This is a genomic window from Microbacterium candidum (assembly GCF_030315975.1).
Taxonomy (GTDB): domain Bacteria; phylum Actinomycetota; class Actinomycetes; order Actinomycetales; family Microbacteriaceae; genus Microbacterium; species Microbacterium candidum.
On the sequence record NZ_JASXSZ010000002.1, the window covers coordinates 228114 to 285784 of the forward strand.

Genomic DNA, 57671 nt, shown 5'->3' on the forward strand with positions numbered 1-57671 from the left:
CGCCCGGAGCACCGATGTACAGGGGCGTGTGCCACGCATAGACGTAACTGTCGTCCTTCGGCAGCGGCGGCAGCACGACCGGCGCACCGGCCGGCTCGACGTCGATCGTGACGGTCGCCCAGTTGCTGATCGCGCCGAAGTCGTCCTTGTCGTAGTACTGGAAGCTCACCGTGCCGGTGAAGCCTGCGGGTGCCGTGTACGACATCGCCCCGTAGGCGGTGACCCAGTCCACGTTCCCCACCGCCGGCTGCGTGTTGAGACTCTCCTGGAAGGAGTCTCCGTCAGGGTCGTAGTCGTTGCCGAGGATGCCGGGAGCCGCAACGACGAGCGTCGTCCCGGACTGCATCTCGAAGTGATCGTCACCGGCGACCGGCTCATGGTTCGGGCCCGCGTTCTGCACGACCGGCCCCGCGAAGAGCCGGAGGGACGGTGCGGGAGGGCTGGCAGCAGCCGGCGGGTCGGCGGGCTTCTCTCCCGGCGCCGACGTGTCGGCGGCGGGAGAGGCGGCGGCGCCTGCGGCCTCCGCGGGCGCCGCGGGATCGGCCGGGGCGTCCTCCGCCGCAGCGGGTGCGTCCTCCGCGATCGGGGTCGCGGCGTCCGTCGGAGCCGGTGTCGCGATCGCCGCATCCGTCGGCTGCTCGGCCGCGAGGGCGGCGCCGACCGGGCCGCCGAGCGCGACGAGCGCGACGACGGCGGCGACCGCGAGCACGCGGTGCGCGGTGCGGGATGCGCGGGAGGTGAAGCTCTGCGGGTGTCGCATGTCCTTCGCTTTCTGTGGAGGAATCGCGCGGCCGATCGGCCGACTCCCCGAGGTTCCCGCGATCGAGGTACGCCCCGGATGGGCACCGCATGCTCAACCTGCACAGCACGTGTGCTCACCGCATCCACCGATTACTCACTCGACGGGATTAATTGCTCAGGGGGTGCGTCCCGGGAGGTCAGCCAATACAGTGGGCGCACGGCGCAGAAGCTGGGGAGCCCCGCGCCGGGGAACGAGGAACGTGGAGTTCGAGGGATCCGATCCGCCCGCTTCCGTCGACGGCCCGTGGCCGCTCGTGGGGCGCGACGTCGTCCTCGAACGCGCTCTCGTCGCGTTGCGCGGCGCGACCCGCACGATCGCCCTGTACGGGCCGTCCGGCGTCGGCAAGAGCCGTGTCGCCTTCGAGCTGGCCGCCGCCCTCGAGGAGGAGGGCTGGCTGTCGGTCACCATCGCGGGGAACCCTGCACTGTCGGCCGTGCCCCTGGCGACGCTCGCGCCCGTGCTCGCCCGGGATACCAGTGCGCCCATCGCCTCCGCGACGGACGCGGTCGCCCTGTTCGCCGCGGCCAGCACGGTCCTGACCGACATCGGCGGAGGCCGCCGCATCCTTCTCGTCCTCGAGGACGCCGCAGCCGCGGACCCCGTCTCTGTCGCCCTGATCGCCCAGCTCACCGACGCGGGACACCTGCGCGTGCTCGCGACGGTCGCGGAGGGCGAGCCGCTCCCGGACGGCATGCTCGGCATCGCGGCGGCGCCCGATGCCGTGCGCATCGACCTGTCCGCCCTCGACGTCGACCAGACGGCCGAGCTCCTCGGGCTCGTGCTGGGCGCGCCGATCGCGCACCGGGCGGCCGTGGAGCTGCACCGGGCGTCGTCGGGCAATCCCCTCTTCCTGCGCGAGCTCGTGATCGGGGCGCAGGATGCGGGCACCCTCGTCCGCGCGGTCGACCATTGGCACCTGACCGGCGACCCCGTCGGCTCCCCCGCCCTGCGCGACCTCATCCGCGCCAGGCTCCGCTCGCTCACCCCCGAGGAGCGCGACGCGGTCGAGCGGCTCGCCCTCTGCCAGCCGCTCGCGCTCGACGAGTTCGCGCGGCCGGGGGCGCCTGAAGCGCTCGCCGACCTCGAGCAGCGCGGGCTCATCCGCGTGCACGAGGCGGGCGGGCGCATCCGGGTGCTCCTCACCCACCCGCAGTACGCGGCCGCCGTCCGGGAGACGATCCCGCGCATCCGCCAGGTCGCGCTCCTGGGCGAACAGGCCGACCTGATCGCCACGCGTGCGCCTTCACCCGCCGACGAGCTGCGGATCGCGCTGTGGCGGCTGGATGCGGGGCGCCGCTCCGACCCCGGGCTCCTGCTGCGCACGGCGCACCTGGCACGACAGGCGCACGACCACCGCGGCGCCGAACGCCTCGTCGCGGCCGCCATCGCGTCGGGCGCGGACGACGCGGGGTCGCACCTGCTGCACGCCCAGCTCCTGTGGGCCCTGATGCGTTCGGAGGATGCCCTGTCGGCCCTCGACCGCGCCCAGGCGCTCGCCGAGACGACCGCCGACGCGGGCGACGCACTGACGGCCATCACCACGCAGCGCGCGGAGATCGTCGGGTCGGACGAGGTGGGAAGCGCGCGCGGCATCCGCCTGATCGACGAGCTCGAGGGACGCTACCCCGAGCAGCGCGCGAAGCTCCTGCTCGGCAAGGCATCGCTGCTCGTGAACCTGGAGCACCCGCGGGACGCCCTCGCACTCGTGGATGCGGCCGCCCCCGCCTTCGGCGACACGCCCCTCGAGCGGGCGGTGCTCGCGCTCGCCAGGTCCGCCCCCCTCAACGAGATGCAGCGGACCGACGAATCGACGGCGGGGGTCGAGGACGCCGTCGCCTACGCCCGCCAGGAGGGGTCGTTCATCCCCCGCCGGCGGGCGCTCATCGCCCTGGCGAACGGCTGCATCGCGGCGGATCGGCTCGCCGACGCGCGCACTGCCACCGTCGAGTCGCTGCACACGGCGATCGGCGACGACGATCAGTGGGCGGCACGCGTCGACGAGTTCATGATGGGGCGGATCTTCGAGCGGATGGGACGCCTCGACACCGCGGCCCGCTGGTTCCGCGACACCGTCAGCGGTGCGGAGCTGCACGGTCCGATCTCGCTGCGGGCGCCCTCCCTCGCCTTCCTGTCGATCATCTCCGCGCATCAGGGCGACCTCGAGTCAGCGCGGGCTGCGCGCGTCGCCATCGGCCCGGGCGACGACGAGGAGAAGCGCACGGTCCCCGCCGTGGCGGACGCGTGGATCGCACGGCTCGAGGGGGACGTTCCCCGGGCCGCCGCTCTCCTCGTCGCACTCGCCGAGGAGCTCGTCCCGAGGGGCGGCTACACCGGGGCCGCTGCCATCCTGCAGCACCTGGCGCGGCTCGGCCCCGCCGCGCAGGCCGCGGACGCGGCCGACCGGCTCGACGCCCTTCCGGTCCAGACGCCTGCCATCCGGCGGCGCGTGGCGCACGCGCGCGCCGAGGCGGACGGCGACGCGGCGGCCCTGCGTACGGCGGGCGCCGAGTGGGAGCGCATCGGCGCCCTCCTCTATGCGGCCGAGGCGTATGCGTCCGCGGGTCGCGCCGCGCGCGCCGCCGGCCACGGACGCGAATCGTCGGCGGATCTGCAGCGGTCCGCATCGCTCGCCGCCGCGTGCGAGGGCGCGCGCACACCGCTGTTGAGCTTCGCGGATGCGAGCGAGCCCCTCACGCCGCGTGAGCGCGAGGTCGCGTCCCTCGCCGCGCAGGGGCTCAGTTCCAACGAGATCGCTCAGCGGCTGTTCCTGTCACCGCGGACGGTCAACAACCACCTGCAGTCGACGTACACGAAGCTCGGCATCCGCGGACGGCACGAACTCGCCGTCTGATGCGCGCGCTCAGACCCGGACGATATCGGCGCGGGTCGTCTCGAGGCGCTGCCCGACCGCGATGACCGCCTCGTTCGAGACGCCGAGGTCGGCGAGCGCCGTCATAAGCGTCCCGACGATGCGGTCGAACGCCGCATCGGTGATCTCGAGGTCGCTGTGCGCCTGGGCGAGCGCTCTTCCGCCGAACAGCTGCGGACCGCCGAAGGCGGCCGCGAGGAACGCCCTCTGATGGGCCTTCAGCCGATCCACGTCGATGTCGGCGAACCAGTGCGCGAGCTCGTCATCGGTCGTGACCCGGCCGTACATCACCGACACGGCCGTGCGCAGGCCGTCGGCCCCGCCGAGCTCGTCGTAGATCTCGTTCATGGCGCCCCTTCTCGAGCCTGATCCTAGGATCGCGGGGGCACCTCCCGCGAGGGATGAGCAATCGTTGCTCACCTTCTGATCCTCCCCAGGCATCAGACGGTGAGCGCGGTGCTGGATCAGCGGGCGTGCCGGAACCGGATGCGGGTCCCCGGACGTGCCTGCGCGAGCAGATCGAGCGCGGCATCGGCGACGACTGCGATGACGGGGTAGCCGCCCGTCACCGGTCCGTCGGCGAGCAGAATCGTCGGCCGGCCGCTCGGGGGCACCTGCAGTGCGCCCGGCACCATCCCCTCGCTCGCGAGCTCGTCTCGGCGGGTGCGGACCAATTCCGGACCGTCGAGACGGATGCCGACCCGGTCGGCCTGCGCGCTCACGGTCCACACCGCGTCGAACAGCGTGGCGAGCGCGTCGCTCGTGAACCACGACGCCCGCGGACCCGGGGCGAGGGAGATCTCCAGCTCGTCGGGCGGCGCGCCCCACGGCGCGAGATCGGTGACCGGGATCGGCACCTCCTGGCCGTGTCCGATGTCGAGGGCGTCTCCGGCCGCAAGGCGCGCCGGGCCGATCCCCGCGAGCGTATCGGTGCTGCGCGAGCCGACCGCCGCGTGCGCGCCGACGCCGCCGCGGACGGCCAGATAGGCTCGCGCACCGTGCGCGAACCAGTCGGCGTGCAGCTGCGCGCCCCCGGGCAGGACGTGGGCGACATCCTGGTCGACCTCGCGCCCGTCGAGGGTCAGCGGTCCGATCGCGCCGGTGACGGCGAACCACACGTCTGCGGTCGCGACCGCACGGAATCCGCCCATCGCGATCTCGATGCCCGCGGCATCCTCGGCGTTCCCGACGAGGCGGTTCGCGGTGCGGAGCGCGGCGCGGTCCAGGGCGCCGGACCGCGCGATGCCGAGCGCCGCGCGCCCCGGACGCCCGAGATCCTGAACCGTCGCGAGCAGCCCCGGCTCGAGGATGCGGAGAGTCGCAGAGCGGCTGCCGGCCTCGTGCTCGTGGTCGCTGAGCTCCGGCTCCTGGTCGCCGGGGTTGTGCTCCCGGTCGCCGAGGTTCTGCTCCCGGTCGCCGAGCTTGTCGAGGCGTCGTAGCTGTGCGGCGGGGGACGACCCCTCGACAAGCTCGGGGACCGGATCGGGCTCGGGGGCCTGGACGGGCTCGGAGACCGAGGTGGGCTCGGGGACCGGGGCAGCGTCGACCGCTCGGAAGCGCACGCGCGTCCCGGGCGGGAGGAGGACGGAGGATGCGGCGTCCGCCGCGTCGGGGTCGAACAGCGTTGCAGCGGTGCGACCGATGAGGCGCCATCCGCCGGGTGTCTCCCGCGGATAGGCGCCGGAGAAGCCCGCGGCGAGACCGATCGCGCCGGCGGGGACGCGGGCGCGCGGCGATGCCAGCCGCGGCACGTCGTAGGGCCATTCGTGGCTGACGAGGTATCCGAATCCCGGCGCGAAGCCGGTGAACGCCACCTGCCACTCCACACCGGCGTGGGCGTCCACGAGCGCGGCCGGCGTGATGCCGAGGAGCGCGGCGGTCTCGTCGAGGTCCGCCCCGTCGTAGACGACGTCGAGGGCGACGGCATCCGCATCCTCGCGATCTCGTTCTTCGCCACCGGTGAGGCCGCCACCGTCCGAGCCTGCGGCCGCCCGCTCGATCCAGCTGCGCGCGGTCGCGAGCTGCAGGTGCGCAGGGTCGACGCGCACGAGCACGGTCCGCGCGGCGGGAACGAGCTCGACGACTCCGGACGGAGCGGACGCCGCGAGCGCGGCGTGCAGTCCGAGCACGTCGTCGAGCGAGCCGACCTCCGCCAGGAGCGCGGCATCGCCCATCGGCAGGACGACGACGTTCACCAGGGCGCCTCGACGGGGATGCCCGCGGAGTCGAGCGCCGAGCGCACCGCGCGGGCCATCGCGACGGCGGCCGGAGAGTCGCCGTGGACGCACAGGGATGCGGCATCCACCCGCACGACGGTGCCGTCGGCCGCCTCGACAGTGCCGTCCGCGACCAGCCGCAGTGCGCGGTCGGCGGCGGCCTGCGGGTCGTGCAGCAGATCGCGCGGCTCGCCGCGCGGGACGAGTGTGCCGTCGGCGCGGTATCCGCGGTCGAGGAACGCCTCGCGGAGGAAGGTCAGGTCGTGGTCGGCGGCCGCAGCCTCGATGGCTGCGCCGAGTCCGAGGATCGGGATCGGCCTGCCGAGATCGGATCCGAGCGCCGCGACGGCCGCCGCGACCGCGCGCGCGACAGAGGGGTCGCCGCCGGCCGCGTGGTACAGCGCGCCGTGCGGCTTGACGTAGCGGATGTCGGCGCCGGCATCCCGCAGCGCCGTCAGCTGCTGCGCGATCTGGCGCTGAAGCGTCCCGGCATCGACATCCATCGCCCGCCGGCCGAAATTCTGACGATCGACATAGGACGGATGCGCGCCGATCGCGACGCCTGTCCGCGCGGCGCGCGACGCCGCTTCGGCCATGGATGCGGCATCCCCCGCGTGCCCGCCGCAGGCGATGCTGGCGCTCGAGATGACCGCGAACATGGCGTCGTCGTCCGCGGTCGGCACCCCGTCGACGGTCTCGCCGAGGTCGGCGTTGAGATCGATCGCGCGCATGATCCCACGGTACGCGGCCGCGGTCCGGACGCGCCCGATCTGCACGATTCAGGACATGCGCTGAGCGGACGACATATCCGACTCGGCTGGCCATATCTCCTGCATCGCGCCGACGCGGCGCGGGTACCGTTGAGGCATGGGCCGACGCGACGCACCCGAGCCCCCGCACGTCCGGCTGTCGAGCGGCGCGATCGCGCGCATCGTGCCGGCGCCGTACACGAGCGGGTTCGAGCTCGAGGTCGACGGCACGCCGCAGTCCCACGTGGATCCGGAGGACCCGACCTACCTCAGCTTCGAGTACATCGCCCGGATGGGTGCGGTGATCGACCGGCTCCGGATGCCCGGTCAGCCGCTGACCGCGGTGCACTTGGGTGCAGGGGCGATGACGATCCCCCGGTATGTCGAGGCGACGCGGCCCGGCTCCCGTCAGCAGGTGGTCGAGATCGAGCCCGCCCTCGTCGAGCTCGTGCGCGCGCACCTGCCGCTGCCGCGCGGGGCGTCGATCCGCGTCCGCATCGGCGATGCGCGCGAGGTCCTCGGCAAGCTGCCGCCCGCGATGACCGGGAACGTCGACCTCCTCGTGAGCGACGTGTACTCCGGTGCGCAGACCCCTGCGCACCTCACGAGCGTCGAGTTCTATCGGGCGGCGGCGCGGATGCTGGCCCCCGACGGCGTCCTCCTCGTCAACGTCGCCGACGGCGCCGGCCTCGCCTTCGCCCGCGGCCAGGTCGCGACCGTCCGGGCGGTGCTCCCCTACGCGGTGGTGCTCGCCGAGGTGCAGGTGCTGAAAGGTCGGCGATTCGGGAATCTCGTGATCGCGGCATCCCCGGCCCCCGTCCCCACCCACTGGCTGCCGCGGCTGCTCGCCGCGGGCCCGCACCCCGCGAAGGTCGCCGAGGGCGCGGAGCTCGACGAGTTCGAGCGGGGCGCCGTGCCGGTGACGGATGCGTCCGCCATCGCCTCCCCGAAGCCCAAGGAGTCGCTCTTCGAGCGGTGAAGCCCGCCGGTCGCAAGGATCGGTGGGCTCTAGGTCACCGAGCTTGTGGAGGCGTGGCCACTTCCGAGGATGGCGGGGACGATCCCTCGACGGGCTCGGGGACCGCGAAACTCGAGAGATCTGCTCACCGCGTTTCGTCCCGGTCGCTGGCGCCCCTCGCGGTGCGACCGGGACTGGCGACAGCGGGCGACAGCGCGACGACAGCGCCGCGAAAGCGCGACCTTGCACCCTGGGTGCATGACCACTCACACCACCGACTGGGCCCTCGAGGCCGACGGGCTCGTGAAGGTGTTCGGCGACAATCGGGCGGTCGACGGCGTCGACCTGCGCGTGAAAGCGGGCACCGTCTACGGCGTGCTCGGCCCCAACGGCGCAGGTAAGACCACCACCATCAACATGCTCGCGACGCTGCTGCGTCCGGACGGCGGCAGCGGCCGCGTCTTCGGCCATGACGTCGTCCGCCAGCCCAACGTCGTCCGCCAGCTCATCGGCGTCACGGGCCAGTTCGCGTCCGTCGACGAGACCCTCTCCGCCACCGAGAACCTCATGATCTTCGGGCGCCTGCTCGGGCTCTCCCGTGCCGACGCCCGTCGGAAGGCGCACGAACTCCTCGAGCGATTCTCGCTCACGGAGGCCGCCAAGCGTCCGCTGAAGAACTTCTCCGGCGGGATGCGGCGGCGCCTCGACCTCGCGGCATCCCTCATCGCGCAGCCTCCGCTCATCTTCCTCGACGAGCCGACGACGGGTCTCGACCCGCGCACGCGCGGCGAGATGTGGGACACGATCCGCGAGCTCGTCGCGACCGGGTCGACCGTGCTCCTGACCACGCAGTACCTCGACGAGGCCGACCAGCTGGCCGGCCGCATCGCGGTCATCGACCGCGGCCGCGTGGTCGCCGAGGGCACTCCCGATGAGCTGAAGGGCTCCATCGGAACCTCGAGCCTGCAGCTGCGCGTGAAGGATGCCGCGGACATCGACGACACGATGCGGGCGATCGAGCAGGTGCTCGGCGTCCACGGCACGCTGTCGCCCGAGGCATCCCGCATCACCGCGCCCATGGCCGACCCCGATCGCGTCACCGACCTGCTCGTGACGCTGCGCGAGGCCGGCATCGCCCTCGACGAGATGAGCGTGCAGAAGCCGACGCTCGACGAGGTGTTCCTCACCATCACCGGCCACGACGCCGCAGACCAGACCGACCCCTCGACGGGCTCGGGGACCGGGACGGGCTCGGGGACCGGGACGGGCTCGGGGACCGGGACGGGCTCGGGGACCGGAACCCAGCAGAAGGAGGAGGTGCCGGCATGACATCCCTCACCGCACCCCGCATCATCCCGCCCGCCGAGCGGAGGCTCAAGAACCGCACCGGCATCGGCCAGACCGTGCGCAACACGCTCACGATGGCCGGACGCAACATCATCAAGATCCGCCGCACGCCCGAGCAGCTCGTGGACGTCACGGTCCAGCCGATCCTGTTCACGCTGATGTTCACGTACATCTTCGGCGGAGCGATCTCAGGCGACGTCCAGTCGTACTTGCCGGTCATCATCCCGGGCATCCTCGTTCAGACGGTCATCACGACCTCGGTCGTGACGGGCACGCAGCTGCGCGAGGACATGGACAAGGGCGTCTTCGACCGCTTCCGATCCCTGCCGATCGCGCGCATCGCGCCGCTGTCGGGAGCCCTGCTGGCCGACACCGTGCGCTACGGCATCGCGACCACGCTGACCTTCACGATGGGCTGGATCATGGGCTACCGCCCCGGCGCAGGCCTTCCCGGCGTGATCGCCGGCGGCATCCTCGTCATCGTGTGCGCCTGGTCGATGAGCTGGATCTTCGCGTTCTTCGGAGTGGTCGCCCGGTCGGCATCGAGCGTGCAGGGGATCTCGATGCTGATCCTCTTCCCGCTGACGTTCCTCTCGAACGCGTTCGTCCCGACGAGCACGATGCCCCCGTGGCTCGCCTGGTTCGCGAACGTCAACCCGGTCTCGCACCTCGTCACCGCCGTGCGCGACCTCGCGGACAGCGGGACGGTGGGCTTCGACCTCTGGTATTCGCTCCTCGGCTCACTCGTCATCGTCGCGGTGTTCGCGCCCCTCGCCGTGCGCGCCTACATGCGGAAGGCCTGACCTAGACGCGCAGAGCGGCAGACGACAGCAGCCCACGGGCGCGGGTCACGCGGTCATCCGACGAGAGAGCGGATGCCGCGTCCCGCGCCTTCTGCGTCGCCTCGACGCCTGCGACTTCGGCCGTCCGCGCGAAGAGCGGGTCGAGCCGCAGGCACGGGAGGTCCTGCCGAGACCCGAGGGATTCGCCGAGGCCCAGGAGCTCCACGGCGATGTCCCTGCACCCGGGCACGGTGAGCGCCCACGCCGAGACCGCCGTGCAGACCGCGCCGAACACGGGCTTGTCGACGAACTCCTGCATGCGGACGACCGCGAGCATCCGCGTGCGCACGCGGCGCGCCCAGCGGGCGAGCTCTTCGGGCGGGAGGAGATCGTCGGCCGCCGCCGCAGCCACGAGGCCGGCGACAGCCAGCGTGAACCATGGCGAGGCGCGCTGCACGCTGCGGGAGAACTGGGCGATCGCGCCGCGGTATCCCACCGCGGCATCGGCCGCGCGTCCTTCGAGGCGGGCGACCTCGGCGAGGCCGAACCGGCCGACCGACGCGAGCTCCATCCCGTCGGCGCTGAGCTCGTGGCGTTCGGCCAGCTCGGTGAAGAGGGCACGGGCCTCGTCGATGCGTCCGAGATTCAGGAGGCTCGCCGCCCGCATCCAGTCGAGCTCCTGCATCCCGATGTGCAGGCCGAACACCCGGAAGCCCTCCTCCGCGCGGTCGAGCCACGCGAGCGCCTCCGCGGGCTGCGCGGACTGGCTCGCAAGCTGCCCGATGCTCGAGGCCGACATCGCGGCGAGCCAGACAGCGCCCTGCTCGTTCGCCAGCGTCCACGCGCGGCGCACGGCCGCGAGCGCCACGGCGGGCTGACCGTCGTTCTCCGCGTACTGTCCGAGCGCGAGCTCCGCGACGAGCCGATGCTCGGGGACCTCCGAGGCGCGCAGACGTTCGACGACCGCGCCGAGCGACTCGGCCGAGGGGCTGGCCGTGACGATCTCGGCGACCGCGGCGAACGTCGGCGAGACGCGCGGGTCGCCCTGGATGCGGCGCAGCATGACCGTGGCGCGCAGGCCCGGCGTGCCCTCGCCGTACTGGGCGGCCGCGGCGCCGATCGTCAGCACGAGCACGAGCGCGTCCAAGGGCACCGCATCCGGTGTGCGCACAAGGCGCTGCGCGGCCCCCAGCGCGGGCGGGATGCGCTCGGCCATCTCCGAGAACTGCCCGCGGACGAGCCACCCGGGTGCCAGGAGTGCGAAGGCGAGGACGATCTCGGGGTCGCGGCCATCCTCGTACGCGCGCCGCAGTGCGGCGAGGAGGTTGTCGTGCTCCCCGCGGGTCGCGGTGAACGCGATGGGGTCGAGGAGGTCGGACACGAGGCCGTCGGCGACGCCCCGCATCCATCGGAACACGCCTTCCCATGCCGCGTCCGTCGCATCGTCGCCGGCGAGCCGGGCGAGCCCGTATTCGCGGACCGTCTCCAGCATGCGGAAGCGCACCTCGGTGTCGTCGTCCGAGACGATGAGGAGCGACTGCGAGACGAGCCGGTCGAGGATGTCGTCGACCGGGATGCCGAGCACACCCCGGGCGGTCTCGGCGGAGAACCCCGCCGGCAGGACGGCCAGCGTCGCGAGCGCGTGGCGCGCCTGATCGTCGAGGAGCTCCCAGCTCCACGCGATGACGGCCTCGAGCGTCCTGTGCCGCTCGGGTGCGGCGCGATCGCCCGTCGTGAGGAGGGCGAAGCGGTCGCGCAGGCGCTCCTCGATCTGGGCGGGAGTCATGGTGCGCACGCGTGCGGCCGCGAGCTCGATCGCGAGCGGCAGTCCGTCGAGGTGGGCGCAGATGCGGGTCACGACATCGAGGGGGAGGGATGCGGTGGGCCTCACCGCGCGGGCGCGCTCGAGGAACAGCCGCACGGCCGGGCCGTCGCCGTCGTCCGCGGCGAGCGGGGCGAGGGGATGCACGGCCTCCCCCGCGATCGCGAGCGGCGTGCGACTCGTCGTCAGGACGCGCAGGTCGGGGACCGTGCCGAGGATGTCGGAGACCCACGCGGCGGCGCCGTCGACGACCTGTTCGCAGTTGTCCAGCACGAGCAGCGTCGCGCGCTCGGAAAGAGCAGAGACGATGCGCGCCCGCAGCTCCGGGCGCTGCCGCGGCTCGACGAGCAGGCCCGAGCCGCCGGCCTCCCCGAGCCCGAGCGCGCCGGCCACGGCGGCGGCGATGTCCTCGCCGGCGCGCACGCTCGCCAGCGGCACGAAGACGACGACGGGCGCGTCGGATGCGGCGGCGGCCGCCTGGGCGAGCCGTGTCTTGCCGAGCCCTCCCGCCCCGAGGACCGTCACGACCCGATGCACCCGCAGCAGCTGCGCGATCGCGGCGAGGTCTGCGTCGCGGCCGAGGAGGACGTTCGGCTCGGCGCGCAGCCCGATCCGCACGCGCGGCGCGATGCGCTCGTCGTCCGCGCGCAGGAGCCGCGCGTTGAGCTCGGCGATGGCGGCTCCCGGAGACGTGCCGAGGTCGTCTCGGAGTCGCTCGCGCAGTGCGGCGAACACCGCGAGCGCGTCGGCGGTGCGACCCGCCGCATCCAGAGCCGTCATGAGCTGCGCCGTCGCAGACTCGTCGTAGGGGTTCGCGGCGGCGAGCGCCGTGTAGATCGAGACGGCCTCCTCGTCTCGGCCCTGCGCGGTCAGGCCCGCGGCGAGCGCGGTGTCCAGCCGGGCGCGGAGGGATGCGGCGGCATCCGCCAGTTCGGCGCCCACAGGGCTTGCACCGAGGTCGGCGCCGGGCTCGCCCTCCCACAGCGCGAGCGCCTGGGCCGCGTACAGCTCCACGCGGCCCTGCGGACTGCGCTCGGCTTCGATGATGAGCGTCTCCGCCTCGCGCAGGTCGACGCGGGCGTCCCGCGCGAGCGCGTAGCCCGCGGGCGTCGAGCGGATGACGTCGGCATCCGTCGCCGCCCGCACGCGCGAGACGAGCGTCTGCAGGCTCGCACGCGGGTTCTGCGGAGGGTCGTCTCCCCAGACGTCTCCCGCGAGCGCCTCGACGCTGCGGGCGGCCGGAGCCGCGAGCGCGAGCGCCGCGACGAGCGCGCGCGCCGTCGCGCCGGTCAGCTCGACGCCGCCGATCCGCACCGGCCTGAGGACGTCGACCTGCAGGGGGATGCGCACGCTGCGAGCCTAGCCCGCGCCCCGGACGCCATCCCGTGACGCGGCGCGCCTCCGTGCCCCAGAAGGCCCGCGGTTCCTTGAGCGAGCGACGGTCGTCGAGCGAGCGACGGTCGTCGAGCGAGCGACGGTCGTCGAGCGAGTCGAAACGCACAGTCGAAACGCAGAGAGACGAAACGCAGCGGGCCGATTTCACGACTCGCCGCGTTTCGTCTCATCGCCTGCGCTCCTCGCGGGAGCGACCCGCGTCGAGGAAGCGCGGTCTCAATCAGCTCGTCGGCTGGAAGAAGTTGCCGACGACGTACCGGCCGACGGTCCTGCCGAGCGAGGCGCCCTGCAGATCCGAATTGCGGTAGTGGACTCCGACGAGGACGCGGGCCCAGTCGATCTCCTTCACGACGTCCTGGAAGCGCGCGTACGTCCGCATCCGCTCGGTGACACCGGGTGCCCGGCTGTCCAGCGTGAAGGTGACGGCGTCCGTTCCGAAGAACGCATCGAGGGCTTGGACCATGGCCCCGCCGATGCACGCGTGCGCCGCCGGATAGTCCGGGAAGTTCGGCGTCGCGCCCAGCGGCTTCCACGTCGGGTCGGCGGTGGTGGCCGGGTTCCCGTCCGTGTTCGCGCCGGCGATCGCCTGGTAGGGACGCCAGAACCAGTAGTGGTACTTGGCGTCGAAGCACGCGATCAGCGCGTCGCCGCTCGCGACCTCCGTCATCGACATCATGCGGGCTGTCTGCACGAGATCGAGCCCCTGGGCCGCCGCGAGGCGGAGGAGGCCGTCGTCCCACTGGCGGGTGTCGTGGTCCGTCCAGAAGAGGGCCTCGTCCGTCTGCGCCGGAGTCCTGGTGGCGCTGACGGCACCGCCGATGGCCTCCAGCTGATCGACGTCGGCCGCGTACTCCGTGCTCGTCAGTGCGTTGGGACCGCCCGGACGGAACTGCGACGCGCTCGTCATCGCCAGCGGCCGCATGCCCGGCAGGCACAGCCCGAGCACCGGGCCCGAAGCATTGGGCTGCCAGACCCCGGGACCCGCGGGCGGGAGGCCCAGCTGCTGGACCGTCGTGGTGCATCCCCGGCCGTCGTTCTGCCGGAGTGCGAGCACGCCCACGGCCGCGGCATGACCGGCTGCGACGCCGTCGGTCTTCGCCTGGCCGTCCGGGATCGCAGCGAGGTAGGCGGCGTAGTCGGCGTCGACGATGGCGATGTTCCCCTGCAGCTGCGGCTCCAGACCGACCAGCGTGTCATGGGCGGCCGTTGCGATCGCGGCGTCGGGCGACGCACCCGCGGGGGCGGGAGCCGTGGGGGCGTACGGCTTGTAGCCGCCGTCCAGGGCGACCGCCGCGTCGTAGATGGCGACATGGACGATGGCCATGTACACGCCGCCCTCGCCCGGGAACTTGTTGCCGAAGTTCTCCGGGCCGTTGACGCCTCCGGCGCCGGCGGGAACGATGGCGCACCGTGCCTCCGTGCTCCAGAACGCGACGGGTGTCGTCGCGGCCGGATAGTGCGCGGCGGGCGCGCACTGCGTGATCGGTGCGGGCGTCGCACCGATGTCGGGGGTGGCTCCGGCAAGCCCCAGTGCCGTCGGGAGGACGGCGAGAAGAGCCACGATCGATTTCATTGTCTTCCCCTTCTCGAATCGAGCGCCGCGAAGATGGGAGCCCACGGGGAAGGTCTCGGATCGTCAGCTCGGCACAGCGCCGACGCTATTCCTCCGAATCCGGGATGAAATCAGGGGTTCCCCTTAACTTTGCTCACGGTCCGATCCGGGCTCGAGACGGTAGACGAGCGACAGCTCGGTGCGCGAGCGCACACCCAATTTCGCGTAGACGTGGGAGAGGTGGGTCTCCACGGTCCCGACGCGGAGGAACAGCGCGGCCGCGACCTCTTGATTGCTGCGGCCTTTCGCGACGAGGGCGGCGACGCGGTGCTCGGCGGGCGTCAGACCCTCGGTCCGTGTGCGGCCTCCGATCCGCCCGAGCTCGGCGTGGGCGTTCGCGATCCACGTACCGGCCCCCAGCTCCTCGAACCCGGCCAGCGCGGCGACGATCGCCTCGCTGGCCTCGCGCTTCTTGAGCTGGCGACGGCGGGCGGTGCCGAGCGCGAGCAGGGCGCGGGCACGACCGAACGAATCGCCCGTCTGCTCGTGCCTGTGGACCGCATCCTCGAGGAGCGCAGCGGCCTCCGACACGTCGCCGCGGGCACTGGCCAGGAGGCCGCGGCAGCGGATCATGTGCGCGAGCGTGCGAAGATCCGCGGCCGGCCTCCCCTCCTCCCACGCTTCGAGGACGCGTCCCGCCTCGTCCACGCGATCGAGCGCAAGCAGTGCCTCGACCTGATCGGCCGTCCACCAACGGAGCCCCGCGTCGCGCCACCCGAGTCTGGTGGTGGTCGCCTCCGCCTCCTCGAAACGATCGATCGCCGCCCGCGGGTCGCCGCCGCGAAGGGCCGCCACGCCGAGGATCCCGAGGTGGACGGGGGTGGGGAAGCCGAACTGCTCGCGAGCCAGCTGGAGGGCCCGCTCCGAGTGGGCGCGCGCGACGTCGAGCTGCCCGCGGTCGACCGCGATCAGTGAGATCGGAATGTGGATCCACGGCACCTCGAGTCCGTATTGGACGTAGAGGTCGAAGGCGCGATCCGCATACTCGGCCGCGCGCTCCCAGCGCCCGAGACCATGTTCGATGTGCGCGAGCTGGCGGAGTGCATCGGCGGCCAGCAGCTCGTCGACGTCGCAGATGTCCTCGTAGACGCGCTCGACCATGTGGCATGTCTCATCGGTGTCCCCGATGGCGTCCGTGAGGTCCAGCACCGCACTCGCGATCCTGCGTGCATCACCGGTGGCCAAGGCGAGCTCATAGCCGCGCCGCGCATATCCCGGCGCCTCCGGGTCGCCGGTGGCGAGTCCCATCATCACCATCATCGAGAGCGCTTCTGCGCGCAGCGCATCGTCGTCGAGCTCCTCCGCCATCTCGAGCGCGACACGCGCGCGGGCGAAAGCGGCATCGAACCCTTCGATGTGGCGCGTCGTCCAGGCCAGCCGGCATTGGATCGCCGCCTGCATCGCCGGGCGCGATGCCGCCTCTCGCTGCGCTTCCTCGAGGAGCGCAACGGCCTGGCCGAGACCCTCGAACTCCGCAAGGAGGAGCAGCACGTCGGCCCGGAGCGGCCCGAGTCCGCGATCGTCCAGCAGGTTGCGAGCGAGCGTCCGCGCGCGGGTCCACTCTCCGGCGGCGCGCTCGGCTCGCGCGGCGGCGAGCGCCCGCCGACGGTGCTCGTCGACCGCGCCGGCAGGCGTCAGCCGGAGCGCCGCCTCGGCGAGCTCGGCCGCACCGGCCAGCGCTGCGCGATTCGACGCGAAGACCGCCGCCTCCTCCAACGCGGTCGCGACGGCCGCATCCGGCTCGTCCGTCGCGAGGGCGAGGTGCCGTGCGCGCATGACAGGATCTGCGACGACGGCGGCGATGCGCTCGTGCACGGTCCGTCGCCGCCGGCCCAGATCGCCGTAGAGGACCGATGAGAGCAGCGGGTGGGTGAAGCGGATCGCGCCGCCCTCGCGCTCCACGAGATGCTCCGCGATCGCGGGATCGAGCGCGCCCGTGTCCGCTCCCATGCGCTCCAGGAGCGACACCGACGGCGAGCCCGTCGCCGCGGCGAACGCGAGCACCTCGCGCGTGTCTTCGGGCACCGCTTCGAGGCGTGCTCGGACGACCTCGGCGAGCGTGGGCGGAACGAGCAGGACCCGGAGCGGGTCGGCATCCTCGTCGACCATGCGGGCGAGCCCGAGAGCGAAGATCGGGTTCCCGCCGGATTCCTCGTGGATGCGCACGAGGGTCTGATGCGCGAACGGACGCCCGAGGCGGGCCGTGAGGAGCGTGCGCAGCGGGCCGACGTCGAGCGGCCCGATCGAGAGACGCTCGACGTCGACAGCCTCCTCGAGTTCCGAGGTCCCCGGTCGGCGCGCGAGGATGACGCGGACCGGCGCGTCGACACGTCGCAGCGCCGAGGCGAGCGTGCGTATCGAGGATGCGTCGAACCACTGGACGTCGTCGATGGCGACGACGACTCGCGTGCGCGCGGCGAGGAGCCGCACGACATCGCGCACGGCGACAACCAGGGCGCGCTCGTCCGCGGCTCCTCCCGTTGTCTCGCCCTCCCGCAGCAGTGCGACCTCGAGCGCATGTCGTCGGGGTGCGGTCAACTGGTCGACGACACCGTCCAAGACCGGATCGAGGAGATCGCCGAGGCCCATGAGGGCCAGGCCGCGCTCGGCCTCCGCCGGCCTCGACCGGAGCACGAGACAGCCTCGTTCGCGCGCGGCCGAGACCGCTGCCTGCCACAGCGTCGACTTGCCGATCCCCGGCTCGCCATGGAGAACGAGCCCCGCGGCCTCCGAGATCGGGGCGTCGAGGAACGCGTGGATCGTGCGGAGCTCCTGATCGCGACCCACCACATCCCCAGTGGCGTTCACGCACACATCATCCCAGGCATCCGTCGGCGGCGGCACCCGCCCGTGCGGCGGGCCCGCGGTCTCCCAGCTCGGCCCTGTTAGGGTCGCAGAGTGCTTCACATCGTGATGTTCATCTGACGGCCCTGCGTCCCACCTGCGCAGGTTCTCATCCGTCGAGGGTCGATTCGACGACCCTCCGGACCTTTCACCGTCAGATTCCTTCCGGAGCATCCCTGTGTTCGCATCTCTTCGCATTCCCGGCGCCGTGCGCGCCTTCATCCCCGCACTGATCGGCCGATCTGCCCTCGCGATGGCCGGCCTCGCCGTCCTCCTCGCCGTCCAGGAGAGCACCGGCTCCTTCACGCTCGCCGGCCTCGCCTCCGCGGCCTTCGGCCTCGCCAATGTCATCGCCGCTCCCTGGCGCGCGCGAGCCGTCGACCGCTGGGGTCAGCCCCGTGCCCTCGCCCTGCTCGCTGTCGTGCAGTCGGCCGGCTTCGCGGGGCTCGGCATCGTCGCATCGATCCCCGGTGCGGCGATGGCGTGGTTCGTCGCGCTGTCGATCGTCGTCGGCGTCTCGGCCCCTCCGCTCGGAGCAGCCATGCGTGTCGTGTGGAGCTCTCTCACCGACGCGGGCCCGCAGCGCGAGAAGGCGTTCAGCCTCGACGCGGTGGCCGAGGAACTGCTCTTCGTGGCGGGCCCCGTGGCGGTCACGGCGATCATCGTCGCCTCGTCCCCGAGCGTCGGGCTGTTCGACACGGCGGCAGTGGTGCTCATCGGGACAGCAGGCCTGATCACGAGCCGCGCATCGGCCGCCATGACCGGTACTCCTCCGGTGGCACGCGAGCGCGGGTCCCGCCCACTCGCCACGCCGGGCTTCCTGCGCGTCCTCGTCGTCCTCACCTCCGTCGGGGCGGTGCTCGGCGTGGTCGAGATCGCTGCACCGGCTCTCGCGGCCGAGCAGGACGCCGTGCCCGCGGCGGGCTGGCTGCTCGCTGCATTCGCGGCCGGCAGTGCCGCGGGCGGCCTCGTCTACGGGCACGTGCGCTGGCGGATCTCGCTCGGCGTACGGCTCGTGGTGCTGTGCCTCGGGATCGGCGCCACGGCGATCGCGGTGTCGGCGCTCGGCACCCTGCCGCTGTTCGCGGCGGGGCTCGTCGTGCTCGGCGCGTTCCTCGCACCGTCGCTGATCACGGGCTACCTCGTGGCGGACACGGTGGTCGCTCCGCACGCCCAGACCGAGGCATCCAGCTGGATCAACACGTCGGTCAATCTGGGCGCGTCGGCCGCGTCGGCCCTCGCCGGCGCGGCGATCGACGCGGCGGGCGCCGGCGTCGCCCTGCTGGTCGCCGGCGTCATCGCGGTGGCCGCGGCGTCGGTCGTCCCCGTGCGCCGGCTGCGGCTCGCGGGCACCGCCCCGGCGGGCGACGCCGGTGACGGAGACACCGCAGGCGGGGGATCCGCCTCGGTTCTCGAAGACCTCGAGGGCACGCCGGGCGGTGCGTAACCGCGCCGCCCGGCGTGCCCGCACGGCGGGGCGCGCGACGCACGGCAGACTGGAGGAGGCACCGGCCTGCGGAAGAGGGAGTGAGACGGTGAATCTGATCAACGGCTACGACCCCGACACGCTGCGCGAGGTCGTCGACCCGAGCGCCTGCACGGAGCGTCTCGACGATCTGGGCGTGCTGCGCAGCCTTCCGGCGCTCCTCGAGCGCGTGTGGCTGCTGAAGGTCCTCGGCGATCTCGACGAGGCGCTCGAGGTGTCCGAGCAGTCGGTGCGCGTCGCGCGCATGGCCGGCACCCGCAAAGACCTCCTTCGGGCGCGCATCCTGCACGCGTCGGTCCAGCAGTACCGCGGTCAATACGCAGTGGCGGAGCAGGAGCTCCTGACGTGCGCGGAGGAGGCGGAAGGCCAGGAGTGGTGGGCAGTCGCCGCATTCGCGCAGCAGCACCTGGGCCGCGCGTACTTCGAGACCGAGGACTACAGCGACGCCCGCACCGCGTTCAAGCGCGCCCTCTTCCTCCGCCAGCAGGCGGGCACCCCGGATGACCAGCTCGAGTCGACGCTGCTCGCGATCGACGCCGCCGACCGGCGGCGCGTCGAAGCCAGTGTGGCGAGCTGAGTGTCGTAGGTACGTTCTAATCTGACGGGCATGTCGGAACTCGCCTCCGTGAGGGCCTCAGCGGAATCCCTCATCACCCGGTATCTGGATTCGTCGTGGTCGTTCGCGTTCGACAATGCGAAACGTCGCGCGGGCCTATGCGATTACCGCGCGAAGCGCATCAGCGTCTCGCGCTACCTCGCCGCACGGTACGACGACGAGACGAACCGGCAGACGCTCCTGCACGAGGTGGCGCACGCCATCGCCGGCCCGAAGGCCGCGCACGGGGCGACATGGAAGCGCACCGCGCGGTCGCTCGGCTACCTCGGCGGGACGACCCACAACGGAGAGACCGCGACCGAGCTCGCTCCCTGGGTGGGGGTGTGCCCCGCGGGCCACATCGCCTACCGGCACCGCAAGCCGACTCGGGCGGCATCGTGCGTGAAATGCGCTCCGCGCTTCGACGAGCACCACCTCTTCGAATGGTCGCGGCGCGAGATCACCGCATCCACCCGACTCGCCGCGATGACCCCGCGCTAGAACTGCGGCGCGCGCGGGCGTATCTTTTGCCTTGCCGCACCCTCTATGGATGCAGCGAGCGCGACTGGGGAAGCGCGAAAGGGGTCCGGCATGGAACCGATCGTCAACGTCGACACCGAAGAGCTCGACGAGATGGAGCTCGATCCGTGGCGGGCGATGCCGCTGCATCACGGCGACCATCCCGCCGCCGACATCCGCGGGCACATCGGGCCCGACACGCCGGCACGCTGACCGCCGGCACGCTGGCCGGCGATCTGCGCGGTCCGTCAACACACCGAGGGACTGGGGGTCCGTCGTGTTCACAAGCCTGCTGCCCGACGTCGAGATTCCGGATGTCGGCATCCATGAGTTCCTGTTCGGCTCTCTCCGCGAGGAAGACCTGGCGCGTCCCGCCGTCATCGATCCGAAGACCGGTGCCGAGACGACATACGGTGCACTGTCCGCCCAGATCGATGCGCTCGCCGGGGCGCTGGCCGCGCGAGATGTCGGGGTCGGAACCGTCGTCGCGCTCTTGTGTCCGAACATCCCGGTCTACCTCACGGCGCTCTACGGCGTCCTCCGCACGGGCGCGACCGTGACCACGGTCAACAGCCTGTCCACGGCGGACGAGATCGAAGTCCAGCTGCGGGATGCGGGCGTGACGTGGGCGGTGACCATCTCCCCGCTCCTCGCCCCGATCGCCGAGGCGGCCTCCCGGGTCGGGATCGCCGACGACCGACTCATCGTCATCGACGGCGCTCCCGGGCACCCCGATCTGCTCTCGCTCCTGAGCGAGAAGCGTGCGGCGCCGGACGTCGCGTTCGACCCGGCGACGCATGTCGCGCTGCTCCCGTACTCGTCCGGGACATCCGGCACGCCGAAAGGCGTCATGCTGAGCGACCGCAACCTCATCGCGAACATCCTGCAGATGAAGACCGTCACCGACGTGCGGCCGGAGAATCGCGTCCACGCCCTGATGCCCTTCTTCCACGCCTACGGGCTCTGCGTGATCCTGGGGGTCCCGCTCATCGGACGCGCCGCCCTCGTCCCCATGGCGCGTTTCGACTTCATCGAGTTCCTCGGCGACGTGGAGCGCACGCGATGCTCGCACCTGTTCATCGCGCCGCCGATCGTCGTCGCGCTCGCGAAGCACCCCGCGGTGGCCGAGTTCGACCTGGCGTCCGTCGAGGTCGTGTACTCGGGAGCGGCTCCCCTCGACGGCGGCACGATGCAGGCCGCATCCGATCGGGTGGGCGCTCCGGTGCTGCAGGGATTCGGGATGACGGAGCTCAGCCCGGCCGGATTCCTGCCCGTCCTCGGCCGGCCCGACATCCCGCTCGGATCCGTCGGGCTCCTCGTGCCGAACGACACGTGCCGCATCGTCGACATCGCGAGCGGCGAAGAGATCGCGGATTTCGGCGCGGACGGCTGGACGGAGCCGGGAGAACTGTGGATCGCGGGGCCGAACGTCATGCTCGGCTACCTCGGGAACCTCGAGGCGACGGATGCCACGATCGACGCCGACGGCTTCCTCCACACGGGCGACGTCGGGCGGGCGCACCGCGACGGCTACTTCGAGATCGTCGACCGCGTCAAGGAGCTCATCAAGTACCACGGCCACCAGGTCGCCCCGGCCGAGCTCGAGGCGCTCCTGCTCAGCAATCCGCAGATCGCGGACGCCGCCGTCATCGGTGTGAAGGATGCCGACGGCGAGGAGATCCCGAAGGCGTTCGTGGTCCCGCTCCCGGGTGCGACCCTGACTGCGGACGAGGTCATGGAGTACGTCGCCGAGCGCGTCGAGCCGCACAAGAAGGTGCGCCTCGTCGAGTTCGTGGACGCGATCCCGAAGTCGGCTGCCGGCAAGATCCTCCGCCGCCGATTGCGCGATCGCGAGGCCCTCGCCCGTCAGTGACGGCCGATGGCCGACACCGCCTCCGGCATGGCCGGATCCGCGCCGAAGCGATGCGGATCCCAGTGCCGCTGGAACTCGGCATCCCCTGCCCCGTGCTCGACGAGGTCCGCCAGATACTCCCCCATGAACGCCGCGTACTTGAACCCCTCGCCGCTGTCGCCGCAGGCGAGGACGATGCGCGGATGGATGCGGCCGACGACGAAGTCGCCGTCGCCCGAATCCGTCCAGGTGCACACCTGCGCGGCGAGCACGTGCGACGGGACAGCGGTGAGGTCGCGTTCCACGCGCGCGCGGATGGACTCCGTGCGTGCGGGGTCCTCGTGGCGGTCGAGGTCCTCACCGAGAGTGCCCTCGGCGAGGAAGCGCAGCGGCAGGTCGAGCCCGACCTTGTAGCCGGCCGATCCGTTCGGCATCGCGTAGATCCCCGGTGCGTCGCCGACACCGACGTCGACGAGGCCCGGCAGGTCGACGGGCTCGCCGCCCGGCGAGCCGAAGTAGACAACCTGCTCGGTCACCGGGCGCAGCGGCAATCGCAGTCCGAGCCCGGGAAGGAGCTCGGGCGTGCCCGGCCCGGCGGCGAGGACGAGCTGATCCGCCCACAGGTCAGCGGCGTCCTCGAGCCGCACGAACACGTGCCGGTCTGCGGCGACGACCTCGCGCACGCGCGTCCAGGGGAGGTAGGTGCCGCCGGCTGCTTCGAACGCCGCGAGCGCACCGCCGAGCAGACGGTCGGCGTGGACGATCCCGGCGTCTTCGACGAAGAGCGCGCCGCGGCCGTCGGGGCGCAGGCCCGGGAAGACGTCGCCCACACCGTCGGCGTCGACCTCCTGGAACCCCGCATCGATGGATGCGAGGGCTTCGGCGACATCCGGGAGCGACACGTCGTCGCGCCACAGCATTCCGGTCCGCTGGAAGACCGGCTCGCCGAGTCTGTCGCTCAACCGCTCCATCGCCCGCAGCGTGCCGACCATGGCCCTCGCGCGCCAGCGATGCGTATCGGCGAGGCGCCACAGGCGCGTCGAGCCGCCGCTGGAGGCGAACCGGCTGCCGATGGCGAACCGGTCGATCAGCGTGACGGAATGCCCGCGGTCCTGCAGCTGCAGGGCCGTCGGAAGCCCCCACGCGCCCGCGCCGACGACGATCACGTCGCTCGAACTCGCCACGTCAGAGGCCGAACCGGGTGAAGACGCCGTCGCGGAGCAGGGGCACCGCATCCGTCGCGTCGATCGCGGACGCGTTCAGCACATCGTCGCGGAGCCCGCGCTCGATGAGCTCCTGCCCGGATCCGCTCGCGGTCAGAAGATGGCGCACCGCGCCGCGGAGACCCCGGAACGCCTCGCACGCGACGGCGGCCTCGGGCGACGAGTGGTCGAGACCGAGGGCGGCGAGCGCGTCCACGATCGCGCCGGCGCCGAGCTCGTCCTCGGCGGCGAAGCGCCCGGCCTCGCCCCCGGCGATCACGGCGATGCTCGTGCGCGCACCGCGGCGCACCTGTTCGGCCAGGGCCGCAGCCGCGACCGCGGAGGCGTTGCGCAAGCACCCGAGCAGCACGAGCGACCCGTCGGCCGCCGCCGCGCGGGAGACGGGCGCGCCGTTCACCGACTCCGCGTCATCCCACGGCACGGCCTCGCCGCGCGCCACGGCATCCGTCACCGTCGTCGAGAAGCGGAGTACGTCCACCACGATGACGATGTCGGATGCCGCGAGCCGCGAGAGCCCGTCCGCGCCATGCTCGAGGCGCACCTGATAGCGGGACTGGTCGAACGGATGCATCCCGCCAGCGTATGCGCTCAGTGCTTGGGGATGACCGTCAGCACCCGGGCGGTGAACTCCAGGAACTTCTCCATGAACATCGTGAGGAACTCGCGCGTGCTGTCGACGGTGACATCGCCCCTGTCGTCCACGAGCCCCGGGGTGAAGTGGATATAGGCCTCCGGAGAGGTCATCTGCCGGGCGTTGAGGAAACTGAGGGTGCTGCGCAGCGACTGCTGCCCCACCGCTGTGCCGATCTGCCCTCCGGAGGCGCCGATGACGGCCGTCGGCTTGTCGACCCACACGCTCGTGCCCCACGGCCGGCTGCCCCAGTCGATCGCGTTCTTCAGTGCGCCCGGGATCGAGCGGTTGTACTCCGGCGTGACGAACATGATGGCATCCGCCTCGCGCACCTGCTCCTTGAAGTCGAGCGCGACCTGCGGGTAATCGGCGTCGAAGTCGCGGTTGTACAGCGGCAGCTTGCTGTAGTCGACCTCGTAGAACTCGAACTCCGGCGGCGCGAGCTTCTCGAGCGCGTGGGCCAATCGGCGATTGATGGATGCGGTGGACAGACTGCCGATCAGCACTCCGACGCGGTAGGGCGGCTCGTGCTCGATGATCTCGATCTTCATGGGGACCTCCTTGCACGTAGCGTGCCCCAGATCCCTATGGAATACCAGGGGCCGCCGCATCCATCTCTCCCTCGAACCGCTGCGCGCCTTCAGCCGCCGTTTCGGTCCCCGCGTCGACCCGAGACAGGGTGTTCTCGCCGAGACATGATGCGACGCCACCTGTCTCGACGAGAACCCCCGGTCTCGCGTGAGACCGGGGGTTCGGGCAAGCGGATGCGGGCGCCCCGCAGGTCGCGCTACTCCGCGAGGGCCGCGACCGGGGAGACCCTGGTCGCGAGACGTGTCGGAGCGACCGCGGCGATGAGCGTCAGCACTGCCGTGGCGACGACGATCGCGGCGACGGGCCAGAGCGGCACCCCGGGGGCCACGAGCCCCGCAGGCCGGGACGCCCCCGGAGCGTGGATCGAGCCGAGGAGCGACTGCGCGGCCGCCCATCCGTAGAACACCCCGAGGATGAGACCGGTCGCGACCGCGGCGACGGTGATGTGCGTCGCCTCCAGCAGCACGACCTTCCGCACCTGCGCGTTCGAGAGCCCGAGGGCGCGCAGGAGGCCGAACTCCCGACGGCGCTGCACGACGCCGAGCGTCAGCAGGTTGACGAGCCCGACCGCCGCGATGACGGCCGAGACCGCGACGAGGCCCATCATGATGCCCGAGAACGTGTCGATCACGGTGGCGAACTCGGGCGGCAGCGTCCCCCCGAACGCCGCCGCGAACACCTGCTTCACCGACTCCGTGGCCACCGCGAACATCGTGACGAGGGTCACGCCGATGACGACGCCGATCGCCATGCGGCTCGACCGCTCCGGGTAGCGCAGCGCATTCTCCGACGCGAGGCGCGCTGTGGCCGATCCCCCGAACAGGCGGCCCACCAGTCGCAGGATCGGCGGCATGACGAGCGTCGCCCCGAGCGCGAGACCCGTGAAGGACAACACCCCGCCGAAGAACGCGACGATCACGCCGAGAGGTGTCACGAGCCCGGCCGCGATCCCCGCCGCGAGGAGCAGCGCGCCGACGACGATCAGCGTGATCGCGACGGCGTTGCGGCCGCGACGGCGCGCGATCTCGCGGTGGGATGCCTCGACCGACCCGCCGAGCGCCTGCAACGGCGTCACGGTCAGGACACGACGGGATCCCGCCCACGCGGAGGCCCACGTCGTGAGGGCGACGCCGATCGCGGGCACGAGCAGCATGGGCTGGAGGAGCGTGAACGAGAGTCCGTCGAGCGACAGCGCCCGCTCGGCCCACGCCACCCCTCCGGCCGAGATCGCGACGCCGGCGACGAGCCCCAGCACGCCGCCGATCGTGCCGACGACGAGGCCCTGCCGCGCGACCTCGGCGCGCTGCGAGCGCGCGGTCGCCCCGATCATGCGCAGCAGGGCGATGCGTCGCGTGCGTCCGGCGATGACCGTCGCGAAGGTGTTGGCCGTCACGATCGCTGCGACGTAGACCGCGACCGCCAGCAGCACGAAAACGATGAAGTTGAGGACGAACGCCAGGGTCTCGCTGTCGCGCGTCGCGGGGTCGTGCTTGAGGATCGCGGAGATGAACCCGGTCGCCGAGATCAGCACTGCTCCGAACGCGGTCGCGATGGCCGCGACGAGGATGGAGGCCCCCATCCCCCGGTCCCGCAGCCACGAGAGGCGCGAGGCATCCCCCTGCGCGCGCGGCGTCGCCGCGACCGCTCGAGCGGTCATGCGGTCACCCCCGCGACGACCGGCGCACCCTGCGAGGTCGCCGTGCCGAGCTCGGCGGCGAGCATGTAGGCCGAGATCTCCTCGGCGCTCTGGCGCGGCTTGTCGGCGACGATGCGCCCGTCTCCGAGGAAGAGCACGCGGTCGGCATGGCTCGCGGCGATCGGGTCGTGCGTGACCATCGCGATCGACTGGCCGTGCTCCCGGCTCGCGGCGGCGAGGAGCGCCAGGACTTCGCGTCCGCTGCGCGAGTCGAGATTGCCGGTCGGCTCGTCGGCGAAGACGAGGTCGGGCGCGGTGGCGAGCGCCCGGGCGATCGCGACGCGCTGCTGCTGCCCGCCGGACAGCTCATGCGGGCGGTGCGACAGCCGTGCATCGAGTCCGAGCGTCTCGACGAGCCCGTCGATGCGCGCCTTCTCGAGGGCGCTGGGTCGCCGGCCGTCGAGGTCGATGGGGAGGCGGATGTTGCCCATGACGTCGAGCGTCGGGACGAGATTGAACGACTGGAAGACGAAGCCGACGCGGCGACGGCGCAGCACCGTCAGCTCGAGGTCGGAGAGGCCGGTGATCTCGGTGTCGCCGATCCAGGCGCGGCCGGAGGACGGCGAATCCAGTCCCGCCATGATGTGCATGAGGGTGGATTTGCCCGAGCCCGACGGGCCCATGATCGCGGTGAACTCCCCGCGGCGCACGCCCACCGAGACACCGTCGAGCGCGCGCACCTCCCCCTCGCCGGTGCCGTAGGTCTTCGTCAGCTGCTGGACCCGGGCAGCGAGTCCCAGGTCGGTGGTCGTGATCTCCATGCCTTCGACGCTACGGAGCGTCGTTCTGCACGACATCGGCCCGTGGATGCATCCGCGTACATCGCAAGGATGATCCCGCGTGCGCGGGTCAACTCGCTGAGACGTCCCTGCGCGGGTCGTTGAGCGAGGAGCGCCAGCGACGAGACGAAACGCAGCGAGCCTCGGGATACGACAGGTCAGCGGGCTGCCACCGCATCCGCCGTCTGGCGGTGGAGAGCGTCGTGGTCTTCCGCCGTGAGCGGCTCGTCGCCGCCGAACAGGTACGGCATGCCGGCGCCGGTCTCGATGAACCGCTTGAGGCTGACGTTGACGAACATGTTCCACGCGTTCGAACAGTTGTCGTAGCACTCCCCGTCCGATGTGAGCCCCTCGTGCGTGAAGGTGACGGCGGTCCCCGCATCCGTCGCCGCGATGTCGAATCGCACCGTCGTGCCGTTCCACTCCTGGTGGTCGGCGACGAAGTCGAGGTAGCTGCCGGTGACGAGCCACGCTATGCGGCGGCCGGGCTCGAGCTCGGTGATGCGGAACCCCGAGTAGTGCAGGCCCGGGACGACGTAGACGAACTCGTCGCCGACGGCCGTCGTGGCCCCGGTGATGCGGCCCCACCAGCCGGAGACGTCGTTGATCGCGTCGTAGGCCTGCTGCGGCGTCGCGTCGACGGTGATGGTCGTGCTGTAGTTCGCAGACATGTGCTGCTCCTTCGCTTGCATGATGCAACGGAACTCCCGTCGAGAGGATGCTACGCATACCACTTGCATCACGCAAGTGGTAATCTCGAAGCCATGTTGGGCAGGACGTACGACACCCAGGTGTGCTCGATCGCTCGGTCGCTCGAGATCGTCGGCGAGCGATGGAGCCTGCTGATCATCCGCGACGCGTTGTTCGCGCGGGTGACGCGGTTCGGCGACTTCCTGGCGAACCTCGGCATCGCCACCAACGTGCTCGCCACGCGGCTGGACGCCTTCGTCGAGACGGGGATCATGGAGCGCCGGGGCGCCGCGGACTACGTCCTCACCGACAAGGGTCGCGCGCTCGCCACCGCGCTCATCGCGCTCACCGAGTGGGGTGACGAGTGGGCGTCGCCGATCGACCCGCCGATCCTCTACACGCACACGTGCGGCGGCGCCGTGCACGCCGTGACCGCGTGCGAGAACTGCGGCGTCGTCTCCACGGAGGAGACCGCGGTGGCCATCGGCCCCGGAATGCCGCCGGAGTACCTCGCGAGCCGACGCAGCCCCGCCGCGCGGGAGATGCGCGCCTGACGCACCGCCGGGGCCGCAGTGTCGGCCGGACCCGCAGTCAGGCCGCGTCGGGGGATGCGGCCTCGTCGGAGGTCAGCAGGATGACATTGCCGTCCGGATCGTCGACCATGGCGGCGTACGGGCCGATCGTCTTCGTCGGCGCCATGCGCCCGTTGTAGCCCGCGGCGACGAGGTCGGCGAACGTGCTGTCGACCACGGCATCCTCTCCCACGTAGAACTCGAGCATCTGCGAGTAGCCGCCCGCAGGCGGCTGCCACGTCTTGTCGTAGGCCTTCGCGAAGCCGTCGGTGATGAGCAGCGTCACGCCGCTCGGCATGCGGTGCGCGACCATCGGCCGCTCCGCCGATGCATCCGGGATGTCGAGACCGAGTCGCCGGTAGAACCGGATCGACGCGTCGAGGTCGCTCGTCTCGAGCACGACCATGCTGAGCTGCAGTTCCATCCTGCGATTCTGGCGCGCCCCTCCGACATGCCGGCGAACAGCCCGTGTCCCGCACGCGAACTCGCGGCTCCGACCCGAGGAAGGGAGTCGGTTCGATGAGCGGAGCGCGCCCGCCTCCCCGGACCGGACTCCGCCCGTCGAATCGACTCCGCTCGTCGACACCACCCGTCGAAGGGGACGGACTCAGGCCGTCCGCGGCGACGTGGGCTGCTCGATGAGCCTCTTCAGACTGCCGAGGTTGTCCTGCATCCCGCGGCTGAAGAACCGCTCGGCGAACGGTCCCAGGAACTGGGCCGGGCCCGTCAGCCCCGCTCCGCTGATCGACCCGTCGAGCTGCAGGCGCGCTCCGCCCGACGCCGGTTGGATGCGGTAACGATACGTGAACGGGGTCGGCCCCTCGACGGACGTGAAAGAGACCTCTTGTCCGGCGAGGTAGGCGCTGACCTGCACGATGTTGATCGCGGGTCCGCCCGGCAGCCGGCGGTGCACGATGTACCGCGTCCCTGCGCCGCCGTCGCCGGAGAGATGCTCCACGCGCTGCACCGCCGAATACCACTGTGGGGTCTTGGTGAAGTCCGCGACGAAGGCGAAGACATCGGCCGGAGCGGCGTGGATGTCGACTGCCAAGGTGAATGCCATGGTGCGTCCATTCTCCCCTGTGAACTGCCGGCGGAGGGGAGGTGAACCCCTACCGGGTGTCGGCGGCCGCGACTAGCGTCGAGGCGAGTCAGCGAAGGAGGCACGATGCCCGCCACTCCCCTGCCGCCGACCGGCGACGTCCCTCAGCCCAAGACGTGCGATGCGAGCGGAATGATCGAGATCCACCGCATGTACAAGGTCGGCTTCGGCGAGGCGCCGAGCCTCGTCGGCCGCGTCGCCGAGGGCGACACCGCGCACGCCGAAGTTGTCGCCGAGCAGCTCAACCTCCTGTCCGTCGCGTTGCATGCGCATCACGAGGGCGAGGACGAACGCCTGTGGGCGCCCCTCGCCGACCGCGCGCCCGCCTGCGCCGTGCACGTCGAGCGGATGAAAGAGCACCATGCCCAGCTGCTCGTTCAGCTCACGGCGCTCGACGCGGCGGTGCCCGCCTGGCGGGCGTCGGCAAAGGCGGCGGATGCGGAGCCCGTCCTGACCGCGCTCGCCGGCGTCAACGACTGCCTCGCCATCCACCTCCCCGACGAGGAGGCGAACATCGTCCCCGTGATGGAGACGGTGATCACCGAGAAGGAGGTCGAGTGGTTCTCGGAGCACGGCCGCAAGTCGGTTCCGAAGGGCCAGTCCTGGAATTCGCTCGGCGCCATCGTCACGGCGCAGCCGGACGGCGGTGACGAGTGGCTTCACGAGAACCTCCCCGGTCCCGTGCGTCTGCTCTGGCGCTGGGTCGGCAAGCCGAAGTACGAGAAGCACCGGGCCGCGCTCGAAGGGCGCTGACCCCGTTACGCGAGGCCGTGCTCGAAGGCGAAGACCACGAGCTGCACACGGTCGCGTAGACCCAGCTTCGTGAGGATGCGGCTGATGTGCGTCTTCACGGTCGCCTCGGAGAGGAACTCGCGCGCCGCGATCTCGGCATTCGAGAGGCCTCGTGCCGCGAGTGCGAAGATCTCCCGCTCCCGGTCGGTCAGGGCGGCGTAGGCAGACGGCACCGGGCGGGGTGCGGCATCCGCGAAGTGCGCGAACAGGTCGCGGGTGGCGGATGCGGCGATCACCGCCGAACCTGAATGCACCGTGCGGATCGCGGCAAGGAGGAACTCGGGATCGGCGTCCTTCAGGAGGAACCCGCTCGCGCCCTCGCGGATCGCGCGTGCGGCGGCCTCGTCCAGGTCGAACGTCGTCAGCATCACGACACGCGGCGGCTCCGGATCGCGCAGCAGCTCGGCCGTCGCCGCGAGGCCGTCCATGACCGGCATCCGGATGTCCATCAGCACCACATCCGGGCGCGCGGTGCGCACGACCGAGACGCCCTCCTGCCCGTCCGATGCCTCGCCGACGACCTCGAGATCGGGCTGCGAGTCGACGAGCATGCGGATGCCCGCGCGGAACAGCGCCTGGTCGTCCACGAGCACCACCCGGATGGCGTCAGCGCGTTTCGTCTCGCTCGTTCCTCGCTCGCTCAACGACCTGATCCCTTCAGCGCCTGCGCTCCGTCTCTGCGTTTCGTCTCGCTCCGCTCGCTCAACGACCCGCACCCTTCAGCATCCGCGCCGCATCAGCGCGTTTCGTCTCGCTTCGCTCGCTCAACGACCCGTTCCTTTTCGACACCTCAGTTGAGTCAGCGCTCAAGGGCCCTCACCGCCGATCGGCAGGGAGCCGCGGACGACGAAGGCGCCCGCATCCTCGCCCGCCTCCAGCATGCCGCCGACGAGCTGCGCACGCTCGCGCATGCCGATGATCCCGTGGCCCGAACCGCCGGCGACGGCATCCGCCCGCAGGGGATTGCGCACGTCGAGGTCGACCCGGTCGGCGTACCACGCGAGCCGCAGCTGCACGGGGGCTCCGCCGTGGCGGAGCGCGTTGGTGAGCGCCTCCTGCAGGATGCGGTAGACCGCGAGCTGGACAGCGGCCGGCGGCTCGCCCGGGGGCGCCGGATCGACGGTGACGCGAAGGTCGACACCGGCGGCGCGGACCTGCGCGTAGAGGGCCTCGAGGTCCGCGAGCGTCGGCTGCGGTCCGTCGCCCTGCGCGTGCCGGAGCTGAGTGAGCAGCAGCCGCACGTCGGCGAGCGCAGCCCGCGCGGTCGACGAGATCGTGCCGAGCGCCGCCGTCGCGGTGGCCGGATCGGATGCCGCGGCATACCGCGCACCGTCGGCCTGGGCGATGACGACTGCGAGCGAGTGGGCCACGATGTCGTGCATATCGCGCGCGATGCGCACGCGCTCCTGCTCGGACGCGGCATCCTGTTCGGCCTGGATCTGCGCCGTGCGGTTCTCCCGCGCACGCCGGGCGGTGCGCACCAGGGCGCCGATCGTCCAGCACAGCAGGAGCCCGAAGGACACCGCGACCCACATGACCGCGGCGATCGTGAGGTTCTGCCAGTGGAAGCCGATCCCGAGCGGCGACCGCAGGAGATAGAGGTAGATCGTGATGACGAGCGCACCCACGAGCGCGGAGGCGAACCCCAGCCAGAACACGAGCCGCGTCCCGTAGGCGGCCGTCACGTACAGGACTCCGAAGATCGCCGCGTTGCTCGCCATCGGATCGAGTCCCGCGCTCATCTGCAGGACGGCCCCGGCCCACGCGATCGCGAGGGCGAGGGCGGGAGAGAGCCGTCGTACCGCGAGCGCGCCCGCCATCGCCAGCCCGACCAGGACGGTCGCCGCCGCGTGCACGCTCCAGATCGAGTCGCGCACTTCGACGAATCCGGTCGCCAGGAAGAACGCCGCGGCGATGACGATGTCCGTCATGAGCTGACGGGTCGGGAGCGCACGGATCACGCTTCGACGCTACGCGAGGGCGCATGCGGCCCGCATCCGTCTCCAGATGTATCCCTTGCCGGACGCCCGGGAAGGCTCTACGGTGCGGAGACGGGCGAAAACGAGGGAGACACGATGACGACGGTGCGCGCGGCGATCAGTCAGACCACCTGGACGGGCGACAAGGAGTCGATGCTCGACAAGCACGAGGGGTTCGCGCGGGATGCCGCCGCCCAGGGCGCGCAGGTCGTGTGCTTCCAGGAGCTCTTCTACGGTCCCTACTTCGGGATCACGCAGGACAAGAAGTACTACCGGTTCGCGGAGCCCTCGGACGGCCCGATCGTGCAGCGGTTCGCCGCGGTCGCGAAGGAGCTCGGCACCGTCATGGTCCTGCCGATCTACGAGGAGGCCCAGACCGGCGTCTACTACAACACCTCGGTGCTGGTGGATGCCGACGGCACCGTGCTCGGGAAGTACCGCAAGCACCACCTCCCTCACCTCGACCGGTTCTGGGAGAAGTTCTACTTCCGTCCGGGCAACCTCGGCTATCCGGTGTTCGACACCGCCGTCGGCCGGGTCGGGATGTACATCTGCTACGACCGGCACTTCCCCGAGGGATGGCGGGAGCTGGGGCTCCACGACGCCCACATGGTCTTCAACCCCAACGCGACCAAGCCCGGACTGTCGAACCGCCTGTGGGAGGTCGAGGGTCCGTGCGCCGCCGTCGCGAACGGGTACTTCGTCCTGCAGCCCAACCGCGTCGGGCGAGAGGACAACGAGTACGGCGAGCTCGCCGTCGACTTCTACGGCACGAGCCAGGTGATCGACCCGCGCGGCAACTTCGTCGGCGACCGCGGCTCGAGCGAAAACGAGGAGCTGCTGGTGCGCGACCTGGACCTCGACATGGTGCAGGAGATGCGCGACGACTGGCAGTTCTACCGTGACCGCCGGCCCGACTCCTACGGCGACATCGTCGCGCCCTGAGAGCATGGCCGGTCGTTGAGCGAGGAGCGCAGCGACGAGACGAAACGTCGCAGCGGTTCGACTCGCTTCGCTCGCTCGACGACCGGGGAGAAGAGGAGACACGAATGGCAACCACACTCATCACCGGCGGGACCGTCGTCTCGGCCACCGGTCGCACCGAGGCCGACGTCCTCATCGACGGGGAGACGATCGCCGCGGTGCTCGCGCCGGGCTCGCACCTGCTCGGCACAGACCTCGCGGCATCCGTCGACACGGTCATCGACGCGACCGGGAAGTACGTGATCCCGGGCGGCATCGACGCGCACACCCACATGCAGCTGCCGTTCGGCGGCACGGAGGCGTCCGACACGTTCGAGACCGGGACGCGCGCGGCCGCGTGGGGCGGCACCACCTCGATCGTCGACTTCGCCGTGCAGCGCTACGGCGAGCGTGTGCAGGACGGCCTCGCCGCCTGGCACGAGAAGGCCGCGGGCAACTGCGCGATCGACTACGGCTTCCACCAGATCATCGGCGGTGTCGACGCGGATGCGCTCGCCGCGATGCCGGGCCTCGTCGATGAGGGCATCACGAGCTTCAAGCTCTTCATGGCGTATCCGGGCGTCTTCTATTCCGACGACGCGCAGGTGCTGAAAGCGATGCAGGTCTCGCGCGACACCGGGATGCTGACCATGATGCACGCGGAGAACGGGCCCGTCATCGACGTGCTCGCGGCGCAGCTCGTCGAGGAGGGCAAGACCGATCCCTACTTCCACGGCATCGCCCGCGCCTGGCAGATGGAGGAGGAGGCGACCCATCGCGCGATCATGATCGCGAACCTGACGGGGGCGCCGCTCTACGTCGTCCATGTGAGCGCCAAGCAGGCCGTCGAGCAGCTCGCGGCCGCGCGCGACCGCGGGCAGAACGTGTACGGCGAGACGTGCCCGCAGTACCTCTATCTCTCACTCGAGGAGCAGCTCGGCGCCTCGAGCGACGAGTGGGGTGCGTTCGAGGGTGCGAAGTGGGTGTGCTCGACGCCGCTGCGCTCGCGCGCCGAGGGCCACCAGGACCACATGTGGCAGGCGCTGCGCACGAACGACCTGCAGATGGTCTCGACCGACCACTGCCCGTTCTGCATGAAGGACCAGAAGGAGCTCGGGCGCGGAGACTTCCGCGCCATCCCCAACGGGATCGGGTCCATCGAGCACCGCATGGACCTCATGTACCAGGGCGTCGTGACGGGGCGGATCAGCCTCGAGCGCTGGGTGGAGCTGACCTCCACGACCCCGGCCCGCATGTTCGGGATGTACGGGCGGAAGGGCGTCATCCAGCCCGGGGCCGATGGGGACATCGTCGTGTACGACCCGAACGGCCACACCTCGATCGGCCTGGGCAAGACCCACCACATGAACATGGATCACTCCGCGTGGGAGGGCTTCGAGATCGACGGCCACGTCGACACCGTGCTCTCCCGCGGCAAGGTGATCGTGGATGACGGCGCCTACCTCGGCGCGAAGGGCGACGGCCGCTTCATCAAGCGCGGCCTGAGCCAGTACCTGGTGTGATCGCCGGTCGCTGAGCCTGTCGAAGCGTCGCGACCCCTCGACAGGCTCGGGGACCGAGAAAGGAGCAACGATGGACTTCGGCGTCGTCCTGCAGACCAATCCGCCCGCGGCTCGCACGGTGCAGCTCGCGAAGCTCGCCGAGGCGCACGGGTTCAGCCACGTGTGGACGTTCGACTCGCACCTCCTCTGGGAGGAGCCGTACGTCATCCACTCGGCGATCCTCGCCGAGACGAAGCGCGTCACCGTCGGCCCGTTCGTGACGAATCCGGCGACACGCGACTGGACCGTCACGGCATCCGTCTTCGCGACCCTCAACGAGATGTACGGCAACCGGACGGTGTGCGGCATCGGCCGCGGCGATTCTGCCGTGCGCGTCACGAACGGCAAGCCGACGACGATGGCGGAGCTCCGCGAGTCGATCCACGTCATCCGCGAGCTCGGCAACTCCCGTGCCGTCGAGTACAACGGCGCGACGCTCCAGTTCCCGTGGAGCCACGGGTCCGAGCTCGAGGTCTGGGTCGCCGCCTACGGGCCCCTGGCGCTCAAGCTCGCCGGGGAGGTCGGCGACGGCTACATCCTGCAGCTCGCGGACGTCGACATCGCCGCGTGGATGATCAAGACGGTGAAGGATGCCGCGGCCGCCGCGGGCCGCGACCCCGAGTCGCTCTCCTTCTGCGTCGCGGCCCCCATGTACATCGGCGACGACTGGGAGCACATGCGCGACCAGTGCCGGTGGTTCGGCGGGATGGTGGGCAACCACGTCGCCGATATCGTCGCGAAGTACGGCCACCACGGTGCTGTCCCCGATGAGCTCACGGCGTACATCGAGGGCCGCACCGGCTACGACTACAACACGCACGGCAGCGCCGACAACGACCACGTCGACTTCGTGCCCGACGAGATCGTCGACCGGTTCTGCATCCTCGGATCCGCCCAGCACCACATCGCCAAGCTCGAGCAGCTGCGCGACCTCGGCGTCACACAGTTCGCCGGCTACCTCCAGCACGACAGCAAGGAGGAGACGATGCGGGTCTACGGCGAGACCGTCATCCCCGCGCTCTCCGCGCACGTCACCGCCAAGCGGTGACGGCAGGCTAGACCGCGGCGGCCGCCTCGGCTGCAGCCAGGAGCACGCAGGTGGCGACGGCATCCATGGCGCTGCGGACCTCCTCGAGCGGCGGCATGCTCGGAGCGAGGCGGATGTTCCGGTCGAGAGGATCGCCATGGGGGTACGTCGCGCCCGCCGGCGTCAGCGCGACGCCGGCCTCCTTCGCGAGCTCCACGACGCGCGCCGCGGCGCCCGGCACGACGTCGAGCGACACGAAGTACCCGCCCTTCGGCGTCGTCCAGGAGGCGATCCCGAGCCCGCCGAGACGCGCGGACAGCACGTCCTCGACGGCGGCGAACTTCGGCGCGAGGATGTCGCGGTGCCGCCGCATGTGCGCGCGGACGCCGTCGGCGTCGCCGAAGAACAGGATGTGGCGCAGCTGGTTGATCTTGTCGGGGCCGATCGACTGGATCCCGAGGTGCTTCGTGTACCAGGCGATGTTCGCGGGCGACGAGCCGAGGAAGGAGACGCCGGCGCCGGCGAACGTGATCTTCGACGTCGAGGCGTACATGATGACGCGGTCCGGGTTCCCCGCCTCGGCGGCGAGGCCGATGGCGTCCGCGGACGGCGTCTGCTCGTCGGTGAGGTGGTGCAGCGCGTACGCGTTGTCCCACATGATGCGGAAGTCCGGTGCGGCCGTCGGCATCGACACGAGCCGGTGCGCGACCTCGGTGGTCACGGTGGAGCCGTCCGGGTTCGCGTAGGTCGGCACGACCCACACGCCCTTGATCTGCGGGTCGTCGGCCACGAGGCGTGCGATGGCCTCGACATCCGGCCCGTCCGGGGTCATCGGGACCGTGATCATCTCGATCCCGAGCTCCCGCGTCACGGCGAAGTGCCGGTCGTAGCCCGGCACGGGGCAGATGAACTTCACGGTCTCCTCGCGCGACCAGGGCCGCGGCGAACCGGGGACGCCGAAGAGCATCGCGTAGGCGAGCGTGTCGTACATGAGCGTGAGGCTCGCGTTGCCTTGCGCGAGCAGCTGCGCCGCCGGGACGCCCAGGAGCTCGGCGAAGATCTCCCGGATGGCGGGGAGCCCCTCGAGTCCGCCGTAGTTGCGGACATCGGTCCCGTGCGCGTCCTTCACGACGCCCGAGCCGGGCAGGCTCAGCATCCCGTCCGAGAGGTCGAGCTGCTCTGCCGATGGCTTGCCGCGCGTGAGATCGAGGTGAAGGCCCAGCGCCTTCAGGTCGGCGTAGGCGGCGCGGCACGCGTCGAGGTCGAGGGCGGTGTCCGGAGCGGGATTCGTCACGGATACCGACTCTACGCAACGCCGTAGTCCTATCTCACTGCGTTTCGTCTCGCTTCGCTCGCTCAACGACCCGCGGGAGACGATGCCCCCCCCCAGATCGGTCGTTGAGCGAGGAGCGCCAGCGACGAGACGAAACGCAGCAACCCGCGGCCATCGGGGTCAGGCCGGGACGATCGGGCGGCTCTCGTAGAACGTCTGCAGGACGATCGTCGTGCGCGTGCGCACGTTCGCGGCGAGGCGGATGTCGCGGATGAGGCGCTCCAGCTCGCGCGGCGACGCGACGCGCACGAACAGCATGTAGCTGGCATCCCCCGCGATCGAATGGCATGCCTCGATCTCGTCGAGGTGTTCAAGGAGCTCCGGGGAGTTGTCGGGCTGTGCCGGGTCGAGAGGCGTGATCTCGACGAACGCCGACAGGGGCTTGCCGACGAGCTCCGGATCGACGACCGCGTGGTACCCCGTGACGACCGACCGGGCCTCGAGCCGGCGCAGCCGTGCCTGCACCGCGGACACCGACAGCCCCACCGTCTCCGACAGCTCGGAGAGCGTCGCGCGCGCATCGACGGAGATCGCCGCGAGCAGCGCGCGATCGGTGTCGTCGAGAGCCATGGGGGTAGGCGCAGGATCCGTCATGGATGTAAGATTATCGCTATCCATGTCGATACACCGGAAAAATTCCGGCAAACTCCACGATCGGAGGTTTCCCCCATGTCCCTCACCCACGCGAACGAGCAGGTGATCATCGGCGAGCCCGAGGTCGTCGAGGACGTCGAGAACTCCGCCGCCTGGCTGGCGCTGAAGGATGCGGCGACCCGCATCCAGGGTCTGCAGGTCAAGGACGGCAGCATCCCGATCGAGGCGGACCACGCCGAGGCCCGGGAGCTCGTCGACACGATCGTCGCCGCGATCCGCGCGCTCGCCCCGCTCTTCCCGCACGACGCCGACTACCTCGCCGCGCTGCCGGTGGACTTCGAGCGCTGGGCCGATGGCGGCTTCGCCGAGCCCGACTTCCTGGACTCGCTCGTCGCCTTCCAGCCGCAGCTGCACCGCGTCGACGGCATCCGTCACCTCGTCGTCTTCCCGATGTACACGCAGAACGGCTCGTCGAACCGTCACGTCGAGGCGCTGATCGTCGAGGTCATCTGGCCCGAGTTCATCGCCCAGCTCGAGACCGAGTACACGAACAAGCTGTTCGTGTCCCTGCGTCTCGTCGACTTCACCCCCGGCTACGACACCAATTCCGCCGTCCTCTTCCCGGAGACGGTCGCGATGCGCGAGATCCCCTCGTTCACGTGGGGCGCGATCTTCCAGGACCGCGAGGCCGCCCGCTACCGCCGCGTCACGCGCGCCGCCGCCGAGATCACGAAGCTCGATCTGCCCGCCGACGCCGCCGCGATGCTCGACGACCAGCAGCTCACCGAGAAGACGTTCGTGATGTGGGACATCATCCACGACCGCACGCACATGCGCGGCGACCTGCCGTTCGACCCGTTCATGATCAAGCAGCGGATGCCGTACTTCCTGTACTCGCTCGAGGAGCTGCGCTGCGACCTCACGGCCTTCCGCGAGTGCGTCTCCATCGAGAAGCGACTTTCGGAGGTCCCCGAGCTTATCGAGGGGTCCGCCGAGCAGGAGATGCTCCAGCACGCCAAGCTCGTGCAGTACGCGGTGATCTTCGACCGCATCTTCCGCTTCTCGATCACGGGCAGCCGGGTGCGCAACTACGACGGCGTCGGCGGGCAGCTGCTGTTCGCATGGCTGCACCAGCGCGGCGTGCTGCACTGGACCGACACGTCGCTCGCGTTCGAGTGGGATCTGGTCCCCGCCGCGGTCGTCGAGCTCGCCGACGCGATCGACCACCTCTACTGGCAGTCGATCGACCGTCCGAAGACGGCGCACTGGCTCGCCGCGTACGACCTCGTCCGCGGCACGCTGACTCCGAACCCGGCCTCGGCCTGGGCCCGCGGTCTGCCGCTCGAGACGCTCGCCGGCGCCCCCAAGGGATACACCGACGCGGTGATGGATGACGAGTTCCCGCTGTCGATGTTCTTCGAGGCGCTCGACAAGAAGATGAAGCCGGTCATCGAGTCGACCGCGGGCATCCGCGGCACCGACGCCTGACGCATCCCCTTCGCTCGCCTGTCACGTTCTTCGGCCACAGCCCGAGATCGTGACAGGCGAGCGGTCGTTTCTGCGTGCACTGCACAAGCGGGGAGGCTGAAGGCCCAGGTCCGTTGACGGCGGTCGGCGCCGTCGCTATCTTCAGCGCATGACCGGGTGTGCCCGCACATGATCACGACGGCCGAGCTGCGCGCCATCCCGGCCTTCGCCCCACTGCCGCAGGAGGCGATCGACTACCTCGCGACCGCGGTCGAAGACATCCGTCTCGCCCCCGGCGAGTACTTCGCGCACGAGGGCGACGACCGGGCGTTCTTCGTCGTGATCGAAGGCCGCGCCGAGCTGACGAAGGTCGTCAACGGCGAGGAGCGCGTGATCGGCGAGCGTCTGCCCGGACGCTTCTTCGGCGAAGTGCCGATGACGTTGAGCACACCGTTCCCTGCGAGCGGCCGTGCCGCCGAGCCGACCCGGATCATCCGGCTGGACGTCACGGTCTTCTACACGCTCGCGGCGATGGCGCCCTCGGTCCCGGCATTCGTGGCATCGCTCGCACGCAAGTACGTCGACTGGCTGCAGACGGTCGCGGCCGAGCAGCCGGCGGCCGAGGCGCGGGTGATCGCACCCCATTCGGACGCCAAGACGCACGAAGCGGTCGTCTTCCTCACGCGCAATCAGGTTCCGTTCGAGCGGATCACCGTGGGCGAAGAAGCGGATGCCGCGACCTACCCCGTCATCGAGCTGCCGAACGGGCGGCGGTTCGAGGCGCCGCCGCTGCGCGAGATCGCGAAGCTCGTCGGACTCGAGATCGAACCGTCCGCGGGCGGCTACGACGTCGTCATCCTGGGAGCAGGACCGTGTGGGCTCACGGCCGCCGTGAACGCCGCCGCGGAGGGCCTCCACACGCTGGTCGTCGAGTGCCTCGCGCCGGGCGGCCAGGCGGGCACGTCGACCCGCATCGAGAACTACACCGGATTCCCGTACGGCATCTCCGGCGACGATCTCGCGAGCCGCGCGTTGAAGCAGGCGCGACGCCTCGGCGCCGAGATCGTCGTCACACGCACCGCCGTCGCGCTCCGACCGGAGCGAGAGCAGATCGTGCTCGACGGGGGCGAGACGCTCACCGCACCCGTGGTCGTCATCTCGACGGGGGTCGAATGGCGTCGCCTGCCGGTGCCGGACATCGACCGGTTCCTCGGGAACGGCATCTTCTACGGCGCCGCCCGCAGCGACTCGACGGTCGCGCGGGGAGCCGACATCGCGATCGTCGGTGCCGGCAACTCGGCGGGACAGGCGGCGATCTTCTTCTCGCGATTCGCCCGATCCGTGACGCTGCTCGTACGCGGAGAGTCGCTCGGCGCGAGCATGTCCCGCTACCTCATCGATCAGATCGCGGCGAACGACGGCATCCGCGTCAAGACGCGCGGCGAAGTCGTCGGCGTGCACGGGGTGAACGGTCTCGAGGCCGTGGACGTCGTCGACCGCTCGACCGGCGAGACCACGACGCGCCCGTACACCGTCCTGTTCGTCATGATCGGCGCGGATGCCGCGACCGACTGGCTCCCCGAGCAGATCGCCCGCGATGAGCATCACTTCATCCCGACCGGATCGGATGCGGCCGTCACACCTCAGTGGACACAGGATCGCCGTCCGTTCGGGCTCGAGACGAGCGCGCCCGGGATCTTCGCCGTCGGCGATGTGAGATCCGGCTCGGTGAAGCGCGTCGCTGCGGCCGTGGGCGAGGGTGGAATGGCCATCGCCTATGCGCACCAGTACCTCGCCCTCCGGCGGTAGCGGCGGCCTCCCCCGGAAAGGCTCTTGCGCCGCGGAATGAGAGGATGGCTCAGTGACCACGATCCACGACACCTCCGTCCGCGGCTTCGCCTCGGACAACTACTCGGGCGTGCACCCCGAGGTCCTCGCCGCCATCGCCGCCGCCAATGACGGCCACCAGATCGCGTACGGCGAGGACGAATACACGGCGCGACTGCACGAGATCTTCGTCGAGCACCTCGGCGAGGGCGTCGAGTCGTTCCCGGTGTTCAACGGCACGGGCGCGAACGTCACCGCGCTGCAGTCGATGCTCCCCCGCTGGGGCGCCGTGGTGTCGGCATCCACCGCCCACATCAACGTCGACGAGGGCGGTGCGCCCGAGCGCGTCGGCGGGATCAAGATCCTGCACGTGCCGACCGAGGACGGCAAGCTCACCCCCGAGCTCATCGACCGCGAGGCGTGGGGATGGGGCGACGAGCACCGCGCGCAGCCGCTGGTCGTCTCGATCACGCAGTCCACCGAGCTCGGCACGCTGTACTCGGTCGAGGAGCTCCGTGCGATCACCGACCACGCCCACGCGCTCGGCATGCGCGTGCACATGGACGGCGCGCGCATCTCCAACGCCGCGGCATCTCTGGACCTCCCGCTGCGCGCCTTCACGCGCGACGCCGGCGTCGACGTCATGAGCTTCGGCGGCACCAAGAACGGCGCCCTTCTCGGCGAGGCGATCGTCGTGCTGAACCCCGAGGCATCCAGCGGCCTGACGTACCTGCGCAAGCTCAACATGCAGCTCGCCTCGAAGATGCGGTTCGTGTCCGCGCAGCTGGTGGCGCTCCTCGAAGACGACCTGTGGCTGCGCAGCGCCCGCCACGCGAACGCGATGGCGCAGCGTCTGCGCACCGGCGTCGAGGCGGGCATCGCCGACGGCTCGATCCGCGGCGTCGCGTTCACGCAGAAGACCCAGTCCAACGGCCTGTTCGCGACACTGCCCGACGGCGCCGCCGACCAGCTGCGCGAGCGCTTCCGCTTCTACGACTGGGATGCAAAGCGCAACGAGGTCCGCTGGATGTGCTCCTTCGACACCACCGAGGACGACATCGACGCGTTCGTGGCGGCGATCGCGGAGATCACCGGCGCCTGATCGATCCCCGCGGGGCCGCGGATCGTGGGATAACTGACGCATGGAGATTCCCCGACCGTCAGACGAGGTGAAGGAGTTCTTCCGCTCCGTCATCCCCGAAGGCCCCGACGTCGTCGTCAAGCCCATGTTCGGCAACCTGGGCGCGTTCGTGAACGGCAACATGTTCGCCGGACTGTTCGGCGACGACATCGGTGTGCGTGTCCTCGACGAGACGCGCCTCGCCGAACTGGGCGCGATTCCGGGCACAGGTCCGTTCGGACCCGCAGAGCATGCGATGGGCGGCTACACGTCCCTGCCGCGTGACTGGCGGCAGACGCCGGAGCGCGCGTCGGAGTGGATCGCCGTCGCACTCGAGGATGTCAGTCGGCTGCCCGCGAAGCAGCCCAAACCGCGGGCGCCGCGCAAGAAGGAGTAGCGCTGCGCGGCACGGGCGTCAGGCGGATGAGGGCCGGAGACGGGGCACCCGGAATATCCATAGGTTCCATGCGGTTGGATTGACACGTCAACCGAATCGGGCCGATGGGGTCCCGGCATCGTCACTCGAGAAAGACGGCCCATGCCTCTCGCATCCGACCTCGCCCCCCGCTTCGCCCAGACCGACGCGCCCCTCATCGGCGCGCTCGTCGAGCGGTGGAGCCCCCGCGCCTACGATCGCAACGCGGTCGTCGCCCCCGAGACCGTCCAGGTCATGCTCGAGGCCGCGCGCTGGGCGCCGTCCGCCAACAACTCGCAGCCGTGGCGCTTCATCGTCGCGCACCGCGGGACGCCGGAGTTCACCGCCATCCACGACGCGCTCATGGGCTTCAACCAGGTCTGGGCCGACTCCGCCGCGGTGCTCATCGTCAACCTCGTCGAGACGGCGGATGCCGAAGGCCGCGAGCGTCCGTTCGCCGCCTACGACCTCGGTCAGGCCGTCGCGCACCTGTCGGTGCAGGCGCAGCACCTCGGCCTGCACTCGCACCAGATGGGCGGCGTCGACCGCGACGCCGTGAAGGCCGCGTTCGGCCTCGGCGAGACCCTTCAGGTGCTCTCCGTCATCGCCGTCGGCGTCCCCGGCGACGTCGACGCGCTGCCGGAGGCGCTCCGCGAGCGCGAGCTCGCCCCGCGCACACGCCTCGCGCTCGACGAGATCGTGCTCCGCAGCGCAGCCTGAGACACATCTTCGCAAAGGCCGTCACCCCACGGGGTGGCGGCCTTCGTGGTATCCGAGTTGCCTTCCCCTGTCACGATCGTGGGTGCGAGCCCGCGAACGTGACAGCTGAGCGTCGTTCTGTCACGCTCGACTGTCACGATCCTCGTTTCAGGCCGAAGATCGTGACAGGTAAGCGCCCGTACCCGGGTCAGACCTCGGGCTCGCCGGCGATGAGGCCGCGCAGCCAGTCGCGCGCCTCGACGAAGACCTCGTCGGAGTACCGCTGCGGGTACCGCACGATCGCGCGGTCGGCGCGCGGATACGACCCGAGGAAGACGACCTTCGGGCTGAAGCGACGGAGTCCGAGCAGCGCGTCGGCCATGCGCTCGTCCTGGATGTGGCCGTCGGCATCCACCACGAACCGGTAGCGGCCGAGCTCGTCGCCGATGGGGCGCGACGCCAGCAGAGACAGGTTGATGCCGCGCGTCGCGAACTGCTCCAGCATCTCCAGGAGCGCACCGGGGTGATCCTCGGGCAACTCGACGATGAGCGACGTCTTGTCGGCGCCGGTCGGCGCCGGCGCCTCGGTGACACGGCTGACGAGCACGAAGCGCGTGACCGCGTTCGGGTTGTCGCCGATGTCCTCCGCGAGCACCTCGTACTCGTGGTGCTCGACGACGCCGGGGGCGGCGACCGCGGCGTCCGCTCCGCTCGTCCCGTCGACGAGCCCGAGGGCGGATGCCACGTTGGATGCCGCCGGCACGTGCTCGTGACCGGGAAGGTTCGTCGTGAGCCACTGCAGCGACTGGCCGTAGGCGACGGGGTGCGCCGCGACGACGGTGACGTCCTCGAGCCGCGTGCCGGGGCGCCCGACGAGGACGAAGTTCACCGGCACGAGGTACTCGCCGACGATCCGCAGGCCCGGCATGGTGGCCAGCGCGTCCTGCGTCGTCGTGACACCGCCGTCGACGGAGTTCTCGATCGCGATCATCGCGGCATCCGAGCGGCCCTCGACGACGTCGGCGAGCGCTTCGCCGACGTTGCGCACGGGCCGCCATTCCTGACCCCGCGCCTCGTGCACCTGCGCGAGCGCGGCCTCCGTGAACGTGCCCGCGGGGCCGAGATAGCTGTAGACGCGACGGGATGCCTCGGGCTCTGCGTTCACCCGTCAAGACTAGTCGCGGCATCTTCCGGCCCGTGGCAGATTTCCAACAGGACTGTTATATTAGCGCTGTGACATCTACGGAGAAGCGTCCCGCATCCATCGAGCAGCTGCCCAGCGTCTGGCGCCCGCTCACCGCGATGCGCCGCCGCATGGACGACAGCCTCGGCGACCTCTACCGCGACCTCGGCATCGAGGGCGTCAGCACGCGCTTCAGCATGGCCGTCATGTTCCTCGCCGACGGCGATGCGACGATCAGCTCGCTCGCGGAGCGCTGCGGCGTCACCCACTCCGCGATGAGCCAGTCGGTGGCGGCCATGAAGAAGGCGGCGCTCGTGACGTCCGCGCCGGGCGAGGACGCTCGCTCGCGCGTCGTCACGCTCACCGATGCAGGCCGCCGCATCGCGCCCCTCCTCTGGGACGAGTGGTACGCGACCGAAGCCGCGGTCGCCGAGCTCGAGACCGAGCTGAGCACTCCCCTGACGACCGTCGTGCGCGAGATCGACGCCGCCCTCGACCGCGAGTCCTTCGCCGAGCGGGTGCGCCGGCACCTGCCCCGCGATGACGCCGCGATGACCCGGCGATGATCCGCTCGCACCTCGTCGACACCCGGCCGCTGCGCACGAGCCGCCCCTTCCGCGCGTTCTGGGCGGGCACCGCCGTCTCGCAGTTCGGCGGCAGCATGTCGTCGTTCGCCCTCCTGTACTACGTGTGGGAGATCTCGCACTCGCCCGTCGTCGTCGGTCTCGTCGGCCTCGTCGTCGCCGTGCCGCTCGTCGTGTGCGGCCTGATCGGCGGTCATCTCGCCGACACCGTCGACCGGCGGGCGCTCCTGCTGTGGTCGCGCTCCGCGCAACTCGTGGTGAGCGCCGCCACGGCGGCGCTCGTCATCTCGGGGGTGCGCAGCATCCCGGTCGTCTTCGTCATGATCGCCCTCACATCGGCGCTGTCCTCGCTCGCGGCCCCGGTCGCCCAGACCGTCCCGCCGATGCTGCTCGGCGGAACCGAGCTGTCCGCCGGGCTCGCGCTCACCCGCCTCGCCGGGCAGCTGGCGCTCATGACGGGGCCGGCGATCGGCGGGGTGCTCGTCGCCACGATCGGCGTGGGCGCCTGTCTCGTCGTCGACTCGGTCACGTTCCTCGCCGCACTGTGGGGCATCTCGCGCCTCCCCCGGCACGCGCCGCGACCCTCGGCGGCCGGCGAGCCCGAGGGCGGGACGCGCGTCCTCGGCGGCCTCATGTTCGTCGTGCGCACGCCCGTGATCCTCGGCGCGTTCCTCGTCGACATCTGCGCGATGGTGCTCGCCCTGCCGGCGGCCCTCTTCCCCGTCATCAACGCCGAGCGCTTCGGCGGATCGCCGATGACCCTGGGGCTCATGCTTCCGGCGATCGGCCTCGGCGGCGTGCTCGCGGGCCTGTTCTCCGGGCGTCTCACCGCATACCCGCGGCAGGGTCTCATCATGCTGATCTCGTGCGCCGTGTGGGGAGCCGCGACGGCCGCGTTCGGCGCCGCTCCGACGCTTCCGCTGGCGCTCGCCGCGCTCGTCGTCGCCGGCGCCGCCGACACCTTCACGGTCGTCAGCCGCGGCACGATGGTGCAGTCCGCGACGCCCGACGAGCTCCGCGGCCGCGTGTCCTCCCTCGACTATCTCGTCGGCGCGGGCGGCCCGAGCATCGGCGACCTCCGCGCGGGCACGATCGCGGGTCTCACCTCGGGCGCCATCAGCTGCATCCTGGGCGGCCTCGCGTGCGTCGCGGGCGCCGGCGCCATCGCCGCTGCGAACCCGGGGCTCCGGCGCTGGCGGCTCGCGACGGCTCCGCGCAGCCGTCGTCCGGAGTCGTCTTCCGCGTGACCTGCGCGCCCGTTCGCGGCAGACTATGCGCATGAGCCGTGCAGGACATCCCGCCGAAGCATCCGACCTGATCGACATCGACGAACTGATCAACGCGTACTACGACAGGAAGCCGGATCCGGCGGTCCCCGCGCAGCGGGTGGCCTTCGGCACGAGCGGCCACCGCGGCTCGTCGCTGTCCACGAGCTTCAACGAGGACCACATCCTGGCGACCACCCAGGCAATCGTCGACTACCGCACTGCGCAGGGCATCTCGGGGCCGCTGTTCCTCGGGCGCGACACGCACGGACTGTCGCTTCCCGCGGAGCGCAGCGCGGTCGAGGTCCTCGTCGCGAACGGTGTCGACGTGCGCCAGGACGCGCGCGACTCGTGGGTGCCGACGCCGGGTGTCAGCCACGCGATCCTGACGTACAACAAGGGGCGGGATGCGGACGACTCCGGTCGCGCCGACGGCATCGTCGTCACCCCGAGCCACAACCCGCCGCGCGACGGCGGCTTCAAGTACAATCCCCCGCACGGCGGGCCGGCCGACACCGACGCGACGGGCTGGATCGCCGACCGCGCCAACGCTCTCATCGCCGCGGGCCTCGAGGGCGTGAAGCGCACGAAGTGGTCGGACATCGACTCCGACAAGCTCGGCGAGTACGACTTCCGCGACGCCTACGTGCGCGACCTCGCGAACGTCATCGACATGCAGGCGATCAAGAAGTCCGGCATCCGCATCGGCGCCGATCCGCTCGGCGGCGCCTCGGTCGACTACTGGTCGCTCATCGCCGAGGTCTACGGCATCGACCTCACCGTCGTGAACCCGACCGTCGACCCCACATGGAAGTTCATGACGCTCGACTGGGACGAGAAGATCCGCATGGATCCGTCGTCGCCGTCGGCGATGGCGGGACTCGTCGCGCGGCGCAGCGAGTACGACCTCCTCACCGGCAACGACGCGGACGCCGACCGCCACGGCATCGTCACGCCCGACGCCGGCCTCATGAACCCGAACCACTTCCTCGCGGTCGCGATCGACTACCTGTACTCGCACCGGCCGGGCTGGCCGGAGGATGCCGCGGTCGGCAAGACGCTCGTCTCCTCGATGATCATCGACAAGGTCGCCGCGTCCCTCGGTCGTCGCCTACTCGAGGTCCCCGTCGGCTTCAAGTGGTTCGTGCCGGGGCTCCTCAACGGATCGGTCGCGTTCGGCGGCGAAGAGTCCGCCGGAGCGTCGTTCCTGCGCTTCGACGGCGGCGTCTGGACCACCGACAAGGACGGCATCCTGCTGTGCCTGCTGGCATCCGAGATCCTCGCCGTCACCGGCAAGACCCCCTCGCAGCGCTACGCGGAACTCGAGGCCGAGTACGGAGCCTCCGCCTACCAGCGGGTGGATGCCCCGGCCACGCCGGCGCAGAAGGCGGCACTGGCCAAGCTCTCTCCGGAGGCGGTGACCGCCACGGAGCTCGCAGGCGAGCCCATCACCGCGAGGCTCTCCCACGCGCCAGGCAACGGCGCCGCGATCGGCGGCCTCAAGGTGGCGACGGCCGATGCGTGGTTCGCCGCACGGCCGTCCGGCACCGAGGACGTCTACAAGCTGTATGCCGAGTCGCTCCGCGGCCCCGAGCACCTCGCGCGGGTGCAGGAGGAGGCCCGCGCCGTCGTCGCGGAGGCGCTCGGCGGGGTCTGAGCACACGAAGAACCGGCTCGGATGCCGCGCATCCGAGCCGGTTCGACACGTCAGACCGCGAACCTCGCGCGCAGCTCGCCCGCGCCCGACCAGTCGTCGCCCTCCGATTCGAGCCGGCGCATGAGCCGATTCGCCATCGCCGGGACGTCGGGATCGGCGGGCGCGCTGCGCTGCTCGTAGGGATCGTGCTGGAGGTCGTAGTACTCGATCTCGAGGCCCGCCCCCGGCACCCAGATCGCGATGAACTTGGCACGGCGTGTGCGCAGCCCTCGCACCTCCGAGGGGTTCTGGCGTGATGCGAAGCGGTAGTAGACGGCAGCGGGGTCGTCTGACACCGCCGCCCTCGCGGTGAGCGCCGCCGACCGGTCGACCCCGCTCATCGCGACGGGGATCGCGTCAGCATGGCCGGTCAGCCCGAGGAGCGTCGGCGCCATGTCGAGCGCGGACACGAGCTCGTTCGACTCTCCCGCGGGTATGAGCCCCGGGCCGTGCAGCACGAACGGCACCCGCATCGACTCCTCATACGGGACGTTCTTGTCGATCAGTCCGTGGCTGCCGAGCTGCATGCCGTGGTCCGAGGTGAACACCACGACGGTGTCCCGCTCGACCCCGGCGTCCGCGAGTGCGTCGACGATCCTGCCGATCTGCTCGTCAACGCCTGTGACGGCGGCGAAGTAGTCACGCGCGATCGCGGCCATGTCGGCTGCGAACGGAGTGCCGAGTTCGACATTGGGCCGCGTGAGCAACTGCGCCTCGTCGAGGTCCGCGTACGCGGGCCGGTACCGCTCGGGCACCTGGTCGAAGGGCTGGTGCGGCGGGTTCAGCGAGACCATGAGGGCGAACGGCGCGTCCTGCTCGGCCGCCTCCGAGATGAACCCGATCGCCACGTCCGTCTCGTACTCGGCCGACCACCGGTCGACGTCGAGCCGTTCGTGGCGCTGGGCGTCGCCCACCCAGTAATGCGGAGACAGGTGCCGATCCGCAGCTCCGTAGGAGTGCCAGAAGTCGAACCCGAACCGCCGATGCGGCGGCGACCAGGCGTCCCAGACGACGCCGTCGTCACGCCGCCCCTCGCCGTACTCCTCATCCTCGTCGACCGGCGGTTCGAGATGCCACTTCCCGATGTACCCGGTCCGGTAGCCCTCGTCGCGGAGGACGCTCGCCCACGTGGCGAGCCCGTCGCGCAGCCCGATCCCCTCGAGGGCCCGCTCCGAGTTGACGTTGAGCGTCACGCCGTTCTCGCGCGGCGTGCGGCTCGTGAGGAACATCGCGCGGTGCGGGCTGCAGACCGGATAGTTGCTGACGGCGTTCGGGACGTGGCATCCGGACGCGATGAGGCGGTCGAGATTCGGCGTCGACACCGGATCGCCGCCCACCGCCCCGATCGCCATCGCCCGGAACTGATCGGCCATGACGACCACGAGATTCGTCGGAGTCGGCATCATCCGGTCACTTCAGATCGGTGACGGGGGCCGCATCCATGTCGTCGAACGCCTGGTTCTCACCGGCCATGGCCCACACGAACGAGTACGCGGACGTCCCGACGCCGGAGTGCAGCGACCAGCTCGGCGAGATGATCGCCTGCCGGTCGGCGACGACGAGGTGACGGGTCTCCTCGCGCTCGCCGAGGAGGTGGATGACGCGCGCCTCCTCCGGCACGTCGAAGTACAGGTAGCACTCCGTGCGGCGGTCGTGCGTGTGCGCCGGCATCGTGTTCCACATCGACCCCGCATGCAGCTGCGTGACACCCATCACGATCTGGCAGCTCTTCACGCCGTTCTCGTGGATGTACTGGTTGAGCGTGCGGCGGTTCGACGTGACCTGGTCGCCGAGCTCGCGCACGGTGCCCTCGCCGGGCGAGACGAGTGCCGCGGGGTACGCCGTGTGCGCAGGAGCCGAGAAGAGGTAGAACAGGGCGCCGTCGCCGGCGAAGACGACCGAGCGGATGCCGCGGCCGAGATACAGGCATGCGCCGTTGACGAGCGTGTAGACCTCGCCGTCCGCGATGACCGTGCCGGTTCCCCCGACGTTCACGATGCCGAGCTCGCGGTGCTCGAGGAAGTAGTCGCTGCGGATCTCCGGATAGCCGGCCAGCTCCAGCGGGGAGCCCCCAGGAGCCGCTCCCCCGAGGACGATCCGATCGTGGTGCGTGTACGTCAGCCGGATCTCGCCCGGCACGAAGACGTCGGGGATGAGATACGTGTCGCGCAGATCCTGCGTCGTCATGCCCGGGATCTGCGCCGGGTTCGTGGCGTAGCGCTGGTCGATGGGGGTGGCCATGATGCTCCTGTTCGGGTGGTCAGCGGGGTTCAGCGGACGAGCCAGCCGCCGTCGACCGGCACGATCGCGCCGGTGACGTAGGCCGCGGCGTCCGAGGCGAGGAAGACGAAGACGCCCTGCAGGTCGGCCGGGGTGCCCCAGCGGCCGGCGGGGATGCGGGAGACGATGGACGCCTCGCGCTCGGTGTCGGCGCGCAGGGCCGCCGTGTTGTCGGTGGCCATGTACCCGGGCGCGACCGCGTTGACCGTCACGCCGGATGCCGCCCATTCGTTGGCGAGGGCCTTGGTGAGACCGGCGACCGCATGCTTGGACGCCGTGTACGCGGGCACCAGGATGCCGCCTTGGAACGACAGCATCGAGGCGACGTTGATGATGCGGCCGCTCCCGTGCGCGATCATGCGGCGACCGGCCGCCTGCGACAGGTGGAACACCGCGTCGAGGTTGACCGCGAGCACGTCGTTCCAGTCTCCGGTGGAGTACTCGGCGGCTGGCGCGCGGCGGATCGTGCCGGCGTTGTTGACGAGGATGTCGAGGCCGCCGAGCTCCTCGACGACCTCCGCGACGGCGGAGGCGAGGTCTTCGGGGGCCGCATTGACGAGGTCGCGGCGCACGCGGTGCACGCGGCGACCGGTCGCCGCGATGAGCTCCGCGGTCTCCGACGCGTCACCGCGGTCGAGGAGCGCGACATCCGCGCCCGCCTCCGCGAGCGCGAGCGCCGCACCCTGGCCGAGGCCGCGGCTGGAGCCGGTCACGAGGGCGACCTTCCCGTCGAGACGGAACGTGTCGAGGATCATTGATTCCCTCCGGATATCGTGCGGTTCGTCGAGCCAGGGAGCGCAGCGACCGAGTCGAAGCGCGCTGACGTCACGAGATCGGCTTGCTGCGTTTCGTCTCGCCGGCGCTCGCTCAACGACCGGGGTGAGGTGCTCACCAGTACAGCCGCCAGTCCGGGTGCGCCGTGCGCATGAGCGCTTCGAGGTAGAAGTAGTCGCCCCACAGGTTCGCCTCGTCGACGCCGGCGTCGGCGGGGAGGCTGTAGACGCCGTGCAGGATGAGGGCGTCCGACTCGCCGTCGGCGGGCGTGTAATGGGCGATGAGTGAGGCGAGGATGCGGTCGGCCGCCGCGATGTAGCGCTCGGCGTTGGCGGCATCGGTCTCGACGCCCGCGAGCTCCCGCAGCCCCGAGACGGCGATGGCGGCCGCCGAGCTGTCGCGCGGGGCGTCGCTGCCGTCGGTGTAGACGAGATCCCAGTACGACACCGCGTCGGCGGGCAGGTGCTTCAGGAAGTAGTCGGCGCAGCGGCGCGAGGCATCCAGGAACCGCTCGTCGCCGGTGTCGCGGTGGTTGAGCGCGAAGCCGTAGATGCCCCAGGCCTGACCGCGCGCCCAGCAGGAGTCGTCGTGCGCGCCCTGTGCGGTGGAGCCGCGCAGCGGCTCGCCCGTCTCGACATCCCAGAAGAACGTGTGGAACGTGGTGTCGTCCGGCCGGATGATGTTCTCGCGCAGCTGCAGCGTGTGCCGGCGGACGGCGTCGGCGTACCGTTCCTCTCCCGTCTGCTCATACGCCCACGTGAGCAGCGGCATGTTCATGAGGCTGTCGATGATCGTCCGGCCCCGCTGGGCCGGGTCGGACAGGTCGCCCCACGCCTGGATGATCCCTGCAGGCTCGAGGAACCGGGTCATGAGGTAGTCGGCAGCCGCGATCGCGGACTGCCTGGCATCCTCGTCGCCCGCGAGGCGCCACGCGGTCACGCAGGCCAGGCTGTAGAGGAAGCCGAGGTCGTGCATGTCGACGTCCACGTGCCCGCGGATGCGCTCGCCGAAATCGGCCGCGTGCCGCAGCGCGGCGCCGCGGAACACGTCATCCCCCGTGGCCTCCCACGCGATCCACTGCATCCCGGGCACGAAGCTCGTGGTCCACCCGTGGTTGCCGCCCTCGGGCACGCCGTCGGCCGCGGGCCGCAGCGGGTAGAAGCCGCCGTCGGTCGTGTCGTCCGGGTAGCGGTCGCCGAAGCGGGCGATATTGCCCCGCGTGGTCTCGACGGCGGCCGCGATCGCCTCGGCCAGTGTCTCCGCGGGAATCGCGGTGGTCCGGCCGGCGGTGGAGGGAAGGGAAGTCATCGTGTAGAAGTCCTTGTCGATGGGTCGTTCGTTCAGCGCGCGAGGGGCTCGGCTGCCAGGAGCACGGGGCGCAGCGTGTAGCGGGAGTTCGCCCACGCGAGGTACAGCGCCGCCGCGGCCGTCACTCCCACGCCGATCGCGGGGAGATTGACGAAGACCGCGATCTGCACCGCGATGATCGCGAGCGAGACGAGGGTGAGGTACCAGCGGCGAACCGCCAGCACGACGCTCACGCGCAGGATGTCGCGCAGCCGCGTGTCCGGCGCCTCGGCGAGCGCGACGAGGGCCACGAGCGCGGTCGCGAGGACCAGACCCACGAGCACCAGGAGGAGCGGGACCACCACGACGCCGACGGTCGAGGTCGCGAGCGCGCGGACATCGACGAGCAGTACGACCATCCCGCCCACGGCCATCGCGCCGATCACGAGCGCCTTGCGCCATGTCCGCCAGTAGCCCGCGACGAAGGAGCGGAACGGGCCCGCTCCGCCGAGCCCGTTCTCGCGGAAGGCGCAGAACGCCGCGACGGGCGCCGGGGCCGCGAGGACCGCGGCGACCGCGATCGCCGGCCACGACCACATCGGATCCGTGGCCACGAGCAGGACGAGGAGGGGCAGCGAGGCGACCGCCGTCAGGAGGTTCGTGACGAGCCCGACGTACGCGACGCCGAATCCGGTCGAGTAGACGGAGTGAGGGATGCGCGCGCTCATCGTCAGCCCTTCATCCCGCTCGTCGCGATGCCCTCGACGAAGTGCTTCTGCCCGAGGAGGAACACGACCGCGATCGGCACGACGGAGATCGTCAGTCCCGCGAACATGAGTCCGTAGTTCGCGGTGAACTGGTTGCTCACGAATGACTGGAGACCGAGCTGCAGCGTCCACAGGTCGGGGTTGCGCAGGTAGATGAGCGGGCCCAGGTAGTCGTTCCACACCGTGACGAAGGTCAGCAGCACGAGGCTCGCGATCGCCGGGACCGACAACGGCATCATGATCCGCCACCAGATGCCGTACTCGCTGAGGCCGTCGATGCGGGCCGCCTCGGAGAGCTCCTCGGGGATCGTCTCGTAGTACTGCTTCATGAGGAACACGCCGAACGCGCTGAACGCCTGCAGCAGGATGATGGCCCACAGAGTGTTCGCGAGGTGCATCTTCGACACCATGATGAACTGCGGGATCATGTAGGACTGCCACGGCACCGCGATCGTCGCGATGTAGGCGAGGAACAGGACGTCGCGGCCTCGGAACTTCATCCGCGCGAACCCGTAGGCCGCGAACGATCCCGTGAGCACCTGGAGGATCGTCACGGTCACCGCGAGGACGAGCGTGTTGCGGATCCAGACGATGATGTTCGACTGCGTCCAGATGTTGACGTAGTTGCTGAAGTCCCACGTCTTCGGCAGCCAGGTGACCGGAACGGTGAAGACCTCGTTGGCGGGCTTGAGCGAGCTGGACACCATCCAGAAGAAGGGCACCAGCAGCCCGAACGCCGCGACGACGAGCACGATGTAGCCGATGATGCGGCCGAGGCGCTTCGCGGGGGTCTTCGCCCTCGGCGCCCGCGGCTCACGCGGGACGGTCAGGACGCGGGTCGCGTCCACGCGATCGAGGGTCTCGAGGATGTCGGCCATCAGCGCTCACTCCTCTTGTTCCAGAAGAACTGGATGATGGTCACGACGATGCAGATGAGGAACAGGACGATCGACGCCGCGGAGGCGTAGCCGAACTGGTTCTGCACGAAGGCCGTCTGGTAGATGAACTGGGAGAGGACGAGGGTGGCCGTTCCCGGGCCGCCGTTGGTCATCACGAGGATCAGGTCGAAGATCTTGAACGAGTTGATCGTCAGCATGACCGTCACGAAGAACGTCGTCGGACGCAGGCACGGCATCGTCACGTTCCAGAAGCGCTGCCAGGCGTTCGCGCCGTCCATGCGCGCCGCCTCGTGCAGCTCGCGCGGCACGGTCTGGAGGCCCGCGAGGAACAGGATCATGTAGTAGCCCATGTCGCGCCACGTCGCCACGATCACCGTCGCAGGCATCGCCCATGTCGAGGACTGCAGCCACGCGGGCGGGTTCGCGATCCCGATGAAGTGGAGGAACTGGTTGATCGGCCCGTACTGCGGGCTGAACAGCAGGTTCCACACCACGGCGATCGCGACGATCGACGTGATGTAGGGGAAGAACGCGGCGGTGCGGAAGAAGGACACCCCGCGCAGCTTGGTGTTGAGCAGCAGGGCGAGTCCCAGCGCGACGACGAACGTCAGCGGGATGTGCAGGATCGAGTAGTAGAACGTGTTCGCCAGTGCGGTGAGGAACATCGGGTCGCCGAACAGACGCTGGAAGTTCGCGAGTCCCGTCCAGGTGGCGGTACCGAAGATGTTCCAGTTCGTGAAGCCGAGGTAGAACAGCCACACCACGGGCACGAGGGTGAGGACGGCGAAGCCGATGAAGTTCGGCAGGATGAAGCTCCACCCGATGAGGGTGTTGCGCAGGCGCAGCTTCGACCGCCGTCGGGCGGGCGGCCGGGGCGACGTGTCGACGTCGGTGGCGATCGCCGTCATGGCTCCTCCTTGGAGTCTCGGTGGGTTCAGGCAGGGGTGGGGCGCGGGATGCGCGCGCCCCACCCTCCGGGGATCAGCCGACCTGGTTCTTGTACTGGGCCTCGGCGTCGCTGATCGCCTTGTCGATCGACTCCGAACCGGTCATGATCGCGCTGTGCATCGCGGACAGCACCGTGTTGAGGGTCGCGGTCTTGGGCGACGGCGGGTTCTGCGGGTCGATCTTCTGCTTCGCCCACGCGAACTTCGTCAGGTCATCCGACGGGATGCCGGACTGGCCGAAGTAGACCTTCACGACGGCGTCGTCGGTCAGAGCCGGCGTGATGCCGATCTTCGCGAGCGTCAGCGCGGCCTCCTGGCTCTCCGCGTACGCGAGGAACTGCTTGGCGGCGGCCGTCTTTGCCTGGTCGGTCTTGACGTTGATGGCGAACCCGGTCGGGTCGCCATAGGTGATCGGCGTGTTGCTCGTGCCGGCCGTCTTCGAGGTGCGCTGCGGAACCGGGGCCATGCCCCACGCGAACTTGTCGGCCGCACCCTGCGCCTGCTGCTGCAGGAGCGTCGCGACGTACCACGTGCCCATGATCTCCATGGCGGCCTGCTGCTTGCCGAACTCGGCCTGATAGGTGGTCTTGTTCGCGGTGACCGTGGCGAACGGCAGCTGCAGTCCGCCATCCTGCATCTTCAGCGCCTGCTCGTAGTAGGGCTTCATGTAGCCGAAGTCGCCCTTGAGCGCCGAAGCCGGCACCTGAGCGGTGGCGAAGTTCTGCACGAGGGCGTTCCACCCGTGCAGGTAGGCGGGCAGCGCCGCGCTGCCGGCTGTCTTCAGGCCGGTCTTCAGCTTCTCGGCCGCAGCCGTGTAGTCGTCCCACGTCCACGAGCCGTCGGGGTCGGGGACCCCGGCCGCCTTGAAGAGGTCCTTGTTGTAATAGATGACGTTGCCGTCGATGCGGTACGGGATGGCGTACTGCTTGCCGTCGAGCTTGTACGAGGCCGCGCCCTTGATGCCCGACTGCAGCTTGACGTCGGAGACGTCCTGGAGCTGGCCCCCGGAGGCGAACGTGACCATATCGGTGACGTTCTTCATCGTGAGGATGTCGGGGGCGGTGCCGGCAGCGAGGTCGGCCGTGAGCAGGGTGGCGTACTGCGCCGCGTCATAGTCCTTGAGCTCGATCGTGACGTTGGGGTGCGCCGCGTGGAAGCCGTCGGCGAGCGTCTTGAACTCGGGCGAGTTTGCGAGGTTCCACGTCGACATCGTCAGGGTGACGGGCTTGTTGTCCGCCGTGGCGGACGGCTGATCTGACGACCCGCCGCTGCAGGCCGCGAGCGACAGCGTGGCGACGACGGTGACGGCCGCCGCGGCTGTGTACTTGCGCTTCATGTGGATGCTGCTCCTTTGCAATGGTTCCGGACCCGAGAGGGGCCGGGTCTGGACTACCGGTCCGTCAGGCTCGCGGATCGGAAGAGGGTGAGATCGTGGGTGGTGGTGACGTCGTCCGGCCAGGTCACCGAGACCTGGTCCTCGGCGAGCGTCGCGGCGGCGTGCTCGAGCGCCGCGGTCCGCGCCCCGTCGAGGCCGACGAGGACGACGACCCACTCGCCACCCGCCGCATCCAGCTCGATGACGGGGACGGATGCCACAAGCCCGAGCGGGCTCGCGTCATCCCGTTCGACGACAGCCGGCTCTCCGGCGCCGACCAGGAGGCGGATGCTGCTCTCGAGCTCGCCGTCGCCGCGCGCGATGGCGACGCGAGCCGTGGATCCGTCGGCGAAGGCGGTCGGGGCAGAGCCGGTCGCAAGCGGCCATCCGCCGATCCGGAGCGAGCACGCGGCCGGGTGCAGCTCGTCGACTCGGACCAGGCGGGCCTCCCACGGCCCGCGCACGAAGGAGATCGTGAGGATGCGGCCGGCGGGCGTGACGTCCCCCGCGATGCCGGACCCGTGCCGGGTCTGCACGTCGGCGGGGTCGATCCAATGCGCGGCGGCGACCGACCCGCCGACCGCGACGTCGCCGTCGATCCGGTTCCCGAGGAGCTCCATGCCGGCGCGGTGCGATGAACGCCCGTTCTCATCGGTGAGGGCGGCGGACTGCTCGAGCGGCTCGCGCCAGGCCCGGCCGGCGTGCAGCGGCGCGGTCGCGGTGCTGTAGGCGAGGCGGGTGTAGATGGGCGAGTCGCCGACGTCGGAGCCCGGCTGGGCGTGATCGGTGCCGTGGTTCACGACCCGCACGATGCCGTCCGCCCGGGTGCCCGAGACGAGCCAGCCGGCCGCGCGGACGATCCGCAGGTCGTCGCCGGTCTCCACGGGAAGAGGCTCGGACGGAGCCGCCCATACGGGGTGGTCGGCGGGCAGCGAGATGCCCAGCATCCCCTTCGTCGCCCAGTACGGCGACGCCGGCCCCGAGTAGGACTGGGCGAGGCGGCGCCATTCGCCGTGCCATCCCATCGTGAGCAGATCGCGCTCGTCCGGGGCGCCGGCATCCGCGAAGTGGCGGACGACGAGGTCGGCGGCGTGGCGGAGCCGGCCCGCGGAGGTCGACGGCACGTCGGCGATGATGCCCGCCCAGAACGGGGCTGCCGCGGCGAAGCGGTAGATGAGGCTGCGGCCCTGGATGAGAGGCGAGCCGTCCGCGCCGACGAGGGCGACGGCGTCCTGAAGGTACCGGTCGAGACGCGCGACGTCCGCGGGAAGGCGGCCGCCCGCGAGATCCGCCGCCCCCTGCATGCGGGACCACAGCACCGGGTAGAGGTGCAGCGCCCAGCCGGTGTAGTGGTCGAAGGCGCGGTCCTCGCCGTCGGCGATCCACCCGTCGGCACGCACATAGGAGTCGTGGCGGGCGAGATCGTCGGCGATGTCCTGCGCCGACCACGGCCCGCCCACGGACCGGAGGAACGTCTCCACGACGATCCGGAACCACAGCCAGTTGTTGCGCGGATAGGTCGTGTCGCCGACGATCGCGGACAGGTAGCGGATGACGCGCTCCTGCGTGATCTGGTCGAGGCGGTCCCACACCCATGGGCGGGTCATGTCGAGGATGACGGCGATGGATGCGGCCTCCACCTTGGCCTGCGCGTGCTCCTCCGGGCGGACCCAGCGGTCGGCCGAAGCCGGGTCAACGCCGGTC

General features: G+C 70.8%; 51 protein-coding genes (2 of these 51 cut by a window edge). 22 read left to right on the plus strand and 29 right to left on the minus strand.

The window, feature by feature from the left end:
- Positions 1–760: the 5' end (the start) of an Ig-like domain-containing protein gene (locus QSV35_RS07460; protein WP_286288029.1), read on the minus strand. It extends 1160 nt beyond the left edge of the window; 760 of the gene's 1920 nt are visible here — the first part of the coding sequence; the start codon lies at positions 758–760; the stop codon falls past the left edge of the window.
- Positions 761–1001: 241 nt separating this feature from the next.
- Between QSV35_RS07460 and QSV35_RS07465 the strand changes: the two genes are divergently transcribed.
- Positions 1002–3653, plus strand: coding sequence for a helix-turn-helix transcriptional regulator (locus tag QSV35_RS07465; protein ID WP_286288030.1), 2652 nt, complete (start codon positions 1002–1004; stop codon positions 3651–3653).
- A gap of 9 nt (positions 3654–3662) precedes the next feature.
- Here QSV35_RS07465 and QSV35_RS07470 read toward each other — a convergent pair whose 3' ends face one another.
- From QSV35_RS07470 to QSV35_RS07480, 3 genes are all read right to left on the minus strand, one after another.
- Positions 3663–4019: a group I truncated hemoglobin gene (locus QSV35_RS07470; protein WP_286288031.1), complete on the minus strand. Its 357-nt coding sequence runs from the start codon at positions 4017–4019 to the stop codon at positions 3663–3665.
- Between the two features lie 116 nt (positions 4020–4135).
- Complete coding sequence (locus tag QSV35_RS07475; RefSeq protein ID WP_474098964.1) at positions 4136–5845, minus strand: 5-oxoprolinase subunit B/C family protein; 1710 nt, start codon at positions 5843–5845, stop codon at positions 4136–4138.
- A gap of 17 nt (positions 5846–5862) precedes the next feature.
- Positions 5863–6618 carry a 5-oxoprolinase subunit PxpA gene (locus QSV35_RS07480; RefSeq protein WP_286288033.1) on the minus strand — a complete coding sequence of 252 codons (756 nt, stop codon included), beginning with the start codon at positions 6616–6618 and terminating at the stop codon, positions 5863–5865.
- Positions 6619–6754: 136 nt separating this feature from the next.
- On the opposite strand from QSV35_RS07480, the gene QSV35_RS07485 reads away from it, so the two are divergent.
- The 3 genes from QSV35_RS07485 (at position 6755) to QSV35_RS07495 (ending at position 9744) form a co-directional block, all read left to right on the plus strand.
- A complete protein-coding gene (locus QSV35_RS07485) occupies positions 6755–7615 on the plus strand; it encodes a spermidine synthase (protein WP_286288034.1) in 861 nt (286 codons plus the stop codon).
- A 237-nt stretch (positions 7616–7852) separates the two neighbouring features.
- Entirely contained in the window at positions 7853–8923 is a 1071-nt protein-coding gene (locus tag QSV35_RS07490) for an ATP-binding cassette domain-containing protein (RefSeq protein ID WP_286288035.1), read from the plus strand.
- Positions 8920–9744 (plus strand): ABC transporter permease, encoded by an 825-nt coding sequence (locus QSV35_RS07495; RefSeq protein ID WP_286288036.1) that lies wholly within the window; start codon positions 8920–8922, stop codon positions 9742–9744. Before QSV35_RS07490 ends, QSV35_RS07495 begins: the two co-directional genes overlap by 4 nt.
- A 1-nt stretch (position 9745) precedes the next feature.
- On the opposite strand, the gene QSV35_RS07500 is transcribed toward QSV35_RS07495, so the two are convergent.
- From QSV35_RS07500 to QSV35_RS07510, 3 genes are all read right to left on the minus strand, one after another.
- Complete coding sequence (locus QSV35_RS07500; protein WP_286288037.1) at positions 9746–12895, minus strand: ATP-binding protein; 3150 nt, start codon at positions 12893–12895, stop codon at positions 9746–9748.
- Positions 12896–13160: 265 nt separating this feature from the next.
- Complete coding sequence (locus tag QSV35_RS07505; protein ID WP_286288038.1) at positions 13161–14513, minus strand: vanadium-dependent haloperoxidase; 1353 nt, start codon at positions 14511–14513, stop codon at positions 13161–13163.
- Between the two features lie 123 nt (positions 14514–14636).
- Positions 14637–17360 carry an AAA family ATPase gene (locus QSV35_RS07510; RefSeq protein ID WP_286288039.1) on the minus strand — a complete coding sequence of 908 codons (2724 nt, stop codon included), beginning with the start codon at positions 17358–17360 and terminating at the stop codon, positions 14637–14639.
- A gap of 214 nt (positions 17361–17574) precedes the next feature.
- Between QSV35_RS07510 and QSV35_RS07515 the strand changes: the two genes are divergently transcribed.
- The 5 genes from QSV35_RS07515 to QSV35_RS07535 all read left to right on the plus strand — a co-directional run bounded on the left by QSV35_RS07515 (position 17575) and on the right by QSV35_RS07535 (position 21869).
- Positions 17575–18843, plus strand: a complete 1269-nt coding sequence (locus QSV35_RS07515) for an MFS transporter (RefSeq protein ID WP_286288040.1) — start codon at positions 17575–17577, stop codon at positions 18841–18843.
- An 88-nt stretch (positions 18844–18931) separates the two neighbouring features.
- A complete protein-coding gene (locus tag QSV35_RS07520; protein WP_286288041.1) occupies positions 18932–19459 on the plus strand; it encodes a hypothetical protein in 528 nt (175 codons plus the stop codon).
- Between the two features lie 30 nt (positions 19460–19489).
- Entirely contained in the window at positions 19490–19978 is a 489-nt protein-coding gene (locus QSV35_RS07525; RefSeq protein WP_286288042.1) for a SprT-like domain-containing protein, read from the plus strand.
- Positions 19979–20068: 90 nt separating this feature from the next.
- Positions 20069–20209: a hypothetical protein gene (locus QSV35_RS07530; protein WP_286288043.1), complete on the plus strand. Its 141-nt coding sequence runs from the start codon at positions 20069–20071 to the stop codon at positions 20207–20209.
- Positions 20210–20273: 64 nt separating this feature from the next.
- Positions 20274–21869: an AMP-binding protein gene (locus tag QSV35_RS07535; protein ID WP_286288044.1), complete on the plus strand. Its 1596-nt coding sequence runs from the start codon at positions 20274–20276 to the stop codon at positions 21867–21869.
- Here the strand turns inward: QSV35_RS07535 and QSV35_RS07540 are convergent.
- The 6 genes from QSV35_RS07540 to QSV35_RS07565 form a co-directional block, all read right to left on the minus strand.
- Positions 21863–23032, minus strand: coding sequence for an NAD(P)/FAD-dependent oxidoreductase (locus QSV35_RS07540; RefSeq protein ID WP_286288045.1), 1170 nt, complete (start codon positions 23030–23032; stop codon positions 21863–21865). The two genes, QSV35_RS07535 and QSV35_RS07540, sit on opposite strands and share 7 nt — an antisense overlap.
- A gap of 1 nt (position 23033) precedes the next feature.
- The gene (locus tag QSV35_RS07545; protein WP_286288046.1) at positions 23034–23642 is read right to left on the minus strand and encodes a 2-phosphosulfolactate phosphatase; all 609 of its coding nucleotides are present in this window, start codon (positions 23640–23642) and stop codon (positions 23034–23036) included.
- Positions 23643–23659: 17 nt separating this feature from the next.
- Positions 23660–24253, minus strand: coding sequence for an NADPH-dependent FMN reductase (locus QSV35_RS07550; RefSeq protein ID WP_286288047.1), 594 nt, complete (start codon positions 24251–24253; stop codon positions 23660–23662).
- Between the two features lie 236 nt (positions 24254–24489).
- The gene (locus tag QSV35_RS07555) at positions 24490–25950 is read right to left on the minus strand and encodes an ABC transporter permease (protein ID WP_286288048.1); all 1461 of its coding nucleotides are present in this window, start codon (positions 25948–25950) and stop codon (positions 24490–24492) included.
- The gene (locus tag QSV35_RS07560; protein ID WP_286288049.1) at positions 25947–26750 is read right to left on the minus strand and encodes an ABC transporter ATP-binding protein; all 804 of its coding nucleotides are present in this window, start codon (positions 26748–26750) and stop codon (positions 25947–25949) included. The genes QSV35_RS07555 and QSV35_RS07560 overlap by 4 nt, the downstream gene beginning before the upstream one ends.
- A gap of 176 nt (positions 26751–26926) precedes the next feature.
- Positions 26927–27439: an SRPBCC family protein gene (locus QSV35_RS07565; protein ID WP_286288050.1), complete on the minus strand. Its 513-nt coding sequence runs from the start codon at positions 27437–27439 to the stop codon at positions 26927–26929.
- Positions 27440–27532: 93 nt separating this feature from the next.
- On the opposite strand from QSV35_RS07565, the gene QSV35_RS07570 reads away from it, so the two are divergent.
- Positions 27533–28012, plus strand: a complete 480-nt coding sequence (locus QSV35_RS07570) for a winged helix-turn-helix transcriptional regulator (protein ID WP_286288051.1) — start codon at positions 27533–27535, stop codon at positions 28010–28012.
- 37 nt (positions 28013–28049) lie between these two features.
- Here QSV35_RS07570 and QSV35_RS07575 read toward each other — a convergent pair whose 3' ends face one another.
- Together QSV35_RS07575 and QSV35_RS07580 are read right to left on the minus strand one after the other, a co-directional pair.
- The gene (locus QSV35_RS07575; protein WP_286288052.1) at positions 28050–28454 is read right to left on the minus strand and encodes a VOC family protein; all 405 of its coding nucleotides are present in this window, start codon (positions 28452–28454) and stop codon (positions 28050–28052) included.
- Between the two features lie 183 nt (positions 28455–28637).
- Positions 28638–29093, minus strand: coding sequence for an SRPBCC family protein (locus QSV35_RS07580; protein ID WP_286288053.1), 456 nt, complete (start codon positions 29091–29093; stop codon positions 28638–28640).
- 105 nt (positions 29094–29198) lie between these two features.
- On the opposite strand from QSV35_RS07580, the gene QSV35_RS07585 reads away from it, so the two are divergent.
- Complete coding sequence (locus QSV35_RS07585) at positions 29199–29885, plus strand: hemerythrin domain-containing protein (RefSeq protein WP_286288054.1); 687 nt, start codon at positions 29199–29201, stop codon at positions 29883–29885.
- 5 nt (positions 29886–29890) lie between these two features.
- Here QSV35_RS07585 and QSV35_RS07590 read toward each other — a convergent pair whose 3' ends face one another.
- On the minus strand, positions 29891–30568 hold the full coding sequence (locus QSV35_RS07590) for a response regulator (RefSeq protein WP_286288055.1): 678 nt from the start codon (positions 30566–30568) through the stop codon (positions 29891–29893).
- A gap of 162 nt (positions 30569–30730) precedes the next feature.
- The gene (locus QSV35_RS07595; RefSeq protein WP_286288056.1) at positions 30731–31885 is read right to left on the minus strand and encodes a sensor histidine kinase; all 1155 of its coding nucleotides are present in this window, start codon (positions 31883–31885) and stop codon (positions 30731–30733) included.
- Between the two features lie 114 nt (positions 31886–31999).
- Between QSV35_RS07595 and QSV35_RS07600 the strand changes: the two genes are divergently transcribed.
- The 3 genes from QSV35_RS07600 (at position 32000) to QSV35_RS07610 (ending at position 35476) form a co-directional block, all read left to right on the plus strand.
- On the plus strand, positions 32000–32848 hold the full coding sequence (locus QSV35_RS07600) for a nitrilase-related carbon-nitrogen hydrolase (RefSeq protein ID WP_286288057.1): 849 nt from the start codon (positions 32000–32002) through the stop codon (positions 32846–32848).
- Positions 32849–32952: 104 nt separating this feature from the next.
- Positions 32953–34389, plus strand: a complete 1437-nt coding sequence (hydA, locus tag QSV35_RS07605) for a dihydropyrimidinase (RefSeq protein WP_286288058.1) — start codon at positions 32953–32955, stop codon at positions 34387–34389.
- Between the two features lie 70 nt (positions 34390–34459).
- The gene (locus QSV35_RS07610) at positions 34460–35476 is read left to right on the plus strand and encodes a TIGR03842 family LLM class F420-dependent oxidoreductase (RefSeq protein WP_286288059.1); all 1017 of its coding nucleotides are present in this window, start codon (positions 34460–34462) and stop codon (positions 35474–35476) included.
- A gap of 7 nt (positions 35477–35483) precedes the next feature.
- Here the strand turns inward: QSV35_RS07610 and QSV35_RS07615 are convergent, their stop codons facing one another.
- Both QSV35_RS07615 and QSV35_RS07620 read right to left on the minus strand, forming a co-directional pair.
- On the minus strand, positions 35484–36749 hold the full coding sequence (locus tag QSV35_RS07615) for an aspartate aminotransferase type Ic (RefSeq protein WP_286288060.1): 1266 nt from the start codon (positions 36747–36749) through the stop codon (positions 35484–35486).
- Positions 36750–36908: 159 nt separating this feature from the next.
- Positions 36909–37358, minus strand: coding sequence for an Lrp/AsnC family transcriptional regulator (locus QSV35_RS07620; RefSeq protein ID WP_286288464.1), 450 nt, complete (start codon positions 37356–37358; stop codon positions 36909–36911).
- Positions 37359–37457: 99 nt separating this feature from the next.
- On the opposite strand from QSV35_RS07620, the gene QSV35_RS07625 reads away from it, so the two are divergent.
- The 5 genes from QSV35_RS07625 (at position 37458) to QSV35_RS07645 (ending at position 42931) form a co-directional block, all read left to right on the plus strand.
- On the plus strand, positions 37458–38870 hold the full coding sequence (locus QSV35_RS07625; RefSeq protein WP_286288061.1) for a DUF6421 family protein: 1413 nt from the start codon (positions 37458–37460) through the stop codon (positions 38868–38870).
- Between the two features lie 168 nt (positions 38871–39038).
- The gene (locus tag QSV35_RS07630; protein ID WP_286288062.1) at positions 39039–40658 is read left to right on the plus strand and encodes an FAD-dependent oxidoreductase; all 1620 of its coding nucleotides are present in this window, start codon (positions 39039–39041) and stop codon (positions 40656–40658) included.
- A gap of 52 nt (positions 40659–40710) precedes the next feature.
- Complete coding sequence (locus tag QSV35_RS07635; RefSeq protein ID WP_286288063.1) at positions 40711–41778, plus strand: threonine aldolase family protein; 1068 nt, start codon at positions 40711–40713, stop codon at positions 41776–41778.
- Between the two features lie 40 nt (positions 41779–41818).
- The gene (locus QSV35_RS07640; protein WP_286288064.1) at positions 41819–42193 is read left to right on the plus strand and encodes a TfoX/Sxy family protein; all 375 of its coding nucleotides are present in this window, start codon (positions 41819–41821) and stop codon (positions 42191–42193) included.
- Between the two features lie 141 nt (positions 42194–42334).
- Positions 42335–42931, plus strand: a complete 597-nt coding sequence (locus tag QSV35_RS07645) for a nitroreductase family protein (RefSeq protein ID WP_286288065.1) — start codon at positions 42335–42337, stop codon at positions 42929–42931.
- A gap of 187 nt (positions 42932–43118) precedes the next feature.
- Here the strand turns inward: QSV35_RS07645 and pheA are convergent, their stop codons facing one another.
- Complete coding sequence (gene pheA, locus QSV35_RS07650; protein WP_286288066.1) at positions 43119–44075, minus strand: prephenate dehydratase; 957 nt, start codon at positions 44073–44075, stop codon at positions 43119–43121.
- 68 nt (positions 44076–44143) lie between these two features.
- On the opposite strand from pheA, the gene QSV35_RS07655 reads away from it, so the two are divergent.
- The 3 genes from QSV35_RS07655 to pgm are packed head-to-tail and all read left to right on the plus strand — an operon-like array spanning position 44144 to position 47599.
- Complete coding sequence (locus tag QSV35_RS07655; RefSeq protein ID WP_286288067.1) at positions 44144–44659, plus strand: MarR family winged helix-turn-helix transcriptional regulator; 516 nt, start codon at positions 44144–44146, stop codon at positions 44657–44659.
- Positions 44656–45924, plus strand: a complete 1269-nt coding sequence (locus QSV35_RS07660; RefSeq protein WP_286288068.1) for an MFS transporter — start codon at positions 44656–44658, stop codon at positions 45922–45924. The genes QSV35_RS07655 and QSV35_RS07660 overlap by 4 nt, the downstream gene beginning before the upstream one ends.
- A gap of 31 nt (positions 45925–45955) precedes the next feature.
- On the plus strand, positions 45956–47599 hold the full coding sequence (pgm, locus tag QSV35_RS07665; RefSeq protein ID WP_286288069.1) for a phosphoglucomutase (alpha-D-glucose-1,6-bisphosphate-dependent): 1644 nt from the start codon (positions 45956–45958) through the stop codon (positions 47597–47599).
- Between the two features lie 50 nt (positions 47600–47649).
- On the opposite strand, the gene QSV35_RS07670 is transcribed toward pgm, so the two are convergent.
- From QSV35_RS07670 to QSV35_RS07710, 9 genes are all read right to left on the minus strand, one after another.
- Entirely contained in the window at positions 47650–49044 is a 1395-nt protein-coding gene (locus tag QSV35_RS07670; protein ID WP_286288070.1) for a sulfatase family protein, read from the minus strand.
- Between the two features lie 4 nt (positions 49045–49048).
- Positions 49049–49879: a 5-dehydro-4-deoxy-D-glucuronate isomerase gene (gene kduI, locus QSV35_RS07675; protein WP_286288071.1), complete on the minus strand. Its 831-nt coding sequence runs from the start codon at positions 49877–49879 to the stop codon at positions 49049–49051.
- Between the two features lie 29 nt (positions 49880–49908).
- Positions 49909–50673 carry a 2-dehydro-3-deoxy-D-gluconate 5-dehydrogenase KduD gene (kduD, locus tag QSV35_RS07680; RefSeq protein ID WP_286288072.1) on the minus strand — a complete coding sequence of 255 codons (765 nt, stop codon included), beginning with the start codon at positions 50671–50673 and terminating at the stop codon, positions 49909–49911.
- Positions 50674–50806: 133 nt separating this feature from the next.
- Positions 50807–52000, minus strand: coding sequence for a glycoside hydrolase family 88 protein (locus QSV35_RS07685; RefSeq protein WP_286288073.1), 1194 nt, complete (start codon positions 51998–52000; stop codon positions 50807–50809).
- Positions 52001–52032: 32 nt separating this feature from the next.
- A complete protein-coding gene (locus QSV35_RS07690; RefSeq protein WP_286288074.1) occupies positions 52033–52707 on the minus strand; it encodes a ferredoxin-NADPH reductase in 675 nt (224 codons plus the stop codon).
- Positions 52708–52709: 2 nt separating this feature from the next.
- Positions 52710–53624 (minus strand): carbohydrate ABC transporter permease, encoded by a 915-nt coding sequence (locus tag QSV35_RS07695; protein WP_286288075.1) that lies wholly within the window; start codon positions 53622–53624, stop codon positions 52710–52712.
- Positions 53624–54553, minus strand: a complete 930-nt coding sequence (locus tag QSV35_RS07700) for a carbohydrate ABC transporter permease (RefSeq protein WP_286288076.1) — start codon at positions 54551–54553, stop codon at positions 53624–53626. Before QSV35_RS07700 ends, QSV35_RS07695 begins: the two co-directional genes overlap by 1 nt.
- 73 nt (positions 54554–54626) lie before the next feature.
- Positions 54627–55928 carry an ABC transporter substrate-binding protein gene (locus tag QSV35_RS07705; protein ID WP_286288077.1) on the minus strand — a complete coding sequence of 434 codons (1302 nt, stop codon included), beginning with the start codon at positions 55926–55928 and terminating at the stop codon, positions 54627–54629.
- Between the two features lie 53 nt (positions 55929–55981).
- Positions 55982–57671, minus strand: partial view of a DUF2264 domain-containing protein gene (locus QSV35_RS07710; protein ID WP_286288078.1) — the 3' portion only. 278 nt of this gene lie beyond the right edge of the window; the window shows 1690 of its 1968 coding nt (coding positions 279–1968); its start codon lies off the right edge, out of view; the stop codon is at positions 55982–55984.

Coding starts and splice junctions, on each gene's coding strand:
- QSV35_RS07565 (WP_286288050.1), bottom strand. CDS start 27,439: ATGTCTGCGAACTACAGCACGACCATCACCGTCGACGCGACGCCGCAG.
- kduD (WP_286288072.1), bottom strand. CDS start 50,673: ATGATCCTCGACACGTTCCGTCTCGACGGGAAGGTCGCCCTCGTGACC.
- QSV35_RS07490 (WP_286288035.1), top strand. CDS start 7,853: ATGACCACTCACACCACCGACTGGGCCCTCGAGGCCGACGGGCTCGTG.
- QSV35_RS07660 (WP_286288068.1), top strand. CDS start 44,656: ATGATCCGCTCGCACCTCGTCGACACCCGGCCGCTGCGCACGAGCCGC.
- QSV35_RS07670 (WP_286288070.1), bottom strand. CDS start 49,044: ATGATGCCGACTCCGACGAATCTCGTGGTCGTCATGGCCGATCAGTTC.
- QSV35_RS07690 (WP_286288074.1), bottom strand. CDS start 52,707: ATGAGCGCGCGCATCCCTCACTCCGTCTACTCGACCGGATTCGGCGTC.
- QSV35_RS07630 (WP_286288062.1), top strand. CDS start 39,039: ATGATCACGACGGCCGAGCTGCGCGCCATCCCGGCCTTCGCCCCACTG.
- QSV35_RS07625 (WP_286288061.1), top strand. CDS start 37,458: ATGTCCCTCACCCACGCGAACGAGCAGGTGATCATCGGCGAGCCCGAG.
- QSV35_RS07560 (WP_286288049.1), bottom strand. CDS start 26,750: ATGGAGATCACGACCACCGACCTGGGACTCGCTGCCCGGGTCCAGCAG.
- QSV35_RS07700 (WP_286288076.1), bottom strand. CDS start 54,553: ATGACGGCGATCGCCACCGACGTCGACACGTCGCCCCGGCCGCCCGCC.
- QSV35_RS07610 (WP_286288059.1), top strand. CDS start 34,460: ATGGACTTCGGCGTCGTCCTGCAGACCAATCCGCCCGCGGCTCGCACG.
- QSV35_RS07645 (WP_286288065.1), top strand. CDS start 42,335: ATGCCTCTCGCATCCGACCTCGCCCCCCGCTTCGCCCAGACCGACGCG.
- QSV35_RS07545 (WP_286288046.1), bottom strand. CDS start 23,642: ATGCATCCGTTCGACCAGTCCCGCTATCAGGTGCGCCTCGAGCATGGC.
- kduI (WP_286288071.1), bottom strand. CDS start 49,879: ATGGCCACCCCCATCGACCAGCGCTACGCCACGAACCCGGCGCAGATC.
- QSV35_RS07640 (WP_286288064.1), top strand. CDS start 41,819: ATGGAGATTCCCCGACCGTCAGACGAGGTGAAGGAGTTCTTCCGCTCC.
- QSV35_RS07555 (WP_286288048.1), bottom strand. CDS start 25,950: ATGACCGCTCGAGCGGTCGCGGCGACGCCGCGCGCGCAGGGGGATGCC.
- QSV35_RS07525 (WP_286288042.1), top strand. CDS start 19,490: ATGTCGGAACTCGCCTCCGTGAGGGCCTCAGCGGAATCCCTCATCACC.
- pgm (WP_286288069.1), top strand. CDS start 45,956: ATGAGCCGTGCAGGACATCCCGCCGAAGCATCCGACCTGATCGACATC.
- QSV35_RS07705 (WP_286288077.1), bottom strand. CDS start 55,928: ATGAAGCGCAAGTACACAGCCGCGGCGGCCGTCACCGTCGTCGCCACG.
- QSV35_RS07485 (WP_286288034.1), top strand. CDS start 6,755: ATGGGCCGACGCGACGCACCCGAGCCCCCGCACGTCCGGCTGTCGAGC.
- QSV35_RS07600 (WP_286288057.1), top strand. CDS start 32,000: ATGACGACGGTGCGCGCGGCGATCAGTCAGACCACCTGGACGGGCGAC.
- QSV35_RS07620 (WP_286288464.1), bottom strand. CDS start 37,358: ATGGCTCTCGACGACACCGATCGCGCGCTGCTCGCGGCGATCTCCGTC.
- QSV35_RS07570 (WP_286288051.1), top strand. CDS start 27,533: ATGTTGGGCAGGACGTACGACACCCAGGTGTGCTCGATCGCTCGGTCG.
- QSV35_RS07580 (WP_286288053.1), bottom strand. CDS start 29,093: ATGGCATTCACCTTGGCAGTCGACATCCACGCCGCTCCGGCCGATGTC.
- QSV35_RS07475 (WP_474098964.1), bottom strand. CDS start 5,845: ATGGGCGATGCCGCGCTCCTGGCGGAGGTCGGCTCGCTCGACGACGTG.
- QSV35_RS07685 (WP_286288073.1), bottom strand. CDS start 52,000: ATGACTTCCCTTCCCTCCACCGCCGGCCGGACCACCGCGATTCCCGCG.
- QSV35_RS07585 (WP_286288054.1), top strand. CDS start 29,199: ATGCCCGCCACTCCCCTGCCGCCGACCGGCGACGTCCCTCAGCCCAAG.
- hydA (WP_286288058.1), top strand. CDS start 32,953: ATGGCAACCACACTCATCACCGGCGGGACCGTCGTCTCGGCCACCGGT.
- QSV35_RS07695 (WP_286288075.1), bottom strand. CDS start 53,624: ATGGCCGACATCCTCGAGACCCTCGATCGCGTGGACGCGACCCGCGTC.
- QSV35_RS07550 (WP_286288047.1), bottom strand. CDS start 24,253: ATGAAGATCGAGATCATCGAGCACGAGCCGCCCTACCGCGTCGGAGTG.
- QSV35_RS07505 (WP_286288038.1), bottom strand. CDS start 14,513: ATGAAATCGATCGTGGCTCTTCTCGCCGTCCTCCCGACGGCACTGGGG.
- QSV35_RS07470 (WP_286288031.1), bottom strand. CDS start 4,019: ATGAACGAGATCTACGACGAGCTCGGCGGGGCCGACGGCCTGCGCACG.
- QSV35_RS07575 (WP_286288052.1), bottom strand. CDS start 28,454: ATGGAACTGCAGCTCAGCATGGTCGTGCTCGAGACGAGCGACCTCGAC.
- QSV35_RS07480 (WP_286288033.1), bottom strand. CDS start 6,618: ATGCGCGCGATCGATCTCAACGCCGACCTCGGCGAGACCGTCGACGGG.
- QSV35_RS07495 (WP_286288036.1), top strand. CDS start 8,920: ATGACATCCCTCACCGCACCCCGCATCATCCCGCCCGCCGAGCGGAGG.
- QSV35_RS07530 (WP_286288043.1), top strand. CDS start 20,069: ATGGAACCGATCGTCAACGTCGACACCGAAGAGCTCGACGAGATGGAG.